The organism is Luteibacter sp. W1I16 (assembly GCF_050434905.1).
Taxonomy (GTDB): Bacteria; Pseudomonadota; Gammaproteobacteria; order Xanthomonadales; family Rhodanobacteraceae; genus Luteibacter.
Genome location: NZ_JBNDJJ010000001.1, coordinates 4,247,608 through 4,303,959, shown reverse-complemented (window position 1 = coordinate 4,303,959; position 56,352 = coordinate 4,247,608). Strand labels below are relative to the sequence as shown.

General features: G+C 64.2%; 54 protein-coding genes (1 of these 54 only partly in view). 30 read left to right on the top strand and 24 right to left on the bottom strand.

Annotation, left to right across the window (positions count from 1 at the left end):
* The coding region (locus tag QFZ41_RS18925) for a phospholipase D-like domain-containing protein (RefSeq protein ID WP_429200153.1) at positions 1-214 on the top strand (214 nt) is incomplete at its 5' end.
* On the opposite strand, the gene QFZ41_RS18920 is transcribed toward QFZ41_RS18925, so the two are convergent.
* Complete coding sequence (locus QFZ41_RS18920) at positions 198-3,209, bottom strand: TonB-dependent receptor (protein WP_429200152.1); 3,012 nt, start codon at positions 3,207-3,209, stop codon at positions 198-200. The two genes, QFZ41_RS18925 and QFZ41_RS18920, sit on opposite strands and share 17 nt — an antisense overlap.
* A gap of 199 nt (positions 3,210-3,408) precedes the next feature.
* A complete protein-coding gene (locus QFZ41_RS18915) occupies positions 3,409-4,239 on the bottom strand; it encodes an oxidoreductase (protein ID WP_429200151.1) in 831 nt (276 codons plus the stop codon).
* 134 nt (positions 4,240-4,373) lie between these two features.
* On the opposite strand from QFZ41_RS18915, the gene QFZ41_RS18910 reads away from it, so the two are divergent.
* A complete protein-coding gene (locus QFZ41_RS18910; protein ID WP_429200150.1) occupies positions 4,374-5,306 on the top strand; it encodes an AraC family transcriptional regulator N-terminal domain-containing protein in 933 nt (310 codons plus the stop codon).
* Positions 5,307-5,332: 26 nt separating this feature from the next.
* Here the strand turns inward: QFZ41_RS18910 and QFZ41_RS18905 are convergent, their stop codons facing one another.
* A complete protein-coding gene (locus tag QFZ41_RS18905) occupies positions 5,333-5,740 on the bottom strand; it encodes a DUF3606 domain-containing protein (protein ID WP_429200149.1) in 408 nt (135 codons plus the stop codon).
* 106 nt (positions 5,741-5,846) lie between these two features.
* Positions 5,847-6,953, bottom strand: coding sequence for a serine hydrolase domain-containing protein (locus QFZ41_RS18900; RefSeq protein WP_429200148.1), 1,107 nt, complete (start codon positions 6,951-6,953; stop codon positions 5,847-5,849).
* Between the two features lie 237 nt (positions 6,954-7,190).
* On the opposite strand from QFZ41_RS18900, the gene QFZ41_RS18895 reads away from it, so the two are divergent.
* Together QFZ41_RS18895 and QFZ41_RS18890 are read left to right on the top strand one after the other, a co-directional pair.
* Complete coding sequence (locus QFZ41_RS18895; protein ID WP_429200147.1) at positions 7,191-7,943, top strand: 4'-phosphopantetheinyl transferase family protein; 753 nt, start codon at positions 7,191-7,193, stop codon at positions 7,941-7,943.
* A 73-nt stretch (positions 7,944-8,016) separates the two neighbouring features.
* On the top strand, positions 8,017-9,930 hold the full coding sequence (locus QFZ41_RS18890) for a glycoside hydrolase family 76 protein (protein WP_429200146.1): 1,914 nt from the start codon (positions 8,017-8,019) through the stop codon (positions 9,928-9,930).
* A 204-nt stretch (positions 9,931-10,134) separates the two neighbouring features.
* Here the strand turns inward: QFZ41_RS18890 and arsC are convergent, their stop codons facing one another.
* Both arsC and arsH read right to left on the bottom strand, forming a co-directional pair.
* Entirely contained in the window at positions 10,135-10,533 is a 399-nt protein-coding gene (gene arsC / locus QFZ41_RS18885; RefSeq protein WP_429200145.1) for an arsenate reductase (glutaredoxin), read from the bottom strand.
* Between the two features lie 2 nt (positions 10,534-10,535).
* Positions 10,536-11,243, bottom strand: coding sequence for an arsenical resistance protein ArsH (gene arsH, locus QFZ41_RS18880; RefSeq protein WP_429200144.1), 708 nt, complete (start codon positions 11,241-11,243; stop codon positions 10,536-10,538).
* Between the two features lie 72 nt (positions 11,244-11,315).
* On the opposite strand from arsH, the gene QFZ41_RS18875 reads away from it, so the two are divergent.
* Both QFZ41_RS18875 and QFZ41_RS18870 read left to right on the top strand, forming a co-directional pair.
* A complete protein-coding gene (locus tag QFZ41_RS18875) occupies positions 11,316-12,602 on the top strand; it encodes an arsenic transporter (protein WP_429200143.1) in 1,287 nt (428 codons plus the stop codon).
* A gap of 32 nt (positions 12,603-12,634) precedes the next feature.
* The gene (locus QFZ41_RS18870) at positions 12,635-12,988 is read left to right on the top strand and encodes an ArsR/SmtB family transcription factor (protein ID WP_429200142.1); all 354 of its coding nucleotides are present in this window, start codon (positions 12,635-12,637) and stop codon (positions 12,986-12,988) included.
* Here the strand turns inward: QFZ41_RS18870 and QFZ41_RS18865 are convergent.
* Both QFZ41_RS18865 and QFZ41_RS18860 read right to left on the bottom strand, forming a co-directional pair.
* Entirely contained in the window at positions 12,985-14,190 is a 1,206-nt protein-coding gene (locus tag QFZ41_RS18865; RefSeq protein ID WP_429200141.1) for a multidrug effflux MFS transporter, read from the bottom strand. The genes QFZ41_RS18870 and QFZ41_RS18865 overlap by 4 nt on opposite strands.
* 43 nt (positions 14,191-14,233) lie before the next feature.
* Positions 14,234-15,769, bottom strand: a complete 1,536-nt coding sequence (locus tag QFZ41_RS18860; protein ID WP_429200140.1) for a cation:proton antiporter — start codon at positions 15,767-15,769, stop codon at positions 14,234-14,236.
* Positions 15,770-15,929: 160 nt separating this feature from the next.
* Here QFZ41_RS18860 and QFZ41_RS18855 point away from each other — a divergent pair, with 160 nt between their 5' ends.
* The 3 genes from QFZ41_RS18855 to QFZ41_RS18845 all read left to right on the top strand — a co-directional run bounded on the left by QFZ41_RS18855 (position 15,930) and on the right by QFZ41_RS18845 (position 19,699).
* Positions 15,930-16,925, top strand: coding sequence for an aldo/keto reductase (locus tag QFZ41_RS18855; protein WP_429200139.1), 996 nt, complete (start codon positions 15,930-15,932; stop codon positions 16,923-16,925).
* 55 nt (positions 16,926-16,980) lie between these two features.
* Positions 16,981-17,871, top strand: a complete 891-nt coding sequence (locus tag QFZ41_RS18850) for a LysR family transcriptional regulator (protein ID WP_429200138.1) — start codon at positions 16,981-16,983, stop codon at positions 17,869-17,871.
* A 76-nt stretch (positions 17,872-17,947) separates the two neighbouring features.
* Positions 17,948-19,699: an MOSC domain-containing protein gene (locus QFZ41_RS18845; RefSeq protein WP_429200137.1), complete on the top strand. Its 1,752-nt coding sequence runs from the start codon at positions 17,948-17,950 to the stop codon at positions 19,697-19,699.
* Positions 19,700-19,703: 4 nt separating this feature from the next.
* On the opposite strand, the gene QFZ41_RS18840 is transcribed toward QFZ41_RS18845, so the two are convergent.
* The 5 genes from QFZ41_RS18840 to dmeF all read right to left on the bottom strand — a co-directional run bounded on the left by QFZ41_RS18840 (position 19,704) and on the right by dmeF (position 25,041).
* Positions 19,704-20,648 carry an MBL fold metallo-hydrolase gene (locus QFZ41_RS18840; RefSeq protein ID WP_429200136.1) on the bottom strand — a complete coding sequence of 315 codons (945 nt, stop codon included), beginning with the start codon at positions 20,646-20,648 and terminating at the stop codon, positions 19,704-19,706.
* A gap of 80 nt (positions 20,649-20,728) precedes the next feature.
* Entirely contained in the window at positions 20,729-21,235 is a 507-nt protein-coding gene (locus QFZ41_RS18835; RefSeq protein ID WP_429200135.1) for a c-type cytochrome, read from the bottom strand.
* Positions 21,236-21,283: 48 nt separating this feature from the next.
* Positions 21,284-22,090, bottom strand: a complete 807-nt coding sequence (locus QFZ41_RS18830; protein WP_429200134.1) for a copper resistance protein B — start codon at positions 22,088-22,090, stop codon at positions 21,284-21,286.
* A complete protein-coding gene (locus tag QFZ41_RS18825; protein WP_429200133.1) occupies positions 22,087-23,919 on the bottom strand; it encodes a copper resistance system multicopper oxidase in 1,833 nt (610 codons plus the stop codon). The genes QFZ41_RS18830 and QFZ41_RS18825 overlap by 4 nt, the downstream gene beginning before the upstream one ends.
* 126 nt (positions 23,920-24,045) lie before the next feature.
* Positions 24,046-25,041 (bottom strand): CDF family Co(II)/Ni(II) efflux transporter DmeF, encoded by a 996-nt coding sequence (gene dmeF, locus QFZ41_RS18820; protein ID WP_429200132.1) that lies wholly within the window; start codon positions 25,039-25,041, stop codon positions 24,046-24,048.
* Between the two features lie 423 nt (positions 25,042-25,464).
* Here dmeF and QFZ41_RS18815 point away from each other — a divergent pair, with 423 nt between their 5' ends.
* Genes QFZ41_RS18815 through QFZ41_RS18770 form a run of 10 tightly spaced genes read left to right on the top strand, consistent with a single transcriptional unit; the run spans position 25,465 to position 36,862 of the window.
* Positions 25,465-25,803: a hypothetical protein gene (locus QFZ41_RS18815; protein WP_429200131.1), complete on the top strand. Its 339-nt coding sequence runs from the start codon at positions 25,465-25,467 to the stop codon at positions 25,801-25,803.
* Entirely contained in the window at positions 25,787-27,982 is a 2,196-nt protein-coding gene (locus tag QFZ41_RS18810) for a polysaccharide biosynthesis tyrosine autokinase (protein WP_429200130.1), read from the top strand. Before QFZ41_RS18815 ends, QFZ41_RS18810 begins: the two co-directional genes overlap by 17 nt.
* An 8-nt stretch (positions 27,983-27,990) precedes the next feature.
* Positions 27,991-29,256: a colanic acid biosynthesis pyruvyl transferase WcaK gene (gene wcaK / locus QFZ41_RS18805; protein WP_429200129.1), complete on the top strand. Its 1,266-nt coding sequence runs from the start codon at positions 27,991-27,993 to the stop codon at positions 29,254-29,256.
* A gap of 2 nt (positions 29,257-29,258) precedes the next feature.
* A complete protein-coding gene (locus tag QFZ41_RS18800) occupies positions 29,259-30,491 on the top strand; it encodes a glycosyltransferase (protein WP_429200128.1) in 1,233 nt (410 codons plus the stop codon).
* 12 nt (positions 30,492-30,503) lie between these two features.
* Positions 30,504-31,946, top strand: coding sequence for a lipopolysaccharide biosynthesis protein (locus tag QFZ41_RS18795; protein ID WP_429200127.1), 1,443 nt, complete (start codon positions 30,504-30,506; stop codon positions 31,944-31,946).
* Entirely contained in the window at positions 31,943-32,818 is an 876-nt protein-coding gene (locus tag QFZ41_RS18790) for a glycosyltransferase family 2 protein (RefSeq protein WP_429200126.1), read from the top strand. The genes QFZ41_RS18795 and QFZ41_RS18790 overlap by 4 nt, the downstream gene beginning before the upstream one ends.
* Before the next feature lie 5 nt (positions 32,819-32,823).
* Positions 32,824-34,038 carry an O-antigen ligase family protein gene (locus QFZ41_RS18785; RefSeq protein WP_429200125.1) on the top strand — a complete coding sequence of 405 codons (1,215 nt, stop codon included), beginning with the start codon at positions 32,824-32,826 and terminating at the stop codon, positions 34,036-34,038.
* Entirely contained in the window at positions 34,031-34,540 is a 510-nt protein-coding gene (locus QFZ41_RS18780) for a serine O-acetyltransferase (RefSeq protein WP_429200124.1), read from the top strand. Before QFZ41_RS18785 ends, QFZ41_RS18780 begins: the two co-directional genes overlap by 8 nt.
* Positions 34,537-35,358, top strand: coding sequence for a glycosyltransferase family 2 protein (locus QFZ41_RS18775; protein WP_429200123.1), 822 nt, complete (start codon positions 34,537-34,539; stop codon positions 35,356-35,358). The genes QFZ41_RS18780 and QFZ41_RS18775 overlap by 4 nt, the downstream gene beginning before the upstream one ends.
* A 16-nt stretch (positions 35,359-35,374) precedes the next feature.
* Positions 35,375-36,862, top strand: a complete 1,488-nt coding sequence (locus tag QFZ41_RS18770) for a right-handed parallel beta-helix repeat-containing protein (protein WP_429200122.1) — start codon at positions 35,375-35,377, stop codon at positions 36,860-36,862.
* A gap of 33 nt (positions 36,863-36,895) precedes the next feature.
* Here QFZ41_RS18770 and QFZ41_RS18765 read toward each other — a convergent pair whose 3' ends face one another.
* Genes QFZ41_RS18765 through QFZ41_RS18755 form a run of 3 tightly spaced genes read right to left on the bottom strand, consistent with a single transcriptional unit; the run spans position 36,896 to position 40,556 of the window.
* The gene (locus QFZ41_RS18765) at positions 36,896-38,077 is read right to left on the bottom strand and encodes an acyltransferase family protein (RefSeq protein WP_429200121.1); all 1,182 of its coding nucleotides are present in this window, start codon (positions 38,075-38,077) and stop codon (positions 36,896-36,898) included.
* A gap of 2 nt (positions 38,078-38,079) precedes the next feature.
* Entirely contained in the window at positions 38,080-39,057 is a 978-nt protein-coding gene (gene galE / locus QFZ41_RS18760; RefSeq protein WP_429200120.1) for a UDP-glucose 4-epimerase GalE, read from the bottom strand.
* A gap of 53 nt (positions 39,058-39,110) precedes the next feature.
* A complete protein-coding gene (locus QFZ41_RS18755) occupies positions 39,111-40,556 on the bottom strand; it encodes an undecaprenyl-phosphate glucose phosphotransferase (RefSeq protein ID WP_429200119.1) in 1,446 nt (481 codons plus the stop codon).
* 181 nt (positions 40,557-40,737) lie between these two features.
* Between QFZ41_RS18755 and QFZ41_RS18750 the strand changes: the two genes are divergently transcribed.
* From QFZ41_RS18750 to QFZ41_RS18720, 7 genes are all read left to right on the top strand, one after another.
* Positions 40,738-40,863 carry a hypothetical protein gene (locus tag QFZ41_RS18750; protein ID WP_429200118.1) on the top strand — a complete coding sequence of 42 codons (126 nt, stop codon included), beginning with the start codon at positions 40,738-40,740 and terminating at the stop codon, positions 40,861-40,863.
* Between the two features lie 105 nt (positions 40,864-40,968).
* Positions 40,969-41,301: a hypothetical protein gene (locus QFZ41_RS18745; RefSeq protein ID WP_429200117.1), complete on the top strand. Its 333-nt coding sequence runs from the start codon at positions 40,969-40,971 to the stop codon at positions 41,299-41,301.
* A gap of 127 nt (positions 41,302-41,428) precedes the next feature.
* Complete coding sequence (locus QFZ41_RS18740; RefSeq protein ID WP_429200116.1) at positions 41,429-42,544, top strand: polysaccharide biosynthesis/export family protein; 1,116 nt, start codon at positions 41,429-41,431, stop codon at positions 42,542-42,544.
* Between the two features lie 45 nt (positions 42,545-42,589).
* A complete protein-coding gene (locus QFZ41_RS18735; protein ID WP_429200115.1) occupies positions 42,590-43,927 on the top strand; it encodes a UDP-glucose dehydrogenase family protein in 1,338 nt (445 codons plus the stop codon).
* Between the two features lie 8 nt (positions 43,928-43,935).
* Positions 43,936-44,601: a YjbF family lipoprotein gene (locus QFZ41_RS18730; protein ID WP_429200114.1), complete on the top strand. Its 666-nt coding sequence runs from the start codon at positions 43,936-43,938 to the stop codon at positions 44,599-44,601.
* The gene (locus tag QFZ41_RS18725) at positions 44,598-45,398 is read left to right on the top strand and encodes a capsule biosynthesis GfcC family protein (RefSeq protein ID WP_429200113.1); all 801 of its coding nucleotides are present in this window, start codon (positions 44,598-44,600) and stop codon (positions 45,396-45,398) included. The genes QFZ41_RS18730 and QFZ41_RS18725 overlap by 4 nt, the downstream gene beginning before the upstream one ends.
* On the top strand, positions 45,398-47,620 hold the full coding sequence (locus tag QFZ41_RS18720) for a YjbH domain-containing protein (RefSeq protein ID WP_429200112.1): 2,223 nt from the start codon (positions 45,398-45,400) through the stop codon (positions 47,618-47,620). Before QFZ41_RS18725 ends, QFZ41_RS18720 begins: the two co-directional genes overlap by 1 nt.
* On the opposite strand, the gene QFZ41_RS18715 is transcribed toward QFZ41_RS18720, so the two are convergent.
* A complete protein-coding gene (locus QFZ41_RS18715; protein WP_429200111.1) occupies positions 47,621-48,058 on the bottom strand; it encodes a low molecular weight protein-tyrosine-phosphatase in 438 nt (145 codons plus the stop codon).
* 54 nt (positions 48,059-48,112) lie between these two features.
* On the opposite strand from QFZ41_RS18715, the gene QFZ41_RS18710 reads away from it, so the two are divergent.
* Complete coding sequence (locus tag QFZ41_RS18710) at positions 48,113-48,739, top strand: phosphatase PAP2 family protein (protein WP_429200110.1); 627 nt, start codon at positions 48,113-48,115, stop codon at positions 48,737-48,739.
* Between the two features lie 19 nt (positions 48,740-48,758).
* On the opposite strand, the gene QFZ41_RS18705 is transcribed toward QFZ41_RS18710, so the two are convergent.
* The gene (locus QFZ41_RS18705; protein ID WP_429200109.1) at positions 48,759-49,628 is read right to left on the bottom strand and encodes a class II fructose-bisphosphate aldolase; all 870 of its coding nucleotides are present in this window, start codon (positions 49,626-49,628) and stop codon (positions 48,759-48,761) included.
* Between the two features lie 149 nt (positions 49,629-49,777).
* On the opposite strand from QFZ41_RS18705, the gene QFZ41_RS18700 reads away from it, so the two are divergent.
* Positions 49,778-50,758, top strand: a complete 981-nt coding sequence (locus QFZ41_RS18700; protein ID WP_429200108.1) for a LysR family transcriptional regulator — start codon at positions 49,778-49,780, stop codon at positions 50,756-50,758.
* Between the two features lie 8 nt (positions 50,759-50,766).
* Here QFZ41_RS18700 and QFZ41_RS18695 read toward each other — a convergent pair whose 3' ends face one another.
* From QFZ41_RS18695 to QFZ41_RS18680, 4 genes are all read right to left on the bottom strand, one after another.
* Entirely contained in the window at positions 50,767-51,273 is a 507-nt protein-coding gene (locus QFZ41_RS18695) for an SRPBCC family protein (RefSeq protein ID WP_429200107.1), read from the bottom strand.
* Positions 51,186-51,578, bottom strand: a complete 393-nt coding sequence (locus tag QFZ41_RS18690) for a catalase-related domain-containing protein (protein WP_429200296.1) — start codon at positions 51,576-51,578, stop codon at positions 51,186-51,188. The genes QFZ41_RS18695 and QFZ41_RS18690 overlap by 88 nt, the downstream gene beginning before the upstream one ends.
* 108 nt (positions 51,579-51,686) lie before the next feature.
* A complete protein-coding gene (locus tag QFZ41_RS18685) occupies positions 51,687-52,229 on the bottom strand; it encodes a nuclear transport factor 2 family protein (RefSeq protein WP_429200106.1) in 543 nt (180 codons plus the stop codon).
* Positions 52,230-52,269: 40 nt separating this feature from the next.
* Complete coding sequence (locus QFZ41_RS18680; RefSeq protein WP_429200105.1) at positions 52,270-52,695, bottom strand: MarR family winged helix-turn-helix transcriptional regulator; 426 nt, start codon at positions 52,693-52,695, stop codon at positions 52,270-52,272.
* 106 nt (positions 52,696-52,801) lie between these two features.
* Here QFZ41_RS18680 and QFZ41_RS18675 point away from each other — a divergent pair, with 106 nt between their 5' ends.
* Positions 52,802-53,875, top strand: a complete 1,074-nt coding sequence (locus QFZ41_RS18675) for a quinone oxidoreductase family protein (RefSeq protein ID WP_429200104.1) — start codon at positions 52,802-52,804, stop codon at positions 53,873-53,875.
* A 5-nt stretch (positions 53,876-53,880) separates the two neighbouring features.
* On the opposite strand, the gene QFZ41_RS18670 is transcribed toward QFZ41_RS18675, so the two are convergent.
* Positions 53,881-54,441, bottom strand: a complete 561-nt coding sequence (locus QFZ41_RS18670) for a TetR/AcrR family transcriptional regulator (RefSeq protein ID WP_429200103.1) — start codon at positions 54,439-54,441, stop codon at positions 53,881-53,883.
* Positions 54,442-54,533: 92 nt separating this feature from the next.
* Between QFZ41_RS18670 and QFZ41_RS18665 the strand changes: the two genes are divergently transcribed.
* Complete coding sequence (locus QFZ41_RS18665; RefSeq protein ID WP_429200102.1) at positions 54,534-55,181, top strand: glutathione S-transferase; 648 nt, start codon at positions 54,534-54,536, stop codon at positions 55,179-55,181.
* 407 nt (positions 55,182-55,588) lie between these two features.
* Here QFZ41_RS18665 and QFZ41_RS18660 read toward each other — a convergent pair whose 3' ends face one another.
* A protein-coding gene (locus QFZ41_RS18660) for an efflux RND transporter permease subunit (RefSeq protein ID WP_429200101.1) crosses the window boundary here: on the bottom strand, positions 55,589-56,352 show its 3' end. Its footprint extends 2,344 nt past the window's final position; the window shows 764 of its 3,108 coding nt (coding positions 2,345-3,108); the start codon falls outside the window, past its right edge — the gene reads right to left on this strand; its stop codon occupies positions 55,589-55,591.

Sequence of the window (56,352 nt, the reverse complement as noted above, 5' to 3'; positions counted from 1 at the left end):
ACCGATTCCCTATGCCCGTGTGGAGCATGCGAAGTACGTGATGGTCGACGACGAACTCGCGTTTGTCGGTACGGGAAACTGGAGCTGGAGCTATTTCGAGAGTGCGGTAGACGCTTCGCTCTTTATCCACGGTCCACTGACCCGTCCACTCGGCAGAATCTTCGACGCCGATTGGAACGGGCCTTACGTCAAACCACTTAAAAGTCATAACTGACCGACAACCGCGCATAACGCGGCTGCTGGCGGATCGTCACCGTGCGGTACAGCGGATTGATCAACTGCGGGCTAAGTTCGCTGTACGGCGACAGCTGCAAGGGGCGCTGCTCGTTGGTCAGGTTGAAGATGTTCACGCTGAAGCTGAGCTTGTGATCGGCGAAGGTCGGGCTGTATGTGGCACCGATGTCCAACTGACGTGTCCACGGCAGCCTGCCCTGCTTGCCCGGCGCCGACGGCTCGCCATTGCAGAAGTGGTAGAGACTGCCGTACGACAGCGGATCGGTACCCTCGGCGCCATAGAAGCCCAGGCAATGCTTTGGGCTGCCGGAGATGATCGCCAGGTTCGCGGACACCAGCCACTCCGGATCGATCTGGTAATAACCGTAGAGCTTGATCTGGTGCGTGTGATCGTTGTTCTGCGGTCCGTTGGCGAACTGCATGATCGACGCGCCATCCCAGTCGTAGCTGGTGGACGCGTTCGCCTGGCTCACGTCGGACCGAAGCTGTCCCTCGGTATTGCCGTAGCTGCGCGAGAACACGTAGTCGAACTTGGCATACCAGCGGCCGTCGAACGGATGCTCGAGCAGCGTTTCCAGGCTGTAGTACTGCCGCTTGAGCTTCGGGAAGCCGAGGTCCGCATTGCTCATCGGCACTTCCACGTAATTCCCGCTCGCATCCACCAGCGTGAAGGTGTTGGCGCGGCCGGGATTGATCAGGAAGCAACTGTTGCTGGTGGAGGCGTCGTAGCCGAGCGAAGCGGCCTTGGCCAGCACCGCGTCGCGGTCGCAGTAGTCGTCGATCGCGTTGCGCAGGCTGCGGTACATCAGCTTCGCGCCATAGACCCACGACGGGCCCGCTGTCTTCGTGAAGCCGAGGATGTACTCGTCCTGTTTCTCGGCCGTGAGTCCCTTGGCGGTGGTCATCTTCGGGTCGGGCTGCTGGCCGTAGAGGTTCAGCCCCGAGACGGGGCCGGACATCGCGGTGAGGCCGGTCGGCGTACCGTCGCTCGCGATACCGCTGTATGTGTAGTACTGGACGGTGTTGGTCGTGGCCGCCGCGGAATTGAGTGCGGGATTCAACGGCAGGCCCAGGTAATAGCGGCCGGCATTGCCGTAGACCTTGAAGCTGGCGTCGCCGAGGACGTCCCAGCTGAAACCCAGGCGAGGCGCCCACTGCGGCTTGGTCTGTGTGATATAGGCCTGGCTGGCCGAATCGTAGTTGGTGAACTGGTCGTTGCGCAGGCCCAGCTGCAACAGCAGGCGATCGTTCACCTGCCACTTGTCTTCGATGTACTGCGCACGCTGCGTCGAACGGACGGTGGCGATCTGGCTATAGGTGTTCTTCTGGACGAAATAGCCTTCCGCGCCATTCGGGAAATCACCCGTGGCGCCCACGCCGAGGTCGGAGTTGATGGGCACGTCCGGCAACGACTGGCTGTACGACCACGTATAACCCGGTCCCGAGGACTCACTACCCTGGTCGGAGGCCTTGGCCGTCAGGTTGTCGATACCGACGCTGATCGTGTGCGAGCCGATGGCGTAAGCGAGGTCCAGCCGCGTATTGGTGGTGAAGTTGCCGCGGTTCGGGTCGCTCAGGCCGTCGGTGGTCTGCGCGTTGCCGATGGGCACCCCACCGTTCAGTGCGGGGTTCTGGTTCACGTCACCGTCGATGTACGTGAGACTGCCGTTGTAGTTCGCCGGCGCCTGGTACGACCGCGTATGCATCTTGCCGTACTCGGCGGTAAGTGTCAGCGCATCGGTGATATAGCTGGTGAACTTGCCGCTCCACAGGTCGCCGCCGTTCTTCTGTCGATCGGCGTCGTTGACGAAGCCGCCACGCTGCTTCGCGACATAATCATAATCGTAATACGAGCCGTTGGTCTCGGTCTTGTCGGAGGCGCCGGTGAGCTCGAGGATGTTGCTGTCGGTGATGTTCCAGTCGAGCTTGGTATACCAGCGCGGCATGGTGCTGCGCGATTTCTCGAACGAGTTGCTGGCCTCTTCGTTCGCGATCGCCTGCGTGTCGTGACGCTCCACTTCCGCCGCCACGAAGACGTACAGCTTGTCCTTGATCAGCGGGCCACCGGCATACACCGACGCCGTGCTTCCCGTATCGCGATTGCCGCGGTTGTACGCATACAAGTTGCCGGCCTTGGCCGACTGCGGCACCCCGCTGGCGTAGTAATCGTTGGCGCCCTTCGCCCGTGCGAACTGCGGCTCCCACAGGAACTGCACGCCGTAATGCCAGGTATTGGTACCGCGCTTGCCCACCGCGTTGATCACGCCACCGTCGGAGCGGCCGTACTGGGCACTGTATCCACCGGTATAGACCTCTTCCTGGTCGATCGCTCCGTACGGCAGCGTGATGCCACCCAGGGCCTGCAGGGGATCGGTGGTGTTGAAGCCGTTGATGTAGTACGCGTTGGCGTTCGCGGACGAGCCACCGAAGCTCACCAGCGACTTACCGGTGTCGCTGGTGAAGCCGCCGTTGTTCGGGACGACACCTGGGGCGAGCTGGGCGATCTGCTCCGCCGTGCGCCCCAGCGGCAGCTTGGACAACTGCTGCGCGTCGATCACCGTGCGTGAATCGACGCTGGCCACGTCGATCGGCGGCGTCGTGTTGGCTGACACCTGCACGCCGTCCAGTTTCGTCGCCTGCGGCGCAGCCGTCGAGAACGAAACCTCGCTGGCGTTGCCCACGCGCACGGCCACGTTTTGCCTCGTCTCGACCGCCGAACCGTTCTGCAACAACGTCACCGTGTAATCCCCGATAGGCAGCGCGGGGGAGCGGTAGTGACCACTCGCGTCCACCGGGAGATCGCGGCTGACACCGCTCTGGTTTTCCACCCGGACCGTGGTGCCGGCGGCCACCGGTACCTCACCGAAAAGGCTTCCGGTGGTCGACTGGGCGAAGGCCGCCGGGGCGCAAGCTAGCGCCAGCGCCACGCTCAACGTGCGGAGGGGAAGACGCCGGGAATAATGCAGTGTCGACATGGCAAGGACTCGAGATGCGGCACGGCCAGGCGCACGGGAACCTCCCATGGACCGGGAATGCGAATGGATGGGAACGCCCGGCCAGGAAGAGCCGACGCCTCACCTTCTAGCATCGAGTAAACGTTTACACAACGGTTACATGCGCGTTACGTAAATCTCGCAAGTTCTTGCGCACAAAAGGGATTCCTGGCCCCTTCCGTCACCCGTCCGTGGATCGCGTAAGGTCTTCCCACCGGCCGATTTCCGCCGTCATCGCCGCGAGCTTTTCGCGCACGAGCGACAATGCGTCGCTGCCGAGCAAGAGGTGCGCGGGCGGCGCGGGCAGGCTGACCACGGTCAGGATGGCCTTCGCCGCCTTGGCGGGATCGCCGAGCTGCTTGCCGCTCTTGTCCTGCCGGGCCTGGCGGATGGGGTCGAACAATGCGTCGTAATCCGGGATGCTGCGCGGCGAACGCTGCATGGAGCGCCCGGCCCAGTCCGTCCTGAAGCTGCCCGGCGCCACGGCGGTCACGTGCACGCCGAACGGACGCAGTTCCTTGCCCAGCACTTCGCTGACGCCTTCGAGCGCGAACTTGCTTCCGCAGTAATACGAGATGCCCGGCAAGGTGATGAAGCCGCCCATCGAGGTGATGTTGACGATGTGTCCACGGCGGCGCTCGCGGAAACGCGGTACGAACGCGTGAGTCACCGCCACGGCACCGAACACGTTCACTTCGAACTGGCGACGCATCTCGTGAAGCGGCGATTCCTCGAAGATGCCTTCGTGGCCATAGCCCGCGTTGTTGACGAGAACATCGACCTCACCGAAACGCGATTCCGCATCGGTAACCACGCCGGGTATGGCATCGATATCGGTCACGTCGAGGACGACGGCATGGGCACGGCCATCGTCCAGGGCCTCGAAGGCGCCGCGAGCCTCCTCGTTGCGCACGGTGCCGATCACCGTGTGGCCGGCAGCCAGCGCTTCGCGGGACAGGGCCAGTCCGAAGCCGCTGCTGACGCCGGTGATGAAGAAGGTCTTGCTTGTCATGATGATCTCCTGGTCAGGAACGCAGCCCATGGTAGGCCTCCCGTCCGTTGTCCCCATGGCGTGGCCTATGGAGTCATTGCCTGATCCTATGAACAGCGCTTGCGGCAAGGTCCCGTAAGCCGGAGAGTGTGGGCATGGATACGCCACTACGCCATCGCATGATCGCCCTCCTCCGCGACCTCGCGCCGGACGAGGGCTACTCGCTGACCACGCTACCGGACGTGCGCCTTCTGCGATCCGACCGGCCGTTGAGCCAGACACCGGTCCTCTACGAGCCGGGCATCGTCGTCGTGGTGCAGGGACGCAAACGCGGCCTTCTGGGTGACGAGGTGTTCGTCTACGACGATCAGCATTACCTCGTCGTATCGGTGCCCGTGCCCTTCACGATGGAAACGGACGCCTCGGCCGATGAGCCACTACTCGCCATCTACTTTCGCCTGGACCACGCCATGGCCGCGGAGGTTTGCATGCGGCTCGACGAGTTGCAGGGTACGTCGGTGGCGGCTCCCAAGGGCTTGTATGCCTCTCCCATGGAGAAGCCCCTTGCGACGTCCGTCCTGCGTCTTCTCGAAGCGTTGGCGAACCCGCCGGACAGCGAAGTGCTGGGCCCCGCGTTGATACGCGAGATCTACTACCGCGTCCTTTCCGGTGCGCAAGGCGGCTCGTTGCGCGCCGCGCTGACCCAGCAAGGCAAGTTCGGCATGGTCGCCCGCGCGATTCGTACCATCCACAGCCGCTATGCCGATCCGCTCGGCGTCGACGAACTCGCAAGCGAGGCCGCGATGAGCACGCCAACCTTCCATGCGCATTTCCGCGCCATGACGGGCACCTCGCCGATGCGCTATGTGCAGTCCACGCGACTGCATCAGGCACGCCTGCTGATGCTTCGCGAGCACGCGACGGCGGCGGCGGCCGCGGCCGCCGTCGGTTACGAAAGCGCGTCGCAGTTCAGCCGCGAATTCAAGCGGCTGTTCGGAAGGCCGCCCGTCGAGGAAGTGGAACGGATGAAGCGGAGCTTCGCCATGCCGGCGCCACCGGTGCCGTCGGTATATATATCGTCACATTGAACGCACCGATACGTGTCGTTGCCAGCTCAGCCGACGACCCGCATCCAGGTTCCGGTGATCTTTTCCTGGACGACTTCGACGGCACGTCCCGATCCTCGAAGATCTCGCGCTCGTTCCAGTGCGAATTGCACGGCGGCACCCTCGGATGCGAAGGTCTCCTGCGCCGCCCCGGGTAACAGGACCCACCAGTTCCGATGATTGATCGACGGATAGAAGACGAATACCCGCAGCGTCTTTAGCGTCTCGCTGATCAACCGCTTACGGCGAAGTTCAGCCCGAACATCGCTCGACAAGCTACCCACAAGCACGACCGCAGCGCGCAAACGCTCCTCGGAGACCCCGAAGTTACGCGTCCAGAAACGAATGTCGCCCGGATTGGACACCGTGACTTGCGTGGAATCCAGCGGCGTATAGGCCAAATTCGATGCGTGCATGCAGATCTCCGTCAAAACGCATCTTGGGCACGTTGGCGGTTACGTCCGCGTGACATGGACCCCATCGCCGACACCTCCGGTACATCGGAGGCCATTCCGGCTTACATCAAAGGTCGGCCCCGGCGCGCTTCACCGTCTCGGCGTGCTTCCAGAGGTCTTCGAACAAGGCGGCGTAATTCTTCATCCCTTCGTTTTCCAACGACGTATTGGTGAACAGCACGACACCGATGTCGCCGGAGAGACTGGCCAGCATGTCGGTCTTCAGCCCCGGATCGGTACCTCCATGGCCGATACGGGTCATGTTGAACTTCGACTCCCAGAACAGCCCGGCATTCTTCTCGTCCAGCTTCACGTTATCGGGCTTGTTCGATGCGTTGAACTGCAAGGTTCGCATGGCCTGGACGGAGCCCTCTCTGAGCACGCGCACGTCGTCCAGTTTTCCGTTATCCAGGATCATGACGAAGAATTTCGACAGGTCGGCAACCGATGTTCGGACGCCTCCGTCGGGGTAGGTGGTCCCACCGTAGGGCTCGATAGGGATAGCGAGGTCCATCTGGGAGACGTAGAGACGTGCGTGTTTCGACGGCTTCACCTCCGAGAGGAACCACGCGGTGTCGTCCATTTTCAACGGCGCGAAGATGCGGCGCCGCGTATACGTGTTGAGCGGCTCACCCACCGCTCGTTCGACGATGAATCCAGCCAGGCCCGCGCCGATATTCGAATATTCCCTATAGGTACCTGGCTTGTGTTTGACGAAGTTGTCTTCCGCGTAATCCGCGCCGCGCTTGTCGAAGTAGTTCTTCAGGAAATCACCTAGTTTTACCGGGGAATCGCCGCCGTAGTGATACGTGTCCTTGTACACGGCCCACCGATCGCTGATGGACGAGGTATGCGTCGCGAGTTGCCGTAGCGTAATGGGTACCGTCGGGAAGTACGGATTGACGACCCTGAACGGGAGGTAGGCATTGATGTCCTCGTCCAGCGAGAGCTTCCCCTCTTCCACCGCGAGCATCATGGCGGTGCCCGTGACCGTCTTGCTGATGGAACCGATGTTCATCACGGTGGCGGGCGTAAAGGGTGTCCCCCGCTCCCGGTCGGCATAGCCATAGCCCTTCATCCATACCAGCTTCTTGTCGATGATGATCGCCGCCGCCACGCCGACCATGCCCGAGTCGGCCATGCGTTTCGTCACCATGACGTCCAGGGCGGACATGTCCGGTGGCGAAGGCCGAGGTGTCTGTGCGCCGGCCGCCCATGGCATCGACAAAATCCAACAGGCGATGGTCGCCGCCGCCAGCCATTTTCCAAGACGCATCGCCCTTCCCCACATCCACCCAGGTTCGACTAGATAGAAGCTTGATCGTGCCGCCGTCAACGGTGTCATAGGTCATGGCGGGACGATCCCATGGCCTGTGGACTATCCGTGCCGGCGTGACATCATAGGAACGCCATGCTGCCGCTGACGCCCTTGGGTCCCGTGTTTTCCGCATCGCCCGCGCATGCGGCCTTGTGCGTGGGTGAGCGCTTCACGCTGCCATTGGCCTCGGGGAGCACGGCCCACGGCATCTTGCTTCACTTCGACGCGGCCGCGTTCCACCCCAGTCTTTTCACCGAGAATGGCATCGCCATGCCCGACTCCGTCGCACGCAGTGTCGTGAAACGGCAAGCCGATTTTTTCCACGGCCGGCTGGCCGCCAGGCTCGCCCTGCGCAGCCTGGGCATCGATGGCGACACCGCGGTCGGGCTAGGCGACCGGCGCGAACCCCTATGGCCGGCCGCCACCACCGGCAGCATCTCGCACACCGCCGGCATCGCGGGTGCCGTGGTCGCCTCCTCCGATGCGGCGCCCGGCCTGGGACTGGACATCGAACATGTCGTCAGCGGCGACGCCGCGGCCGCCTTGCGAGGCCCGGTGGTCGACGCGGCCGAGCAAGCCGTGCTCGATGCCCTGTTCGGGGACGACCCCTTGCTCGGCCTGACGATCGCGTTCTCGGCCAAGGAGTCCCTTTACAAGGCGCTGTTCCCGCGGGTCGGCGCCTTCTTCGACTTCGATGCCGCCATCGTCCAGTACGTCGACACCGCCGCGCGTACCGTCCGGCTCATGCTCAGGACCACGCTCGCCCCGGCGCTGCCAGCGGGCACCTGCCTCCAGGTTCGCTACGACCTCCTCTCCCCTCGCCTGGTCATGACGCATTTCGCTTGACCTGGTTATCAATTTCGAAGAAGCCACTCTGTAACACTCCCGTCAGGGGTAACCACGAGGAGCGCTTCCGACCATGACATCGGTGATCGACGCCATACGTATACATATCCGGACCTTGCTGGCCGTAGCCGCCTTTACGGCCATGGCCGCGTCGTCTGCCACGACCTTGACAGCGGCACCCGCAAACGCGCGAGCCGACGGCTCCACGGCCGTCGCCCGCGCGCGGGTGGCCGCCGACGTGCTGATGGGCTCGTACGAGCCAGGAAAGGCATGGTTTCCGTCCAGCTGGTGGAACTCGGCGGTGGCCTTGCAGACCATCGGCGACTACATGCAGCGCACGGGAGACCGCCGCTACATCGGCCAGTTGGACAACACCTTCGAGAAAGACAAGGGCGTGTTCCCGGCCGGCGTCCTGTCGGGCGATCCGCTATTGGGCAACTTCACCAGCCGTGCCATCGACGACTCCGAGTGGTGGGGCCTGACCTGGCTGCAGGCCTATGACCTGACCGGCGACCCGAAATACCTGGACATGGCGGTCACTATCGCCAACTACGTCGATGGCTATTGGGACACCAGCACGTGTGGCGGCGGCGTCTGGTGGGATGGCGAGCGGACCTACAAGAACGCCGTCACCAACGGGTTGTGGATCCGGCTCACCGCCGAATTGCATAACCGCATCCCCGGCGATACGGCGTGGCTGGCGCGGTCGCGTGCCGCCTGGGCCTGGTTCCAGGGCAGCGGCATGGTCAATGCCGACGGCCTCGTCAACGACGGCCTGACCAACGCCTGCACCAACAACGGCCAGACCGTGTGGAGCTACAACCAGGGTCTTGCCATCGGTGCGGGCCTGGAATTGTGGCGCGCCACGAAGGATCCACAGATCCTCGCCAGCGTGCGCCGGCTGGCGGATGCCGCCATCGGTCCCGATGCGCTGGTTGTCGACGGCATCCTGACGGAGCGCTGTGACGCCACCGACGAGACCTGTGACGACAACGGCAAGCAGTTCAAGGGCATCTTCATGCGCTACTGGAGCGACCTCGTCGATACGACACGCGATGCCCGCTACGCCGCGTTCGCCGACCAGCAGGCCGAGAGCGTCTGGAGCAACGATCGCGACGCCGCCGGCCGCCTGGGCACCCGATGGTCCGGCGCCACCAGCGACGCGCATCCCAACGTCTTCGATTGGCGCACGCAGGCGAGCGCGCTCAGTGCGCTAATCGGCGACATCCCCACGCCGACGCCCTCCGCCTCGCTGGCCGCGACCCTCTCGCCCGCGCAACCGGTCGTCATGCCGGCCGCCTCGGGTACCACGACGTTGCCCATCGAACTCGGACTGTCGGCGACGGGATTCTTCCCGCTCACGACCCTTGTCTCCGTCGACGCGCCCGCCAGATGGAGCGCGTCACCGTCGGGGACTCTCGTCCGACTGCAGCCACACGGCAACGCAAACCCGGTCGAAGCCAGCCGAGCGTTGCGGATTACGGTGCCGAGCTCGGCACCCGACGGTCATCACAAGATTACCGCCAACGTCATGGCGGCCGGCCTGCATTTCGGCACCCAGGCCGACGTGCTGATCGCGCACGCCATCGACTTCGACACGGGCACCGTCGACGAGAATCCGTGGCTGTTTGATGCCGGTGGCTCGCAAAGCAACGGCGTGCAGAACCGCTTCGCCGACGGCAATGCACACTTCACCTATCGCTTCCCCTTCCCCGCCGATACCACCTCGGCCCAGGTGATCCTCACCATCGACGCCGAGTTCCTGGTGCAGGTCAGCAGCGACAACGAGCACTGGACGACGGTGTTGCAAGAAGACCGCCCCATCACCGATGGCTCGAACAAGGCCGACCGCGGCATCGACCTGACACCATACCTCGCCACGTCGGCCGATGGCTCGAAGCCCGTGTACCTAAGGGTGTCGGACTCGTTCCCCAATGACGGATGGGGCGGCCGCGTCTACCACGTCAAGGCGAACATCGCTCAGTAACTGCTCGTATGTCTCCGCCTGCGGTCATCCGCAGGCGGAGCATTCGCACGTCAACCTCGGTGGGAGCCGACAGCCCTGGTGGGAGCCGACCCTGTCGGCGAAACATGCTTGCCTCCTCCTGCCCCGCTGCCCCAATCCTGGCCGCTGCCGCGGGATCGCGGACCAGTCCGCTTCCGACCCGGTACCGGCATACGGTGGGTTTTGCTACACGCCGATAACTTCGCCATCCTCTTTGGTGAACGGCGTCGCCAGCGGTGGAATGATCTCCAGCACCACCTCGGATGGGCGGCACAAGCGCGTGCCGAGCTCCGTCACCACGAAAGGCCGGTTGATCAGGATCGGGTGGACGAGCATGGCATCGACGATGGCCTCGTCGCTCGCCGTGGGATCACCCAGCCCGAGTTCCTCGAACGGCGTGCCCTTCTGCCTCGCCGCCTCTCGCGGCGCAAGCCCCGCATCGGCGAACAGGCGCAACAGCGTGGCCCTGTCCGGCGGATTCTTGAGGTATTCGATGACGGTCGGTTCGATACCTGCATGGCGCAAGATCGCCAGCGTATTACGCGATGTACCGCAGGCGGGATTGTGATAGATGGTGGCGTGCATGATCAGATCCTCGAAACGATGGCTTGCGCGACCGCGGCGGCGCCCTTGCGCTCGCTGTAGCGATCGACAAGATACTCGCTGCGGCCGCGGACCAGGAGCGTGAATTTCATCAGTTCCTCCATGACGTCGACCACGCGGTCGTAGAACGGCGACGGTTTCATCCGTCCCGCGTCGTCGAACTCGGTCCAGGCCTTCGCGACCGAGGACTGGTTCGGGATGGTGACCATCCGCATCCACCGCCCGAGCACACGAAGGGCATTCACGACGTTGAACGACTGCGACCCTCCACAGACCTGCATGACCGCCAGGGTGCGGCCCTGCGTAGGACGTACGCTGCCGTCTTCCAGCGGTAACCAGTCGATCTGATTCTTGAAGACGCCGGTCATCGTGCCGTGCCGCTCGGGGCTGACCCACACCTGCCCTTCCGACCACAGCGACAAGGCGCGCAATTCCTGCACCTTCGGATGCGTGGCGGGCGCGCTGTCGAGGATCGGAAGTTCCGCCGGATCGAAGACGCGGGTCTCGGCGCCAAGATGGCGAAGGATGCGCTCCGCTTCGAGGGCGAGCTTCCGGCTGAAGGACTGCGGCCGCAACGACCCGTAGAGAAGCAGGATTCGTGGCGGATGGCCGCCATCGCCTTCGACAGCGAGCCGCTCCCACTCGGGATGCGGCAGGTCGCCAGTCAGGTGAGGAAGATCGACAGGGTGCACGGCAGCTCCACGGGTTGCGTAACCATGATGATTCTATCATTCTAGAAACGTAGAAACAAAATAAAGACCCGCATGGCCCTCGCGCTTCTCCTTTTCGCCGCCACCCTCGTCCTCGTCATATGGCAGCCCCGTGGGCTCGGCATCGGCTGGAGTGCGCTCGCCGGAGCGGCCGTCGCACTGTGCCTGGGCGTGGTACACCTCGCTGACATTCCAGTGGTCTGGCACATCGTCTGGAACGCCACCGCGACGTTCATCGCCGTCATCATCATCAGTCTGCTGTTGGACGAGGCCGGTTTCTTCGAATGGGCGGCACTGCATGTCGCCCGATGGGGTGGTGGCCGTGGCCCATATCTCTTCGCGCTTATCGTGCTTCTCGGTGCGGCTGTGTCGGCGCTGTTCGCCAACGACGGCGCCGCGCTCATCCTCACGCCTATCGTGATGGCGATGCTCGTGGCCTTGGGGTTCGGCCCCGCGGCGACGCTCGCCTTCGTGATGGCGGCGGGTTTCATCGCGGACATGGCGAGCCTTCCGCTCGTGGTCTCGAACCTGGTCAACATCGTCTCGGCCGACTTCTTCAAGATCGGCTTCAATACGTATGCCTCCATCATGGTTCCCGTGACCGTGGTCGCGGTGGCGGCTACGCTGGGCGCGCTGCTGCTGTACTTCCGTCGCGACATCCCGCCTACCTACGACATCGCGTTGCTCAAGGCGCCACGCGAAGCGATCCGTGATCGCGCGACCTTCAATGTGGGCTGGGCCGTTCTGGTCCTATTGTTGGTCGGCTTCTTCGGCCTGGAGCCGCTTGGCGTTCCGGTAAGCGCGGTGGCCGCCGCCGGCGCGCTCGTCCTGTTCATCGTGGCCGCCCGCGGTCATCACATCGATACGCGGAAGGTGCTACACGGTGCGCCCTGGCAGATTGTCCTTTTTTCCCTGGGGATGTACCTGGTCGTATACGGATTGCGCAACGCCGGCCTCACGCAGTACCTCTCTGCCCTGCTCGAACGCTTTGCCGAACAGGGTGTCTGGGGTGCGGCGCTCGGCACCGGCTTCCTGAGCGCGATCCTGTCGTCGATCATGAACAACATGCCCACCGTGTTGATAGGCGCCTTGTCCATCGACGGCACCACGGCGACCGGTGCGGTCAGGGAAGCCATGATCTATGCGAACGTCATCGGCAGCGACCTCGGGCCCAAGATCACGCCGATCGGCTCGCTGGCCACCCTGCTCTGGCTGCACGTGCTGGCCCGCAAGGGGATGACGATCACCTGGGGCTACTACTGCAAGGTCGGTTTCGTGCTGACGCTGCCGATCCTGCTGGTCACCCTCGCGGCCCTGGCTTTGCGGTTGTCCATGACATGATGCAAGACGCCGCTTTGTTACACTTCTCTTCCATGAAAACCGCCGACACCATCAAGGTGCTTTCCGCACTCGCCCAGGAATCGCGACTGGCGATTTTCCGCTTGCTCGTGGAGCAAGGCCCGGAAGGCCTGCCGGTAGGCGCGATCGGTGAGCGCCTGGGCCTGGCCAACGCGACGCTGTCGTTTCACCTGAAGGAACTGCTGCACGCCGGCCTCGTCACCAGCCGCCAGAGCGGCCGTTTCATCTACTACGCGCCGGTGATATCCGCGATCAACGAACTGGTCGATTACCTGACCGAGAACTGCTGCGCGGGCAGCGGAGGCTCGTGTGCCCCCGCACGGGTCACCTCGCGACCAGCCACCGCGAAACGTGGCGCGAAAGCCTAGCCCTCGGCGGTCGCCGCCGCCACCGGCCGGTGACGCAGGGTCACCCGCGCGAACGTAAACGAAATCACCGCACAGGCGGCGATGCCGGCGACCATCGGCAGCGACGTGCCATCAATGAAGCGCCCCAGCAGCGCGATCACCAAGGAGCCCGTGCCGAACTGCAAGGTGCCCATCAAGGCCGACGCGGTGCCTGCGATGGCGCCATGTTCCTCCAACGCGATGACCGCCGAACTGGGAATGACCAGCCCGAGGAAGCCGTAGCCGATCACCAGCATCACCATCAGCACGGCGAGTTTGTCCACGCCCGCCGCGGTGATGGCGGCCAGCAGGACCATCGTCGCGGCGTAACCGACCACGGCCGTCTTCACTACCCGCTTCAAGCCATAGCGGCTGCCCAGGCGGCCCGTGAACTGCGAAGCGCCGATGAACGACACGGCGTTCACGGAAAAGGCCAGGCTGTACTGGGTCGGTGTCAGGCCATAGTGGTTGATCAGCACGAAGGACGAGTTGGCGAGATAGGCGAAGAAGCTCGACACGCCGAACGAACCGATGAAGACGACGCCGAGGAAATGACGATCACGCAGCAGCGTGGCGTATCCCGCCAGCGCGGAACCGACCGTGCTCTCCAGGCGCAGATGGGCCGGCCGCGTCTCCTTGAGCACCGTGGCGACCATGATCAGGCCGAGTACGGCCGCACCAGTCACGACCCAGAACACGCCGCGCCAGCTGGCAAGCTCGATCACCAGGCTGCCGGTCAGCGGAGCCAGGATCGGCGAGACGCTGAAGATCAGCATCAGCAACGACATCAGCCGCGCCGCATCATTGCCGGTATGCATGTCGCGCACGATCGCCCGGGGAATAACCATGCCGGCACAAGCGCCCAGGCCCTGGATGAAGCGGCATACGATCAGCGTGTGGATATCCGGCGCCAGCGCGCAACCGATGCTGCCGAGCGCAAAAATGCACAAGCCGACATAGATCGGGCGCTTGCGTCCGAACATGTCCGACAACGGTCCATAGACGAGCTGGCCCACGCCCATGGACATGAAGAAGACCATCAGGCTGAGCTGGACGGTACCGATGTCGGCATTCAGGCTCTTGCCGATCGACGGCAGTGCCGGAAGGTACATGTCGATCGCGAACGGGCCGATGGCCGACAAAAGGCCAAGGACGAGCGCCGCCTTGAAGAAACGGGAAGCCATAGGGGAAGTCCGGGGAGACGAATCCGCGAAGTGTACTCGGCAGCTAGACCGGACGCGAACTCAGTTCCAGCCAGTCGAGTTCCTGTTCGACGGCGCGGTAGGCTTCGTCGCCGATGCGCCCGCTGTCGCGCAACTCATCGAGTGCCTGTCTCGTACATGGCATCAGTCCCTGGCGCAGGACGTTCTCCCGGGAGCGGCGTGGGTCCCCGCCCCTCTCCACCGTTTCGAGCGCAGACCGGTATTCGTGGCCAAGCCGCCGCGCGGCGTCGCTGGGATCGTTGTCGAGATGCGCGATGGCCGCCTTGAGCGTCGCGACGCGTGCGAGAGCGATCTCGCGCGCCACCTTGCCATCCTTGGGCAGGCGCAACAGCAGGAGCAACGGCCGTAAAGTCAGGCCCTGCACCAGGAGCGTTCCCAACACCACGGTGAACGCGGTCAACAGGATGAAATCACGCTGTGGAAAATCCCTGGGGATCGCCAGCGCCGCGGCCAGAGTGACGATGCCACGCATGCCCGACCAACCCACCATGAGGCCACTCTTGAAAGTCTGCACGCGGCTTTCGACCGGGTCGCCACCTTCCCCTGCGCGCTGCGTCTGCCGACGGGCGAACCCATAGATCAGCACCCAGGCCAGGCGCACGACGACCACCACCGCGAGGATCGCGAACGCGGCGCCCAACTGGCCCATCTGGTCGTGACCCCGGAGGCCTTCCAGAATCGGCAACACATGCAAGCCGATGAGCGTGAAGGCCATCACGTTGAGCACGAAGGTGATCGATTCCCATGTGGCGAACGAGGGAATGCGCACCGTGGGAGACATGGCATCGGTGGAACGGCGCGCCGCCGTGATGCCGAATACGACGATCGCCACGACCCCGGACAGGCCCAGGTGTTCGGCGAGCAGCCACACGCCGAACGTCGTCACGAACTGCACGATGATCGCGGCGGGCGCATCCGTCATCCGCATCGTGAGGAAGCCGGTCAGTTTCGCCAGGATCCATCCGGCGACGACACTACCGACGACGACCAGCCCGAAGGCGGGAATCGCCTCGGCGACGCTGAAACTCCCCGCTGCGACGGCGGCGATCGCCAGCTTGTACATCAGCAATGACGAAGCATCGTTGAGCAGACTTTCGCCTTCGAGAATGTTGCGGATGCGATGCGGCGGTTCCACCTGGCGCAACACGGCAAGGGCCGCCACCGCGTCCGGAGGCGCCAGCAGGGCACCCAGTGCGACCGCGGCGGCCCAGGGCATCTCGGGAATGAAGTACCGGGCGGCGAACGCGACCGCGACGGTGGTCAAGCCGACCGCGACCATGACCAGCGAGAGGATCGGCGCCCAGTTCTCACGCAGGTCACGTAACGACGCGTCGTGGGCCGCATCGAGCAGGACGGGTGCGACGAACAGCGCGAGGATCAACTCGGGCGGGAGATCCAGGCGCGGCATCCCCGGAAGGAACGCGACCAGTGCCCCACCGACGGCAAGGAGCGTCGGATAAGGCACGTTGATCCGCTGCGCGAGCATCGACAGCAGCGATGCGCCGAGAAGCAGGCCCAGGATCGTCTCGAAGATCGGCATGCGCGTCCGCCGGTTCCGGAAGGCATGAACATATGACATGGACGATAGACCGGCAAGCAAGTCCATTCATGAATCAAAAGGATAAGCGCAAGCGCTTTATTGGGATTAATCGGACGGCTGCGAGGACGTAACATGATCGATCCACCCCAGGTACCCTCCGATGAAAAAGCGCAGCCTCGGTAAAAGCGGTCTCGACGTATCGGCCATCGGTTTTGGCTGCATGGGCCTCAACTCCAGCTACGGGCAACCCCTAGGCAACGAGGAATCGACCAGGCTGGTCCGCGAGGCGGTCGACCGTGGCGTCACCTTCTTCGACACAGCCGAAGTGTACGGTCCCTTCACCAACGAGGAGATCGTCGGCAAGGCACTCGCGCCGGTACGCGACCGGGTGGTGATCGCGACGAAATTCGGCTTCGCCATCGATCGTACGACGGGTAAGCCGACCGGGCTGGACAGCCGGCCCGAGCACATTCGCGACGTCGCCGAGGCCTCGCTCAAGCGCCTGGGCATCGAAACGATCGACTTGCTCTACCAGCACCGCGTCGACCCGAACGTTCCCATCGAGGACGTTGCAGGTGCCGTGAAGGATCTCATCCAGGAAGGAAAGGTGCGCCATTTCGGCCTGTCCGAAGCAGGCGCGCAGACCATCCGCCGCGCACATGCGGTGCAGGCGGTGACGGCCTTGCAGAATGAGTATTCGCTGTGGACCCGTGGCGTGGAGACCAACGGCAGCCTCGACGCCTGCGAGGAACTGGGCATCGGACTGGTGGCGTACAGCCCGCTGGGCAGGGGATTCCTCACCGGCGCCATGAGCAAGGACACGACGTTCGGCGATGACGACTTCCGCAAGAACCTCCCCCGGTTCTCGCCGGAAGCGATGGTCGCCAACGAGGCCCTGGTGGACCTGCTCAAGGCGCTGGCCGAAGACAGGAGTGCCACGCCGGCACAGATCGCCCTCGCCTGGCTGCTGGCGAAGAAACCGTGGATCGTCCCCATTCCCGGCACCACCAAGCTGCATCGCCTTGAGGAAAACCTGGCGGCGGCGGACCTCGAACTCACTTCCGCCGACCTGGAGCGGATCGAAAAGGCCGCCACGGCCATCGCCATCCAGGGGGAGCGCTATCCGCCCCACCTCATGGCCACCATCGGCCGATGAAGCGGACGCCCCGCTGGTAGGATCGGCAGGGACTCATGCGGGACGTTCATGACTTATGCGCAAAGACATCTACGACATGATGGCCTTCCTCGCCGTGGCCCGGGAAAAGAGCTTCACCCGGGCCGCGGCCAAGCTGGGCACCTCGCAATCCGCACTCAGCCATACCATGCGCGCGCTCGAGGCGCGCCTTGGGGTTCGCCTGCTCACGCGGACCACGCGCAGCGTCTCGCCCACCGAGGCGGGCGAGCGCCTCATCAACACGGTGGGCCCGCGCTTCGAGGAAATCGAAGCCGAGATCGAGGCGCTGGGCGAACTGCGTGAACGACCGGCCGGAACCATCCGCATCACCACGGCTGAACATGCCGCCGAGACCATTATCTGGCCGGTGCTGGAAACCTTCCTGCCGAAGTACCCGGACATCAACGTCGAAGTCACCGTCGATTATGGCCTGGTGGACATCGTGGCGGAGCGCTACGACATCGGTATCCGGCTGGGCGAACATCTTGCCAAGGACATGATCGCCGTGCGGATCGGTCCGGAGATGCGCATGGCCGTGGTCGGCACGCCGTCCTATTTCGCGAACCGCAAACGGCCGAAGACGCCCCAGGACCTCACGGGACACAACTGCATCAACCTGCGGCTGCCCACGTACGGCGGGCTCTACCCGTGGGAATTCGAGAAGAACGGACGCGAGGTAAAGGTGCGCGTGGAAGGACAGATCGTCCTCAACACCCTCAGCCAGATCCGGCGAACGGCGCTGGCCGGGCTGGGGCTCGCATGGCTGCCCGACGATGTCGTTCTCGACGACATCCGCGGAGGCCGGCTCATTCGCGTGCTGGACAGCTGGTGCGACGCCTTCCCCGGTTATCACCTGTATTACCCGAACCGGCGCCAGGGATCACCCGCGCTCACACTGCTCGTGGATGCGCTTCGCTACCGCGGGTGAACCGCGTATTCAGACAAGGCTTCCTCCGTCGAACAGGACTATGCTGCGAGGATCGCGTGCATCGAGGAGACGAGCCATGCCCGTGCTGCTATCCGTCAACGTGGGATTGCCGCAAGACATCGAGTGGCAAGGGCGAACCGTGCGTACGGCTGTCTTCAAGCAACCGGTGAGGGGACCGGTGATGGCGCGGCGCCTGAACCTGGACGGCGACGGACAGGGAGACCTCGCAGGCCATGGCGGTGAACATCGCGCGATCATGGTTTATCAGGTGCAGTCATACCGATACTGGGAGACCGTACTCGGACGCAAACTGACAGGTTATGGGCAATTCGGCGAAAACCTCACGGTCGACGGGCTCGCCGACGACGAGGTCTGGATCGGCGACCGCTACCGCATCGGTGGCGCGCTGCTCGAAGTGACCCAACCGAGGGTCACGTGCTACCGCGTGGGAATTCGCCTCTCCGAACCACGGATGCCTTCGTTGCTAGTGGCGCATCGGCGGCCGGGTTTTTATTGCCGGGTCATCGAAGAGGGCACGATCACCGAGGGCGATGCGATCGTTCTCGAAATGCGCGGCGGCGGCATGAGCGTGGCCGAAGTGGACGCCCTGCTTTACCTGCCGGAACGCTCCGAGGAAAAACTGCGCCAAGCGGTGGGCCTCCGTGGCCTGAGTGAAGGCTGGCGCGGCTCGTTCGAAGCCCTGTTGAAGGCCGGACCCGAACGCAACGGCAACGCCGGCCTCGCCAGCGTGCCGGAGGCGCCGCCGGCGTGGACAGGTTTCCGCGACGTACGCGTGCTATCCGTGCATGAGGAAAGCCCACGCGTGCGTTCGTTCGTGTTTGGCGCGGTAGACGGCACTCCCCTGCCCCCGCCGCGTGCCGGCCAGTTCCTCGTACTGAAGATCGACCGCCCCGAAGGCACGCCGCTGCTTCGCAGCTACTCCATATCCGACGCCTCGCATCCGGGCAGCTACCGCATCAGCGTGAAGCGCGCAGAGGGCTTGGGCAGCGCGTACCTGCACGATCATGTCGGCACGGGCTCCATCGTATCGATCAGCGCTCCACGCGGCAGCTTCATCCTGCCCGACGACGAACGCCCGCTGGTTCTGTGGGGCGTCGGCATCGGCGTGACGCCGTTGCTTGCCATGCTCCACGACATCGTCGCCCGGCGTGACCGTTTTCCGCGCAAGATCTACTGGATATACGGCACGCGCGATGGCAGCGAACATCCTTTCGCGCAGGAAGCACGCGACCTGCTGCGCCAGATCGAGGGCGTGACCTCGCTCGTGGCCTTCAGCCATCCAGGCCCCGGCGATCGCCTCGGCACCGACTTCGACGTGGCAGGCCGCCTGCATGCCGCGGACCTTGCCCCGCTCGGTATCCCCACGGAAGCGATCGTCTTTCTTTGCGGCCCGCCGTCGTTCATGGACGAGTCGCGCGAAGGTCTCCGGGCCATGGGATTTCCGTCCAGCGCGATACGTTCGGAGCTGTTCGGGTCCAACGAATCGCTCGCTCCCGGCGTGGTGAAGACGGCCACCGTCGCGCCCCACTCGCCGGCCGGCCCGTCGGGCACGGGCCCGTCGGTATCGTTCGTCCGCAGCGGCCTATCGGTGCGTTGGGACGACCGTTTCCAGAGCTTGCTCGAACTTGCCGAAGCCAGTGACGTGCCCGTGCGCTGGTCATGCCGCTCCGGCGTCTGCCATAGCTGCGAAAGCGGATTGATCGGCGGGCAGACCCGCTACTCGCCCGATCCGCTCCAACCTCCCGCCGACGGCGCGGTCCTCATCTGTTGCGCCACGCCGTTGACGAACCTCGAACTGGATCTGTGACGTCTTACGGCGTGCCGTCGTAAGCGATACGGGCGAAGAAGTCGGGATCGATGACGAAGTGTCCGTACTTCGCGTCCCAGGCCGCCGTCGGCTTGGCCGCGATGACTTCGTCCCGTGACTTCCCTTCCTTCTTCAATGCCGCCACCTTGTCGCGGATACCGGCGAGCATGTCGCGGAAGTCCTTGACGTCGGCCTTGTTGCCGACCGGTCCGTGACCGGGCACGACGACCGTCTTGTCACCGATCGTCGGAAGGATGCGGTCGAGCACGCGCACCATGCCGTCGATACCACCGCCGTTCTCGTTATCGATGAAGGGATAGACACCGTTCCAGAACAAGTCGCCGAGGAAGATGACGTCGGCGGGTTGGATCGTCACGTAGAGATCGGTGTCGGTATGCGATGGAACCACCTTGGTCGCGGTGATGGTCTGGCCGTCCAAGGTCCAGCGCTTGCTGGACTCCACCACGGTTCCCGGCACGGCGGCTTTCGGCAGCGGCTTGAAGGTGAAGTCCCAATCGTCCACACGCGTGGTCTGCGACACCCGCTTGATCGTTCCCGAGGTCGCGGCCACTTGAACACCCTTGCCCGCGAGCCAGCTATTTCCGTCCGTGTGATCCCAATGGTAATGCGTGTTCACCAGGTAACGGACCGGCTGTGGCCCCAGGGCATTCAGCGCCGCCTCGACGCGCGGACGCGACACGGCGATGCCGGCGTCGATCATGAACTTGCCGTCACGCCCGGTGACGACACCGATGTTGCCTCCCGAACCCATCAGCACGCTCACGCCGTCACGCACGGAAACGGTTTCGATCGGCGCCTTCGCCGCCTCCTCGTTGATCTTGATGACCGGGCTGACCCGGTCCGCTCCCCACGCGCATACCGAAAGCACCGCTAACGACGCTCCTGTCACTGCGCGGCGTGCGAGCCGCGCAGGGCTACGATGGTCCATGTCCATTCTCCCGTCAGGGCGCCCCGGATGGACGCTCCTCATCCAACCGCTTTTCGGGCGCCCTGGCTTGTGGGAATGCGTTATTTGGGGTGATCCATGTCCATATCGTCGTCGGGCGGCGCCGCTGCCACCATGCCTTTGTATGCCTCCGGCGACAAACCGGGCAGCTTCTGCAGGAAGGCGACCATGCTCCAGATCGTCATGTCGTCATGGCTGCCACCCCAGGCGGGCATCGCGCTCATCTTGATACCGTGCTTGATCGTCCAGAAAGCTTGTGCCGGGTCGATCCTCACCTGCGTGAGGTTCGGTGGTTGCGGATACAGTCCCGGGCGGATCTCCGAGTCATGCTGGCCGGGCGTCAGGTGGCAGGCGGTGCACATGGCCGCGTACTGTCCGGCACCCTTCAGTATCAAAGCCGGATCGGAAAGATCGGGCACGATGATGCCCGATGCCCGCACCTGGATCGAGCGCTGCCGCAATGTTTCCAGGGCCGCATACACCGGCCGGGAATGCGGTGCATCGGCGCCTATGTCATAGGCGCCCGAGTAGATGAAGGTCGCGGCGGCGCAAGCCGCCACGACCGCCACGCCCAGTACGCTGTAAAACACGAGAGAGGTTGGCTTCACGAGGATGTCCTAGAACCACAGCCGGAGGCCGGCGACGACCTGGCGGTCGAAGACGGGTTGACGATCCGCGCGAACATAGTCGGCGGTACGGCCGAAGCGATCGACGAAACGGATGCCGATATAGGGCGCGAACTCGCGACCGAACTCGTAACGCAGGCGCAGGCTGAACGACGCATCGGAAAGTCCGCGCCCGACATGCGCCAGTGGATCGTCCTTGCCATAGGCATTGAATTCCAGCTCCGGTTGCAGGATGAGCCGCTGGGTCAGGAAAAGGTCGTATTCCGTTCGCACGCGCGCCGCGGTGCGTCCGTGCGCGCTGGCGTATGCCGTCGCCTCCACCTCGAACCAGTACGGCGCCAGGCCCTGAACGCCGAACGCCGCCCAGGTGCGGTTCGGACCTGGCCCGAAGTCCTGGCGAGCACCGAGTTGGGTACTCCAGTACGGCGCTATGGCATGGTTCCAGAGCGCTTCGACATCGGCTTCCTCGAGCTTTCCGCCACTGCGATCGCCTTCCGTGCGGAACCACAGCTTATCGTCGTCATTGCCGTACCAGCCTTGCGCCTCCCACGCCTGCCCGTTGGCATCCTTGCCGTGGAACGCTTCAAGCTGGTCGATCAAGATCATCCGATAGGGGCCGTTGTCGTTCATGTCCATGCCCTGCATCGCGCCATGGCCGACGCCATCGGAATAATCGGGGCTGCGTGCATCGGCGGGCGCGTTGCCGCCTTGCATCGGCCCCATCTTCATCTCCTGCGCTCCGGCTGCCGTGGCCATGCCGAGACCGAGCATGGCGAAAAACATCGTGCGGGCCCTCATGACACCACCACCTCGCGGAACATGCCCGCTTCCATGTGATAAAGCAGGTGGCAGTGGTACGCCCAGCGCCCGGGGTTGTCCGCCGTCACCGCGTAAGTGATCCGTTGTGCGGGCTGCACGTTGATCGTGTGCTTGCGGACCTGGAACTCGCCCTTGGGGCTTTCCAGGTCACTGAACATGCCATGCAGGTGGATCGGGTGGTTCATCATGGTGTCATTCACCAGGACGATCCGCACACGCTCGCCCTTGTTCAGGTGCACCGGCGCGGCATCCGAGAATTTCACGCCATCGAACGACCACATGAAGCGTTCCATGTTGCCGGTGAGGTGCAGTTCGATCTCGCGGCCGGGCTCGCGCGGATCGGGGTTGCCGCCCACCGTATGCAGGTCCGCGTAGGTGAGCACGCGGCGTCCGTTGTCACGCAAGCCGATGCCGGGATCGTCGAGGTTGGTACGTGGCGTGTCCACGTGCATGTCCACGCCGGGACCGTACTCCGTGCGCGCATGTCGCACCGTCGGCGCGTGCGCCTTCATGTGATCCATGCCTTCCATGGAGGCGTGGCCCATGCCGGCCATCGAACCGTGATCCATGCCGGCCATGGAGCCATGATCCATGCCCGGCATGCCCGACATACCGTCGTGATCCATGCCCTTCATTGGCTTCGTGCCGCCCCCCATGGCACCCATCGCCCCCATCATGTCGTCCATGCTAAGCCACTGGCGCGGATCGACCGGCGGTACCTCGGCCTCCATGCCCGACCGCGGCGACAACGTGCCACGCGTATAGCCGCTGCGATCGATCGACTGCGCGAAGATGGTGTACGCGACCTCTTCCTCGGGTTCCACCAGCACGTCGTAAGTCTCCGCCGTGGAAATGCGAAACTCGTCTATCGGAACGGGCAATACATCCTGGCCATCGGCCGAGATCACCGTCATCTTCAAGCCCGGAATGCGCACGTCGAAGATCGTCGACGACGAGCCGTTGATGAAACGCAAGCGGATCTTTTCGCCCGGCCTGAACTGGCCGGTCCAGTTGCCCGCAGGCGGCATGCCGTTCATGAGATAGGTATAAGCGGCGCCGGACACGTCGCTCAGGTCGGATGGATTCATGCGCATGGTGTTCCACATCTTGCGCATCTCTAGCGCCTGCCCCAATCCCTTCTCGCGCACGTCACGGAAGAACCGCGACGCGGTGGGCTGCGCGTAGTTGAAGTAATCGCTCTGCTGCTTCAGGCGCAGAAAGATCCGCTCGGGATCCATGTCGGTCCAGTCGCTGAGCATGATCACGTAGTCACGGTCGCTCCGGTAACGATCTGGTCCAGCCGGCTCGATCACGAGGGGACCGTAGAGCCCCACCTGTTCCTGAAAGCGGCTGTGCGAGTGGTACCAGTAGGTTCCCGCCTGGCGCACGTCGAACCGGTAGACGAAGGTTTCGCCCGGGCCGATGCCGTCGAAGCTGATGCCCGGCACGCCATCCTGGTCGAACGGCAGCACGATGCCGTGCCAGTGGATCGAGGTGGGCGTGCGTAGCCGGTTGGCCACGCGCAATGTCACCGTGGTGCCTTCCTTCCAGCGAAGGATCGGACCTGGAACGCCGCCGTTGACGGTGACGGCGGTGCGCGGCGCGCCAGTGAAGTTCACCGGAGACTCGCCAATGTCGAGCGAAAAATCGGTGCCGCCAAGTACCGTTGGATGACCAGGGTTGGTCAATGCCCAGACTGGCGATGGACGTAGCAGGCCCATGCCGGCGGCGACGCCGCCGACCGCAAGGCCGGCCACGAAACGTCGTCGTGAGGCGTGCACTGGCCCGGAAGAACCGGAGGATGTCATACGGATGCTCCACGATTAGAACGCGCGGCTCTCGGCCGCGTGCCGTGACCGGCGCGTCCGTCATTGCAGAACGAACGATGAAATGCCCGGCGCGGATGAACGCGCCCGGGCATTCACGCGAAGAGCTTATGCCCCCGAGGCGATGCCCTCAACTCTGGAGCCGGGTCCAACGCGATGCACCTCGACGGTGACGTGGACCAGTTCTTCGTGGATGGCGAGTGCGCGACGGTAGTAGTCACCATCGACATCGGCGGACGTGGTGATCTCGAGAACCACGGCGAACTTGCCCTTGCCGACGCGCCACACATGGATATCGTCGATGACCGCCTCATGGCGGTCCTCCGCGATCACCTCGCGGATCTCGTCGACGACCGGTGCGTCCATCTCCGCGTCCAGCAAGACCCGGCCGCTGTCGCGCAGGAGCCCCCACGCCCACACCGTGACCAGCACGGCCCCAAGGAGGCCCATCACGGGATCCATCCAGCGCACGCCCCAAAACATGCCGGCGATGAGGGCGACAATGGCGAGGACGGACGTGGCCGCGTCCGCCAGAACGTGCATATAGGCCGAACGCAGGTTCAGGTCATGATGGGCATGTCCGGCGTGCGCCTGGCCATGATGGTGATGCCCGTGATCGTGATGCCCGTGATCGTGATGGTGGTGATGATCGCCGCGCAGCAACCAGGCGCAGACAAGATTCACCGCCAGACCGACGACGGCGATCGCGATGGCCTGCTCGTAGTGGATCGGCAACGGCGTGAGCAGGCGCTCCGCGGACTGGAAAGCCATCAGCCCCGCCACGCCCAGTAGCAGGATGGCGCTGGAGTACCCACCCAGGACCTCGATCTTCCAGGTACCGAAGGCGAAACGGCGGTCATGGGCGAAACGCCTCGCGCAGACATAAGCGAAGGCGGAGAGGCCCAGGGCCAGCGCATGCGAACTCATGTGCCAACCATCCGCCAGCAAGGCCATGGAGTTGTAGTACCAGCCACCAGCGATCTCGACCACCATCATCACGGCTGTCAGCAACACCGCGCGCCGGGTGTTGCGCTCAGCCATCGGGTTGACCTCGTCGAACGCATGGCTATGCGTGCGTGAGGTGGCGGTGGCCTGGATCGGCATGGCGGGATTCCGTAGCTCTGCGAAGTGATCATGATAGCCCGACGAGGGCGCCATGCCGCCGGGTGTTGCGGCGCACGATGGCCAGGCAAGCAGACGGTATCGGCGGCTCGACGCCGGCCCGGCGCCCCGCAGCGATCATCGCAAGGAATTCCCTGATTTATGGCAGTTTCGTGACCTGGACGGGGCGTGGCGTACTTCGGTCAGTGAACTCGATGGCGTCACCAGCGGCCTTCTCACCCATCGTGCGACGCAACAAACAATGACCGGAAGATGAACCAATCATTAGGCATTTGTGCATAAAAGTGCACACGGTTCTAACGATTAACTTACGTTTTAGCCTCATTAGCGCCATACACGCGTCGGTTACTTGACGCAGGTCGCAAAACCGGCGCCTTTCACTTTGAGGCATCGTCCGCCGCGTCTATGCTCAAACCTTCCATCGATCTCCGTCCCCGAGTGGGCGCGGGCGGAATCGGTGCCGGCGAAGGACATCGTGCAAAAAGGCACGAGTGGCGTCGGCGCGGCATCGTCATCGCCCGCCATCGAATAGACGCTCGCCTCATGACCCGAGTGGCGCATCACGAGATGCGCGATGCGCTTGCGTGCTCGAAAGACGCACGCTTCCGGCTGCGCGAAATACCGGAAAACAAGGCAAAAGTGGCTTCGGCATGCGTTTCTGCCCATTCATACTCGATGCGCTATAAACGTTTGGCCGTCCATTCATTTTCAGGAAAATCTCTGCCGCATGACGACGAAGATTGATCAAGCCCACGACGACGACACCATCGATCTCAATGCGTTGCTCGGCACGTTGCTTGATCACAAATGGTTGATCGTCGCCATCACCGGGACGTTTTTCGTGGCGGGAGTGCTCTACTCGCTGCTCGCCACGCCTATCTACCAGGCCACCGCCATCGTGCAGGTCGAGCAGAAGACGCCAAGCCTGCCCGGTCTCAGCGATCTCACCCAGTCTCTGGGCACCACCGCGTCCCAGGCCACTACCGAGATCGCCTTGATCACCTCGCGCCTGGTCATCGGGCAGGCGGTGAACGACCTTCGCCTGGATATCCAGACACAACCCCAGCGCATGCCCGTGCTGGGCGATTACCTGTCGCGCGGCTATAAGCCCGGCCAGCTCGGTCCCGTGCGCTTCGGCCTGAGCCGTTATGGCTGGGGCGGCGAAGTGGTGGATATCTTCAAGCTCGACCTGCCCGATTCGCTTGTCGGCAAGAAGCTCGAACTGCGCGCCGGTGAGAACCACCGCTTCAGTCTCTACGACGACGATGGCAAGCGGCTGCTCGAAGGCGCGGTCGGACAACTGGTCCGTGCCAATGGCATCACGATGCAGATGAGGCAACTCGTGGCCAACCCGGGGGCTCGTTTCGACGTGGTAACGCAGCCCACCCTGACCACCATCGGCCGCTTGCAGACTGACGTCGTCGCGCTGGAACAAGGCACCGACTCCGGCATCATCGGCTTGACCTACAACAACGCCGACCCGGATCTCGCGCAGAAGGTGCTCGACCGCATCACCACCGCTTACGTTCGCCAGAACGTGGAGCGCAATTCGGCCGAAGCCGCCAGCCAGCTGCAGTTCGTCAAGGACCAATTGCCCAAGGTCCGTCAGGAACTCGACCGGGCGCAGGCGGCGATGAACGTCTTCCAGACCCAGTCGCACTCGGTCGACCTGAGCATGCAGACCAAGGGCCTGCTCGACCAGATCGTCGCGGTGGAAAACAACATCCAGCAGTTGCACCTGCAGGAAGCCGACATCGATCGCCGCTTCACGCACGATCACCCGGCATACAAGGCCTTGCAGCAGCAGATGGGCCAGTTGCAGGCGCAGAAGGATCAGATGCAGAAGCAGGTCGGCGACCTGCCCGACACGCAGCAGCAGTTGCTCAAGCTCAATCGCGACGTACAGGTCAGCAGCAACACCTACACCAGCCTGCTCAACCAGGCGCAGCAGCTGGACATCGCGCGCGCCGGTACCGTGGGCAATGTGCGCATCGTGGACACCGCGGCGGTGGACAAGACCCAGCCGGTGCAGCCGCGCAAGGCGCTCGTCGTCATCATCGCGACCTTCCTGGGCGGCTTCCTGGCGTTGGCCTTCGTCTTCCTCCGGCAGATCCTCAACCGCGGTATCGAAGACCCAGCGGTGATCGAGGATCTCGGACTCCCGGTGTATGCCTCGGTGCCGCTCAGCGATGGCCAGACCGCCCGCTCGACCCGGACGCGGCATGGCCATGGCCACGGCGGGCGCGGCCCCCTGCTTGCCATGAGCGACCCGGCCGACCTCGCGGTCGAGGCCATCCGCAGCCTGCGCACGAGCCTGCATTTCGCGCGGCTCGAAGCCAAGAACAACATCCTGATGATCACCGGCTCCAGCCCCTTCGCCGGCAAGACCTTCGTCTCGGCGAACCTGGCGGCGGTGATCGCGCAGGCGGGACAGCGGGTGCTCCTGGTCGACGGCGACATGCGCCGCGGCACCCTGCACCACCTCCTGGGCATGGAGACCGGACAGGGCCTCTCGGACATCCTCGTCGGCGGTGCGGAAATCGCCGCGGTGAAGAGGAAGGGGCCGTTGGCCAACATCGACTTCATCAGCCGCGGCCGCGTCCCGCCCAATCCATCCGAATTGCTGATGCACGAGAACTTCACCCAGTTCATCGCCGAGGTCGTTCCCGCCTACGACCTGATCATCATCGATACACCGCCCATCCTCGCGGTGACCGATGCGGCGGTGATCGGACACCACGCGGGCACGAGCCTGATGGTCGCCCGCTTCGGCCTCAACAAGGCGCGTGAGCTGGCGCTGGCCAAGCAGCGCTTCGAACAGAACGGTGTCTCCCTGAAGGGCGCGATCTTCAATGCCGTGGAACACCGGGCCGCCGGTTACTCCACCTACGCCTACTACAAGTACAAGGCCGACCCGGCCTGAACCGTCCCATGAGCAAGGGGACTCTGCATGAATCAAGGACTATGGCGCGCATCCTGATCGTCGGAAACCACACCTGCGGCAATCGCGGCGATTGCGCGATCCTGCGCGGATTGCTGGAGTGCCTGGAAGAGGTGCTGCCGGAAAGCCGCATCGACATCACCAGCCGCTTTCCGGTGAGTTCCGAATACCTGCTCGGCCGGCCGCTGCTGACCGATACGTTGAACAGCTATTACCAGGAGGCAGGCAAGCAGCGCTTCGGCCCGCTCCGCTCGCTCCTGCTTCGCCGGGTCGTGCCGCGGCTGCTGCACGGACACCTCAATCGCCGCTGGTGGACGCGCTGGCTTCCGCTTCCGCGGCGTCATCGCGACTACATCGAATCGTTGAAGGCATACGACCTCGTCATCCAGGTCGGCGGTTCGTTCTTCGTCGACCTTTACGGCGCCACCCAATACGACCAGGTGAGCTGTGCCCTGCTGGCGGGAAGACCCACCTACCTTATCGGACACAGCGTCGGGCCGTTCCAGCAGTCGTTCTTCCGCAAGGTCTCGCAAGACGTGATGGCGCGTGTCGACGCGCTGGCGTTGCGCGAGGAAGTCAGCGCGCGGCACATGCAGGACAGCGACATCCCGCAGGACAAGGTGCGCTGGGCTTCGGACACGGCGTGGCTCGTGCACCCGGGTGAACCGGTAACGGTGGACACCGCGCGCGCGACGGTCGCCGTGACCTTCCGCGAACTGGCTCCGTTCGACAAGCGCCTGGGCGTGACCCAGGCCCAGTACGAGACCGCCTTCGCCGAATTGCTCGACGCGGTGATCGAAGCGGGATACCGCGTCGCCGCCTTCTCCACGTGCACGGCGATCGACGGTTATCCCAAGGACGACCGCATGATCGCGCTCAAGGTGCGGGCGCGGCTGCGCCACCCCGAGGCCTGTCACGTCGAGATGAACGAGCTCAACGACGTCGAACTCGGCCAGCGGCTGGGGGCCTGCATCCTGACGATCGGCACGCGTCTGCACAGCGCGATCATTTCGATGAACTTCGGCACGCCGTCCGTGGCGCTCAATTACGAGCACAAGTCCGAAGGCATCATGAAACGCCTCGGCGTGGACGACCTGGCGATGCCCGTGCCGTCCCTGCTCGATGGCAGCCTGCGAGCCAAGGTGCTCGAACTGCTCGGTGACCAGACCCTGCGCCCGCGGGTGGCGGCGGCCGTGGCCCGTGAAAAGGCGTTCGCCCGCGAGTCCCTGCTCGCCACGCTCGCCATAGGGCCCTGATCATGACGATCCTGTTCGTCCTTCCCGAGTTTCCCAAGTATTCGGAAACGTTCGTGATCGACCAGATCGTCGGTCTGCTCGACCGCGGCTTCGACGTGCGCATCCTCGCCATCAGTCGTGGCCCCGAGCCATCCCCCGGCGACGTGGTGGCGACGCGCGGCTTGATGGAACGCGCCACCTTCATCTTCGACCATTCCGCCAGCGCGTCACGCGGCTGGCAGATCCTGCTGCAACGCCTTCGCCACGTGGTGCCGGGCCTGCCGAGCGCGCGCGTGCGCCGGGCCTTGTCGGTGCGTCTCTACGGGCATGCCGCGAAATCGCTGGTACTCGCCGGTGCCGTACGGCGTCTACGCGAGCCACTCAAGGCGGATGCGATCATCGCCCACTTCGGCCCTACCGGCGTGCTCGCGACGAACCTGCGCGCGCTGGGCCTGATCGAGGGGCCGATCTACACCGTGTTCCACGGCTACGATCTGTCGCGGCACAGCGTGCTCGCGCGACACGCCGACGATTACCGCCGCCTGTTCGCCAATGGTGAAAGGATGCTGCCGATAAGCACGCGATGGCAACGCAAGCTCGAAGCCTTGGGCTGCGCTCCGGAGAAGATCCAGGTACACCGCATGGGTGTCGACCTGGACAGCTTCCGTTTCCAGCCACGTACGAACGACTCGCCCTCGCCGTCGCGGCCCTTGCGCGTACTGAGCGTCGCGCGGCTGGTCGAGAAGAAAGGCGTGACCTACCTCTGCGAAGCCGTCGCGCGCCTCGCGAAGCGCGATGTCCCGGTGGAACTGGAGATCGTCGGTGACGGCCCCTTGCAACAGGAGTTGGAGCGCTTCGTGGCACGGCACGGCCTGAACGAGCGCGTTTTCATCCGTGGCCGGCGCGACAAGGCCTATGTGCAGGACGCGCTGCGCCGCGCGGACGTGTTCGCCTTGCCCAGCGTCACCGCCTCGGACGGCGATCAGGAAGGCATCCCGGTTTCACTGATGGAAGCGATGGCCAGCGGCGTGCCCTGCCTGTCCACCGTGCACAGCGGGATTCCCGAGCTGATCGAAGACGGAAAGTCCGGCTGGCTGGTGCCGGAACGCGACGTGGATGCGCTGGCCGACAAACTCGCCCGTATCCAGCGGGGCGAATACGACCTGCCGACGATCGCCGCGAACGCGCGCGCCACGGTGGAATCGCGCTTCAACCAGAGCCGGTTGCACGACCAGCTCGCCGCGCAGTTGGCCTAGGAGCGCGCGCCGATGCCCTCCGCCAGACGCGATGCGCTATGGACCGTGGGTTCGACCGTGATCAGCGCGGCGAGCCAATTGCTGCAGATCGCGGTGCTGGCCCATCACGTGGACGCGCACCTGCTGGGCGCGCTGGCGATCGTCAACGTCGTCAACGCGATCGCCACCCTGCTCCAGGACATGGGCCTCAGCAGCTACCTCATTCATCGGCAAAGCATCACCCGGCACGAACGCACCTCGCTGTACATGATCAGCGCGGGGCTGGGGCTGATGTCCGCCGTGGTGCTGTTCGGCATCTCGTACGCGGTAGCCTATTTCTACGGTTCGGACGTGCTGGGCCATCTATTGCGGTTGTCGACGGTCAACTTCGTCCTGCTTGGCTTGGCGGCTCAGTACCAGGCGAGCCTGATCAAGACCTTCCAGTTGCCCCGCCTGGCGCGGATCGAAGTAATCGGGCGGCTTTCCGGCCTGGCGACCCTGCTGGTGCTCGTGCTTCAGTTCGGCGCGTCGATCGAGGCGGCCGTCTACGCGATGATCGTGAACAGCCTGGTCCGCCTGGCTTGTTTCGTCGCCGTGGCCGACCGCGACTGGCATCCCGGCCGTGGCTACGATCGCGGGATCATCCGCCAGGCGTTGCGCTATGGCGCGTTCCAGCTCGGCTCCCAGGTCATCAACCAGCTGCGCAGCCAGGCCGATCAGATCATCCTGGGCAAGTTTCTCGGCCTCGCCTCGCTCGGCGTGTATTCGCTGGCCAAGGAACTGGTGCTGCAACCCACGAAGCTGATCATGCCGGTGGTGCAACGGCTCGCCCTGCCCCGCCTGGCGACGCGCCAGGACGATCCCCTCGCGCTCCGGCATGCCTACCTGGTGGGCTTGCGTGGGGTGTCCGTGTTCAGCAGCGGCGTCTTCATCATGCTCGCCGTGTTCGCCCCGCCCGCCGTGACGATCCTCTACGGCCATCGCTACACCGGCGTCGCCGAGCTCATCCCCCTGATGCTGCTGTTCGGCATGCTGCGCCCACTCGGCTCGCTCATCGGCGCGCTCAGCCAGAGCCTGGGGCGTTCGGACATCGAGTTCGCCTGGAACCTGAAGATCGGTGGCATCACCTTGCTGGTCAGCGTGCTCGGCGCCATGTCGCGCTCGCTCGAAGTCATGGCGGTGGCGCTGGCGATCAGCCAGCTGCTGGCCACGGTGCTGTCGTACTACTTCTTCTCCTCGAAGATCATCAGCCTCACCGCGCGCGAGTTCTTCCAATCGTGGACCGTGGAGAGCTTCGTGCCTTACGCCTTCCTGATGCTGGCCGTCTTCATCTATCAGGGCGACGACTGGAAGGCCAGCGCGGTACGCCTGGCGCTGGTGACGCCGCCACTGCTCTGGGTGGTCTGGCGAGCCCGGCATACGCTCCTGAACCGGCATCCACAGACTCAACGCATCCAAGGAACGAGGCCGACATGACACCCCTGGTGAGCGTATACATCCCCACCCGCAATCGATCGGCGCTGTTGCGCCGGGCAGTCGACTCCGTACTGGCACAGACCTACCCGGAGATCGAGATCCTCATCTGCGACGAAGCCTCCACGGACGACACCGCCGAGGTGGTCGCCGGGTATGCGAGCCGCTACCCCGGCAAGTTCACCTACCTGCGCAACGAGACGCCGCAGGGGGCTTGCCGTGCGCGCAACCGCTGCATCGAGCAAGCCATTGGCACGTACGTCACCGGTCTCGACGACGACGATCTGTTCCACCCGCAACGCATCGCGTGCCTGGTCGACCTCTATCGCCGCCATTCACCGTCCTTCGCGTGCAGCCGCTTCAAGTATTTCCAGGGCACCGCGCAGATCGAGCGCCTGATCGAGCGCCGTTATACCGAGGCGGAGCTGGCCCGGGCGGACAAACTGCCTCTGTCGGCGTTGCTGTACGCGAACCTCGCCGGCAACCAGGTGCTGACCGAGTTGTCGCGTATGCGCGAGCTGGGCGGCTTCGACGAATCGATGCCATCGTGGCAGGACTACGACATGTGGATTCGCCTCGCGGACCGCTACGGTACGGCCGTGTGCACGCGACAGTTGCTCTCCTTCGTCGACGACGACCGGTCACGGGCGCGCATCCGCAACTCCAGCCGGCGTGCCGAAGGCAGCGAACGCTTCATCGCGAAGCACGCGCGGCTGATGACTGCCGACCAGCAACGCAACCATCGCAACATCCAGTACGTGATGAACCGGCAACGGCCGTCCCTGGGCGAGATCGCCCGCAACATCTCCGTCGGAGGATACAAGTCGACCCTGAAGGTGCTCATCCACAAGTTCTTCGGCCTGGCCATCGGCTGACGCGCATGACGATGCAGATCAACAAGACGCGCGCCGCGGCCGTCACCTTGATGGCCATGCTCTTCGTGCAGGTGCCGTTGACGCACAGCACGACGAGCAAGTCGCACGTCAACGTCTACCACATCCTGCTGTTGTTGATGCCGCTGCTCTACCTGCCCGCCGTGCGCTACCTCAAGCTGAACCCGGCGACGGCGTTCATCGCGACGATGATGGGCACCTCGCTGGCCGCGGCGGCCACGTATGGCGGTGGCATGCGCTCCACGCTGATCGTGTTCGTGGCCATGGCGTACTTTCTGGGCGTGGTGTTCGGACGCAAGCTGCAGGACGTGGAACTGCGCAAGATCTTCGTGTGGATACTCGGCTGCTGCATCGTGTTCGTCCTCCTGCGCGACGCCGTCTATGCCGGCCAACTGGGCGCGGTGTATGCCCGCAGCGAGGGGGCCTCCGGCATCCTCTACATGTCCACGGGTGGGCGAAACATCGAGGCCAGCCTGCTGGCCTTGCTGTCGATCCTCCTGCTCGGTACGCGTGTCTATCCGATCGCGGCCGGCATCGCACTGCTGACCAGCGGCATGATGCTCTCACGCGCGGGCCTGCTCGGCGCCGCGGTGTCCATCGGTATCGCGGCCTATCGGTCGCGCAAGACCCGCCATTACTATCTCTACACGTTCCTCGGCGTCGCCATGATGGTACTGATCGCGGGACTTGTGCTGTCGTCGGTCATCGACATTCCGGTGCTGGACCGCTTCAATCTCCAGGCCGAGACGCAGCTCGAACACAAGAACGTGGGCCGCCTCGCGCTGTGGAACAGCGCCGCCGCCGCGCTCGAGCAGAACCTGCTCGGCTACGGCGTCGGCAACGGCGTGCCGCTGATGGAGCAGATCTCCGGCCTTACCTTCGTCGAGAACAACGTCCATAACATCTACCTACAATTCCTGCTCGAAGGGGGCGTGCAGTCGCTGTTGCTGTTCCTGGCGCTGGTGGCCCACATCCTGTTCCGGCCGGCCGAAGGGCAGCAGCGCAACATCAAGGCATTCCTGCTGTGCTACCTGATGCTGGCCTTCATCGAGTTCAGCGGCTACGAAGCCTACTTCTGGTTCTTCGTCGGCATGTTCTACGCGCGCACCGACGCGCGCCGGGCCCAGGCGCGGATCGACGCCGCCGCCGCGCGCAAGGCCTCGCCGCTGCCGCCACCCCATCCGGACCCGACCCATGCTTGACGATTTCCGCGCCGACGTCCGCCGCCTCCGTTCCCTGCCCGGCTACCGCGGCATGCTGTGGTGGATGCTCGACCAGTCCTTCTGGGTGATCCTCTGCTACCGGCTGATCGCCACGGCACGCGGCACGCGCCTGCACACGCCGCTGCGCGTGCTGGAAAAGATCGCCGAGTTCATCTTCAAGTGCTACCTGCCGACCACCGCGACGATCGGCCCCGGCCTGGTGATCTACCACGCCTTCGGCATCATCGTGAACGGCAAGACCACGATAGGCGCCAACTGCACGATGTACGCCCGTGTGTGCATCGGCAACCGCTGGCCGGGGGACGGCACGCCCGTCATCGGCGACAACGTCATCATCGGCACGGGAGCCTGCATTTTCGGGCCCGTGGTCATTCCCGACAATTTCGTGGTGAAGGCCAACGAGGTCATCACCCCTTCCTCGCTGCGCGGCAGCACCGACCGTTCTTCCCCCACCACGCCCCCCGCTGGAGCATCGTCATGAGCGCCGACGACGTGAGATTGTCGATCATCATCATCACCTGGAACGAACGGGAGAACCTGGAACGCTGCCTGCTCTCGCTGATGGACAAGGTGGATTTCGAACGCGACGAAGTGATCGTCGTCGACAACGGGTCGCGCGACGGCAGCGCCGAGTTCGTCGCCACCCTGCCGCAGATCCGCTACTTCCCGTTGGAGCGCAATTTCGGCGTCGGCCCGGCGCGCAATCGGGGCCTCTTCCTGGCGCGTGGCAAGTACTGCATGACGCTGGACAACGACACCATCTTCCTGACGGAAGATCCGGGATCCATCGTCGACGCCTTTTTCCAGGCGCATCCCGACGCCGGCGTGGTCGGCTTCCAGTTGCTCAACGTCGACCGCACGCGGCAGGACTCGACCCGGCGCTTCCCGCGCTTCTACCAGCCGATCGCCGCGCGCATCCCGATCAGCCGCCAGCTGGGCTTCGTCAAGCGCGAACTCGAGCGGCATTTGATGCTCGACACGCGCTTCGATGACAGCAACGATCCGCTCGAAGTGGACTACGTGCTCGGCGCCAACCAGACCTTCACCAAGACTGTCGCGGCCCTCCTCATGGGTTACGACGACCGCATCTTCTTCGGTCCCGAAGACGCCGAGTTCTGCGTGCGCACGCGCAAGATGGGCCTGCGGAACTATTACAGCCGGAAGATTTCCATCGTGCACGACTACAAGCGGCGCACGCGCAAGTTCTCGAAGCTGACCATCAAGCACCTCGCCGGCTTCGCCTACATGCTCAGGAAGCATGGTGGCGTCTACCGCTATTCGCTGAGCGAGCGTCGCTGACGCCTGGAGGTACCGTATGCATCGTCGAACCTTTCTTTGCCGGTCACTATGGGCGGGTGCCGCCCTCGCCGCGCTGCCCCTGTCCGACGTCTTCGCCGCGACGATCAGCGGCGGCAAGAGCTATTACGTCGACGGCACGGCGGGGAACGACCAGCACGGCGGCGACAGTCCCGCCCAGGCATGGCGCAGCCTGGACCGGCTCAACCAGGCCAGCTTCGGGCCGGGAGACAAGATCCTGTTCAAGCGGGGCAGCGATTACCCGGGCGTGTTCCAGCCCAAAGGTTCGGGACGCGAAGGCGCGCCCATCGTCGTCGATGGTTACGGCGAGGGCGCCCCGCCTCATCTGCATGCGGACGGCCGCGCGCCTTCCACCGTGCGGCTACAGAACGTCGAGTACTGGACCGTGCGCAACCTGGCCATCTCCAACCAGGGACCGCAGCCGGGTGCGCGCCGCACGGGCGTGCACCTGTTCCACCAGGACTTCGGCGTCGCCCATGGCATCGTGCTGCAAGGCCTGCACATCCATGACGTCAACGGGTTGCCGCTCAAGCAACAAGGCGGCGGCAGCGCCATCCTCGTCGAGGCCAAGGGCAAGGGCCGGCCCACGCGCTACCAGGACCTGAAGATCGTGGACAACACGATCGAGCGCAGCCAGCGTGACGGCATCCTCTTCCTCGCCGCCGGCAACCGAAGCGGTGGCCTGGCGAAGGGGGTGATCGTGCGCGGCAACCGCATCAGCGAGGTGCCCGGCGACTGCATCCTGGTGAAGGGCTGCGACGGCGCCCTGGTCGAACGCAACACGGTGAGCCACTGCGGTGAGCTGCCTCGCGGCGAAGCGGCCGCCGGCATCTGGCCCTTCGACTGCGACAACACCCTGATCCAGTACAACGAGGTCAGCGACCACAAGGCCTATGCCGACGGCCAGGGCTACGACGCCGATTTCCGTTGCCGCAACACGGTGATCCAGTACAACTACAGCCACGACAACGCCGGCGGCATGGCCCTGGTCTGCAACGACGGGCGTGGCGGAGACAAGATCGGCAACACGGGCACAATCGTCCGTTTCAACGTCAGCATCAACGACGCCCTGCGCAAGACAGGAAGCGCATCGTTGCGCATCTCCGGTCCGGTGGACGGCAGCCAGATCTACAACAACATCATCATCATTCCCCAGAAGCCCATCGCCGACTCAGAAGTCACCGTGTTCAAAGCGACCAGCTGGAAGGGCGTGCCGAACAGCACGGCCATCCACGACAACATCGTCGTGGCGCCGCATGCGCCCGGCGTGGACATGAAGCTGGCGACGCAGACGAAGCTCGGCGAGAACCACGTCTACGCCGGTAAAGGCGGCGGCACCTCACTCGCCAAGGCCGACGACGCCATGCTGGACCGCTTCAGGACGCACCGCCCCTCGCTCGACCAGGTCAACGCGCTGGTCAAGGCCTGCTTCGCCAACGGCAAGCCCGTACCCAACGCGCTGGATCTCATCGCCCGGCTGGCCTGAGCCGACGCGGGCTGATCCGACCGACCGGCCGGATCAGCCCGCGGCACCTTCCGCCGAACGGGCGTCGCGCGCACGGCGTGCCGCCAGCATCTCGATGACACGCTTGCCCAGTGCCTGCCCCGGCACTTCCACGAAGCGATAGGTCACGCTCGATACCAGCACCGTACCCACCAGCGCGAGCACCGCCGTCGCCACGAAGTAGAGATCGGGGCTCAGGCGGTCACCGGCATGCACCGTGGCGAGCGCCTTGCGCGCCACCTGGAGCATGAAGAAGTGCGTCAGGTAACCACTGAAACTGATCTTGCCGATGTGCTGGAGCGGACGATTCACCAGCCAACGGTAAGGCTGTCGAAACAGACACAGGGCCAGCAGCGCGAATGCCGCGGCGTACAAGAACACCGCCCGCGGATCGTCCAGCCACTGGGGAACCAGCGCCAGGACGGCCACCGAAAGCACGAACCAGCACACGCTGCGCCGCCGGTCACCCTCGCGGAAGAACGTCGACAACTTTCCGGCGTGACCGAACATCACGAAATAGGCGCAAATCCCGAAAAGGAAGACCGGCAGCTGGTTAGGCAGCCACACGAACGCGAAGCGCTGCCACAGCTCCGCGTCGTCGATCGGCGGGTGGTTCAGCAACCAGGGCCACGTCAGCACCGCGAGCAGCAGGAATACCGCCAGGGCGGCCAGGGCGCGCGGGAAGCTGCGCAAGGCCAGGAACACCAGGGGGAAGACGATGTAGAACGACATCTCCACGCCGATCGACCAGCCGCCGGGAACCACGTCGTTGGCTCCCAGCAACCAGGCCGGGTTCCACCCGTTGGTGAAGCTCAGCGTGCCCAGCAGCGTACCCAGGGGCGGCAGCGCCTGCCCCTTCAGCAACACGGGGACCAGGCAGTACACGCCGAACGCGAGGTAGAACATCGGCGCGATACGGAACACCCGCCGCACGTAGAAGTTCAGCCAGGGCGTGTCTTCGCGGCTGCGCTTGCCCGCCGAGAGGAACAAGGTCAGCGCACTGACCACGAAGAACAACTGCACGCCACGGGCGCCCTGCGCCGCGTAACGGCTGAGCCACGGCGACATCAGCGCCTGATGGCCCATCGCCTGGTAGATTTCGACGTTGCGCTGCGCGTGGCTGAGCAGCACGCCGATGATCGCCAGGCCACGCAGCGCATCGATGAAGTCGAGCTGAACTTTCGGTTGGGCCTGCACGGTCAGAAGCGGGGCTGGAGGTGCCACTGCCACGCGCTGGCGAGGATATCGTCCAGCACCGTGATCCGTGGCTGCCAACCGAGGCGCTGGCGGGCCTGAAGGCTCGAAGCCACCAGCGTGGCGGGATCGCCGGGACGGCGCGGCGCGAAGGCATGTGGCACCGGCCGCCCCGTCACGCGTTCCGCCGCCGCGATCACCTCGCGTACGCTGAAACCCTCGCCATTGCCGAGGTTGAAGGTGAACGCGCCCTCGTTCTCTTCCAGGAACTGCACGGCCAACAGATGCGCCGAGGCCAGATCGTTCACATGGACGTAGTCGCGCACGCAGGTGCCATCACGCGTGTCGTAGTCGTCGCCGAAGACCTTCAGGGCCGCGCTCTGGCCGAGAACGGCCTTCAGGACATTGGGGATGAGGTGGGTCTCCGGATCGTGCGCCTCGCCGATGGAGGCCGAGGGATCGGCACCGGCGGCGTTGAAGTAGCGCAGTGCCACCGAGCGCAGCCCGTATGCCCGGGCCGCGTCACCCAGCACGCGTTCGATCATCAGCTTGCTCTGGCCGTACGGATTGATCGGGTCGGTGGGGTGACTTTCGTCGATCGTATCGCTCCTGGGATGCCCGAAGACGGCCGCCGTCGACGAGAAGACCAGGCGCTGGATGCCGGCCTCGCGCATCGCGGCCAGCAGCACCAGGGTGTTGCCCACGTTGTTCCGGTAGTACTGATAGGGGTCGATGACCGACTCGCCGACCAGCGACCGCGCGCAGAAATGGATCACCGCGTCGAACTTGTGCGTGGCGAACAATCGCCACAGGGTTACCGCGTCGCCGATATCGCCATGAACGAACGGCACGTCGGCATCCACCGCTTCACGGTGGCCCGTCGAAAGGTCGTCGTAGACGACCACCTCGTGCTCGTTCGCGACCAGGTATCGCACCATGTGCGAGCCCACGTATCCCGCGCCGCCACAGATCAGAAACTTCAAAGATTGCCTCGGTTCGCGATTGAATGATGGGAAAACACGAAGGGGCCCCGGTCCTAGCCGGTCTCTTCGGTGGCCGTATTGGCCGCAGGCATCGACGGGCCGGCCGGAAGCGGCGCCGACGTATTCGCTTCGCTATGGATGAAGCCCTTGAAGATGGTCAGGAAGATGATGCGGAGGTCGAACCCCAGCGACCAGTGGTTGATGTAGTACAGGTCGTACTCGATGCGCTTGACCAGGTCGGTGTCGCCGCGCCACCCGTTGATCTGCGCCCAGCCGGTGATGCCGGCCTTGACCAGGTGCTTGTGCATGTAGCCGGCGATCTCGCCCTTGAACTTCTCCACGAACATGGGGCGTTCCGGGCGCGGGCCGACGATGGACATGTCGCCGCGAAGCACGTTGATGAACTGCGGCAGTTCGTCGAGGCTGGTCTGGCGGATGAAGCGGCCGAAACGCGTCGTCGTCTTGCTTTGCGCATTGCCCCACTGGACGCTCTTGTTCTTCTCCATGTCCACGGGCATGGAGCGGAACTTCAGCATTTCGAACTCCTTGCCATCCAGGCCCACGCGAACCTGACGGTAGAGCACCGGGCCCGGGCTGGAGAGTTTCACGCCGATCGCAAGGAATAGCATCAGCGGGCTGATCATCAGCAGGATCGCGCCGGCGATGATGCGATCCTCGATGGCCTTCAGGATCCACGCGTGGCCGTGCAGCGGGCTCTCGCGCAGCGTTACGAGGGGCACGCCGGCGCAGTCTTCCATGCGGTGGTTGATCAACTGGCGCCCCAGCAGGTCCGGCACGAACTTCACCGTCAGCACGCGTTCGTCCATGCGATCCAGCACGTAACTGATCGCGCGGTTCGCGCTCACGGGAAGCGCCACCAGCACCTGGTCCCATTCGCCGCGGTCGAGGATCTCATCCAGATGCAGCAGCGAACCGGCCAACGGTACGCCGGGCGGAACACCATGATCGTGATTGGTCTTGACGTACGCGGTGATCTTCATCCCGAGGCCAAGGTTGTCCTCGACCTGACGCACCATGTGGATGCCGGCTTCGGTGGCACCGATGAGAAGGCAGCGCTTCATGCCGATGCCGCGACGATGCAGGTAACGCAACGAGAGGACGGCGATGAGTCGAACCGACGCCATCAACGCGAGCCCGAGCACGAAGGTGAGCGACACCCAGCCGCGCGAATAGAGTTCGCCGACCTTGAGCAGATAACCGAGCGCGATCATGCCCGCGAACGCACTGGTCCACGATGCTGCGATGCACAAGAATTGGCTTACGGGGCGCTCACCGAGGGGCTGCTCGTAGACCTTGAAGACGATCGAGGCCGCCAGTGTCATCAGCAGCAGAATAATCAGCGCAACAGCATATACGCTGCTCATGCTGAACGTATCGAAACGGACGAAGTAGGCCAGGTAAGCCGCAGCGATCACGCAAAGGGGATCGCTGGCACGAAGCTCGAGATCCAGTAACGCATTGAATTTTGTCAGTTGCATGACATGTACCCTCTGCCGACGCGACAACGCCGGCAAAGCCGGCGCGCCCAGGTACGTGCCCCCTGTAGGGCCGCGACGTCCGGTTCCTAGGACATTCGGTGGCCCAACACGTTTTCGACCGAACCCCGTTGAACGCCGGGTCCAGCCTGAAAGTGTTCGAACTTGCTTGTTGCGATGACGCATGCTGCAACGCGACGAAAATGCGGGCAATCCGGCAGCGCCGAATCTGCGGGGCGTGTCACAAAAACAGTTGCCGGAAACCCCTGTTCAGCTGATTGCCTTGACCATCGACGATGGATGGCAGTGAATGGAATCCGTACTGCGCGCACTCGCGTGCGTTCATGAACGTGTTCATGAACGCGTTCATACATGCGGTACGCAATCCTCCTTCCCCCGCACGGAGAACACGCCAGTGAGACGTCTACTTTTCGCATGCACCATTCTTGCCATCGCAGCGCCGCTGTGGGCACAGAGCCAACGACAGCCGAACGAAGCCAATCCATCGAACAACGCGCAAAACAGCCCGCAGAAGCCGCAATTGGCGACACCGAACCAGGCACGGCAGGCTTCGAAAGGCGCGCTCACCCCGGCTCGCGTGGGCCCGGGCGCCGCTGCCGTCGCCGCTGCCGCGGGTGCCACGGCCAACGATACGAACGGTACCGGCAACGACGGAACGGGCGGCACGGGCGGCACCGGGGGCACGGGTGGAACCGGCGGCACGGGCGGGACGGGAGGTACGCATTGATCTCCCTGAACAGCGGTCTGGACGTCTAAATGTCCATTCACGTTCCAGTACCGTTAATAATGGATCGGTTTAAGTACGTCGACGGCGTCCCGACCTGCGGCGCCTCGATTGAAGGATCCCGTAAACGATGAAGTTCCTGCCGACTCTCGGTCTGGCCGGGTGCTGTCTGTTATTGCATGCATGCATCCTGGCACCCGGCCAGCACATGAAAACCGGCGAATTGAACGACAAGGAAAGCGCGACCGGCAGCCGATACCAGCTGGTCCCGATCACGCCCAAGCTGATCGCGATGGACCAGGCCACTGCGGCCACGCCCGGTATCGATCCCACCCTGGCCGCCTACAAGCCCGACTCGTATCGCATCGGCCCGGGGGATTCGCTCTACATCACCGTATGGGAGCACCCGGAACTCACCTCGCCCGCGGGCTCGCAACAGCAGACGGCCGCGAATGGCCGCCTGGTGCGTCCCGACGGCACCCTGTTCTACCCCTATGTCGGCTTGCTTCATGCCTCCGGCCTCACGGTGGAGGAACTGCGCGTGGCGATCACCGATCGCCTGACCAAGTATGTCGAGAAGCCGCAGGTCGACATCAGCATCGTCAGCTATGGCAGCCAGAAGGTCACCCTCGGCGGCGCCTTCGTGAAGACCGACCCACAGGACATCACGGTGACACCGCTGACCCTGGGCCAGGCGGTCGGCGCGGCGGGCGTCAACGCACAGCTGGCCGACCTCTCGAACGTGGTGCTGCGCCGGGACAACCACGAATACCACCTGGACCTCGACGCGCTGTCGCATTCGCCGCAAGGTTCCCAGGACATCTATCTCAAGGGTGGCGACAGCATCTACCTGCCCTACAACGACCGCCACGAGGCGTACGTCGTCGGCGAAGTACTGCGTCCCCAGGCGATCTCGTTCAAGACCAGCGACCTCAGCCTCACGCAGGCCCTGGGCCGCGCGGGTGGCCTCAACCAGACCAGTGCCAAGGGCAAGGCCGTCTACGTGATCCGTGGAGTCGAGGACATGGAGAAGGCGCCCGCGACCATCTACCAGCTCGACAATACCTCGCCCGCCGCGTTCGCGGTGGCGTCGAAGTTCTCGGTCAAGCCAGGCGACGTCGTCTTCGTCGGGCCCGCCGGGATCACGCGCTGGAACCGTTTCATCAGTCAGCTGCTTCCACTGTCCGGCCTGATCAGCAACGCGGCCAACGCCCAGTACAACCTGGATCGCGATCGCCAGCTTTGACAGAGGCGGCTGGCTTCCTATTTTCTTGCTAAACAGGCGATACAGATGAAGGTCACGATTTTCGGCACCGGTTATGTAGGACTGGTCACGGGCGCCTGCCTCGCGGAAATGGGCAACCATGTGGTTTGCGTGGATGTCGACCAGGCCAAGGTCGACGGACTGCGCAACGGCGTGATCCCCATCTTCGAGCCGGGCCTGGAACCCATCGTCAAGCGCAACTACGCGTCGGGCCAACTGGATTTCACCACCGATCCCGCACCGGCGATCGCGCACGGCGAGCTCATCTTCATCGCTGTGGGCACGCCACCGGACGAGGACGGCAGCGCCGACATGAAGTACGTGCTCAGCGTGGCGCGCACCATCGGCGAGCACCTCGACCGCTACGCGGTCGTCGTCAACAAATCCACCGTACCTGTCGGCACGGCCGATCGCGTGCGCAACGCGATCGCCGACGTGCTGGGCGAACGCGGCGCGGCGGTCGACTTCGACGTGGTCTCCAACCCTGAATTCCTGAAGGAAGGCGACGCGGTGGAGGATTGCCTGCGTCCGGACCGTATCGTCGTCGGTTCGTCGAGCGAGCGCGCCGTGGCTCGCCTGCGCAAGCTGTACGCGCCATTCAACCGCAACCACGACCGCATGGTGGTGATGGACGAGCGCTCGGCCGAACTGACCAAGTACGCGGCGAATGCGATGCTGGCGACGAAGATCAGCTTCATGAACGAGATCGCCAACATCGCCGAGCGTGTCGGTGCCGACGTGGAACTGGTGCGCCAGGGTATCGGTGCCGATCCGCGCATCGGTTATCACTTCATCTATCCCGGCGCCGGCTACGGTGGCTCGTGTTTTCCGAAGGACGTGCAGGCGCTGGAGCGGATCGCACGCGGCCACGGCTACGACGCACGCCTGCTCGGCATGGTCGAGGCGGTCAACGCGCAGCAGAAAACGCGCTTATTCGCGCAGATCCAGAAGCATTTCGATGGCGATGTCACCGGCAAGACCATCGCCCTGTGGGGCCTGGCGTTCAAACCCAACACCGACGACATGCGCGAAGCGCCGAGCCGCCGCCTGATGGAGGCGCTTTGGGAAGCCGGCGCCAAGGTACGCGCCTACGACCCGGAGGCACGTGCGGAAACGACGCGTATCTACGGCGAACGCGACGATCTCGTCCTTTGCGACAACGCGTACGACGTCCTGCAAGGTGCCGACGTGCTCGCCCTCGTGACCGAGTGGAAAGCCTTCCGCAGCCCGGACTTCGCACGCATCAAGGCCGCGCTGAAGAACCCGGCGATCTTCGACGGTCGCAACCTCTACGACCCGCGCGTGGTCGAAGACGCCGGCATCGCGTATTACGGCATCGGTCGCGGCCGTTCGCTGCAGCGCTGAAGGGCACGGTGTTCGCGCTGCGATACGTTTCGTTCGGTGGACTGGCTTTGGCGCTGGCGGTGGCAGGTGGCTGTTCATCGGTTTCGCGAGGCAGTCTCGAAGCGGTGCGTCTCGCGATGCATGGCGAAAAGGTCGAACCGACGGCGGCATCGGTCGCCGCCACGCCGTATTTCCAGCTCCAGGTGAACGCACCCGAGGGCGAGGCCATCCTCGTCCTCGCCAAGGCCGAGCACGGCAAACTCGGGTGGTACGGCACCGGCAACGACATCGTGTTCACCCGCGACGGCGTGGTGGTGAAAACCGTCGGCCTGCCTGCGAACCTCGATGATTCGGCCTTCCCTTCCGTCGATCCTTTCAAGGCGGGATTGCAACGATTGAGCGGCCCGCTCGACTACACGCGACGCATGGACTGGTCGCCAGGCTACCGGTACGGCGTGGTCGTGCAGGCCCATATCGAACCGAAAGCACTGGAGGACGTGGAGATCCTCGGCACCGTGCGACATTTACGCCGGTTCGACGAGCAACTCAGCGTGCCCGGCCTCGGCACGCGCATGACCAACCGTTATTGGGTGGACCCCACCGATGGCTTCATCTGGAAAAGCAGGCAGTACATCGCTCCGGGCGTGCCGCTCGAGCTGATTCAGTTGCAGCCGTACCGGGAGGATGCCTCGTGAGCCGCGCGGCCCGCTTCCTTGGCCTCTTGCTGTGCGCGCACGCGCTGCCGTCGATGGCGCAAGTGTCGAATGCCGGGACGATCCAGGTCAGCTCGGACGGCGCGGTCGGCCAGCCCGGCAAGGCCGCCTATGCGTCCGATGCGCGACTTTCAAACGTGGCCGTGGCCGCGCGAGTGGATCCCGATGCTTACATCCTCGGTGCAGCCTGGCTGCAACCGGCCTTGCAACGCGACCAGCTGCGCCTTCGCGCGGGCATCGTCTATGAACTCGGCGCCATCCGCCGGCAAGCCCTGGCCCAGGGCGACATGCCCCTCGGTGAAACGAGCGCAGCGTTCCAGGCATGGATATCGGCACGGCCGATCACGGGCCGACGCACCAGCGTGACGCTGGATCCATCGCGACTGGAGGTGACTCCCGCCGAGGACTGGCCGGTGCACGATGGAGACACGCTGTTCTACCCACGCCGGCCGATGGATATCCGCGTCGTCGGGGCGGTCGAGAAAGCATGCCACCTGCCGCACGTGTCTTTGCAGGACGCGCGGCACTACCTGGCCACCTGCCCCGCGTCCGCCGCGGCCGATCCCGACCTGATCTACGTGGTGCAGCCCGATGGCGCCGTGTTCACGCAGAACATCGCCCTGTGGAATCGCGACCTGCCGCGACCCCTCGCACCGGGCGCCTGGATCTACGTGCCGTTCGACCGGCACGCCATCACCGGTGCTGCCGATGAAACGTTCAACCATGATGTCGCCGACTTCATCGCGACCCAACTGTTGAGCGACGAGGGCTGGCGTTAATGCGCACGCCTCGCATGCCACGGCTCGCCGTGCGGCGAACCGCGTTGCACGGTTGCTGCCGCGCGGGCTTCGTCCTGTGGGCCGGCGGGGCCACGGCCCTGCACGCGCAGGAGGTTTACACGCAGAGCGATTTCGGTGGCGTCGGCCTGCTGCAGACGCCGACCGCGCGCATGGCGCGCGAAGGCGAGTTCAGCTTCGTGCTGAGCCGGACCACGCCATACACCAACTACAACGTCTCGATGCAACCGTTGCCGTGGCTGGAGGCTTCCTTCCGTTACACCAACGTCAGCAACCGCCTGTATGGGCCGCGCTCGCTCAGTGGCAGCCAGACCTACAAGGACAAGTCGATCGATGCCAAGGTCCGCATCTGGGAGGAGAGCCGGTGGCTACCGGCGGTGGCCGTGGGCGCCCGCGACATCGGCGGCACGGGCCTGTTTTCCAGCGAATACGTCGTGACCAGCAAGCGCGCCGGGCCGTTCGATTTCAGCCTCGGCCTGGCCTGGGGCTACATGGGCGCACGCGGCGACATCGCCAATCCCCTCAATTTCATCAGCGACCGGTTCGAGACACGCCCGACCAGCAGCACCGGTACCGGCAACTTCAGCACCAATAAGTTCTTCCGCGGGCGTCCTGGCTTCTTCGGTGGCATCGAATACCGCTCGCCCTGGCAATGGTTGCTGTTGAAGGCAGAACTCGACGGCAACGATTACAAGCATCAGCCGCAGAAGAACAATCAACCGCAGCGCTGGCCGGTCAACCTGGGCGCCGTGTTCCGCCTGAATCGCAACGTCGACCTGACGCTGGGATACGAGCGCGGCGAGGTGGCCACCGCGGCGATCAACCTGCATAGCAACCTCGCCACCCACATCGATCCGCCGAAGACCTACGATCCCAAGCCGGAGGCGGTAGCCTTCGAGTCCACGCCGGTCGACACACCTCCGGCCGGCCCGGCCTCGGCCAGCCCGGCGCCTGTCGACGCTGCCGCCGCTAATCCGGCAACGCGTGCGGCGCCGGAACAGGTGGACTGGCCAGAGGTGGCCACCGCTTTGCGCGACAATGCCGGCATCAACGTGAGCAGCATCGGCCGCCGGGGTTCGGAACTCGTGATCCACGGCCAGCAGGACCGCTTCTTCTATAGCGCCGAGGGTGTCGGCCGCGCCACGCGCATCATCGACAACCGCGTGGACCGCAGCATCGACTGGCTCACCGTGGCCAGCGAACGCAACGGTCTGAAGACGGTGGAAACCAGCGTGCACCGGCCGCGCTTCCTCGAACTGCTCGACCACCGCATCGACCTGCCCACCTTCCGGCGCAGCGTCGAACAAGACCCGGTGACGGCGCGCGACGAGGAAGTGCTATACCGCGCGCCGCTGAAGCGCTTCACCGGCGGCTTCTCGCTCGGCTACCAACAGAACCTCGGTGGCCCCGACGCATTCGTCCTGTACCAGGTGTATGGCGCGGCGTCGGGCACGTTCAACTTCACCCGCCACCTGTGGCTGGACGGCGTCGTCTCCCTCAACCTCTTCAACAACTACGACAAGTTCAAGTACGACGCGCCCAGCAACCTGCCGCGCGTGCGCACCAACCTTCGCCAGTACCTCACCAGTTCCGACCTCACCCTGCCGAACTTCCAGCTCACCGGCACCCACCGCCTGGGCGAGGACCTCTACGGCATGGCGTATGCAGGCATGCTGGAAAGCATGTACGGCGGCGCGGGCGGCGAAGTGTTGTACCGGCCGTTCGGCGAACGCTGGGCGGTGGGTGCGGACGTGAACTGGGTGAAGCAGCGCGGCTTCGACCAGGACTTCTCGTTCCGGCGTTATCACGTGGTCACCGGCCAGGCGACGGGTTACCTGGACACCGGCTTCCACAATGTCACGCTGGCGGTGAGCGTGGGCCGCTACCTCGCCGGCGACTGGGGCACCACCATCGACGTGTCGCGGGAGTTCGCCAATGGCGCGCGGATGGGTGCGTATGCGACGGTCACCAACAAGTCGGGCAGCGCCGGTTATGGCGAAGGCAGCTTCGACAAGGGCATCTACGTGTCGATTCCCTTCGACATGCTGCTGCCGCACTCGTCGCGCAGCCGCGCCACGCTGCTCTGGCAACCGTTGATCCGTGACGGTGGCGCGCGCTTGAACAAGCGCTACACGCTATACACGCTGACCAACGACCTCGACAGCGACTTGTTCGACAAGAACCTCGGCAAGATCAGCGAGTAACTAGAGGTAACGCAGCCAACTGTCCACGCCACGATCGATCAGGTCGTACACGTGCTCATAGGCGGGACGCTGTTGACGGTACGGATCGGGAACGTCCCGGCCCTCCACCCAGCGGTCCAGCAGGAACACCTTGCCGCTGACCTCCGGCGCCATCCGGCCGATGGCGGCGACATGGCTTTTCTCCATCGCGAGGATCAGGTCGGACTGGCGCAGGAGCGCGGTATCCAACTGGCGGGCCCGGTGAGGCTCCCCGTCGATGCCGTGCTCCCGTAACAATTGGAGCGAAGTCTCGTCCATGGGATAACCCGCCATGGCGCTGAGGCCGGCACTCCCGATCTGCACGTCGCGGCCTTCGCCCAGTCGATGACGCAAGAGGTATTCCGCCGTTGGGCTACGGCATATGTTGCCCACGCAGGCGATCAGGATTCGCTGGAACATAGTGCGATCATAAACGATGGATACGCTGTACATGATAAGGATCGAACGCGAGACATGACGATGTGGACCGCCATCACCAGCCTTGGCGACAGCGCCCTGCTGTTGCCGTTGATCGCATGGATCGCGATCTGCCTGCTGCTGCCCGTACCCGGGTGGCACACGGCGCGCCGCTGGGTGATCGCCGCCACGATATGCGGTGGTGGCGTGATGCTTTCCAAGCTGCTGTTCATGGCGTGGGCTATCGGGCCACCCGGCCTGAACTACACCGGGTTCAGCGGGCACACGGCGCTCGCCATCCTGGTCTGGCCCACCCTCGCCGGCCTGCTTTCCCTGGGCGGCACGCGGCGGCAGCGGCTGTCCATGATCGGCCTGGGCGCGTGCATCGGCGCGGCGGTCGCGGTATCGCGCCTGGTGTTGAAGGTGCACAGCCCGTCGGAAGTCTGGCTCGGTGCGATCCTCGGTGCCGCCGTGGTCACCTGGTTCCTGCGTGGCCTGACGCCCGGCGAAGCCCCGGCCTTGTCCGCCGCCCCCTGGCGCATCGCCTTGCTCGGCGGCGGCGCCCTGGCCATCGGACTGGTCTGCTACGGCCGCGTGTTTCCCTCGCAGCATCTGTTGCAGGACATCGCGTTATGGCTGAGTGGACACCCGAACGTATTCACGCGGCGCGTGGGGCTGGGGTGACCCTGCCGATTCCCATCGGTCACGGCTTCCGGTTCATCAGCCGCAGCCGCTGCATCGCCACCTCCCTGACCGACGCCACCGCGAAGGGCAGCACGCGATAAGGAACGACATCGTCCGGCAATCGGGCCAGGCCGTCTTCCAGCCCGCGCCGCCAGGCCACGCGGAGTTCGGTGTTGATGTGGATGATCTCCATGCCCGCGGCGATCGCCGCGCTCAGGTCGCGATCATCGGTACCCGAGCCTCCGTGCAGGGTCAGGAACACCGGCGCCGCTGCCTTGATCGCTTCGATCCGCGCGATGTCCAGGTGCGTGCGCGCGCCGCTCTCGAGCATGCTTCGCACCATGCCATGCCTGTTTCCGACCGCCGGGGCGAGGATGTCGACCCCCGTCGCCTCGACGAACTGCCTGGCTTCCTCAGGCGTCGTTAGCCCCGCCGTCACGTCAGGCGCGGTTTCGTGTATCTGCGAACCGGTGCCGATATCGCCGATCTCTCCCTCGACGAGCAGCCCGGGGTTGATCGCCTTCAGCGCTTCCACGGCCTCGCGCGTGCTGACGGCGTTGCGCTCCAGGGGCTGCGCGGAGGCATCGAAGGCGACGGCGTCGAAGCCGGCGCGTGCGGCTTCCACGGCCTTGGCCAGCGAATGCGTGTGGTCGGCATTGAGGAAGATCGGCAGGCCGTGTTCTTCGCGAAGGCTCCGCACCAACGCGGCGATCTGCCGTACACCGATGAAATCCCTTTCACCCTCGGACACACCGACGATCACGGGTACGTGGAGTTCGCGCGCGGATGCCTCGATGGCGTTGAGCATGACCAGGTCCGCCACGTTGAAATGTGCGACGGCGGTGCCGTTGCTCCGGGCTTGCTGGAGGATTTTCTTCAAGTCGCTCATGGTGGCGCACTCCGTTGAATCTGGCTTCAAAGCCGGTTAGCGCCCATCATTGGGACGCACCAGCCGCTTGAGAAGTGAAACGCCGTCATGTTGCACATGCATTCCCTGCAGATTTGTAGAAACTTCTCCCCTGTAAAGCGGAAGCGTGCATGACCGGCACGTTCAGCAATTTCGATCTCAACCTCCTGCGCGTCTTCGACGCGGTGATGCAGGAGCGCAGCGTGTTGCGGGCGAGCCAGAAACTCTTCCTGAGCCAGTCCGCCGTGAGCCACGCCCTGAAGCGGCTCAGGGAGATCCTGGACGACGAACTCTTCGTCCGCACCGCCACGGGCATGCAGCCGACGGCACGCGCCCTTGCCATCGCCGGGCCCGTACGGCAGGCGCTCGGTTCGCTCGAAGCCACCATCGGCTTGCAGACATTCGACCCCGGTACCTCCCCGCGTACCTTCACGATCGCGGCCAGCGACTTCATGACCCAGCTCGTCATGCCGCGACTGCTGCGCATACTGGCGGTGGAGGCACCCCAGGTGGACATCGTCATCCGGCCATTCACACGGATCGACCTCGCCGAGCAACTGGACCTGGGCCGGATCGACGTGGCCATCGGAACCTTCGCCACCGTGCCGCCCCGCTTCAGTTCGGATTACCTGTTCGACTACGACGACGTGCTGGTCATGGGCCCATCTCACCCGGTCGGCGAGATGACGCGCGAGGCGCTATCACGCCTTTCGCTCATGGTCGTATCGCTCGGCGGCGATCAGGAGGGCGCGGTGGATGGCTATACCTCCGAACGCGGGTTGGGACGCCGGTCAGAAATGTATGACCGCGCCGCGTTCGAACGGGCATTTCCGCAGGGCGGGCAGTCAACACGCGTGGCCGTGGCCCTGCCCCACTTCCTCGCCATTCCAGCGCTACTGGATGACACGTCGCTGGCTGCCATCGTGCCGCGTCCGCTCGCAGCGAGCTTCGCCCGTACCGTCCCCGTCTCGATTCACGAATTGCCCTATCCCGCGCGGCGGTTCGACGTCAGGTCGCTATGGCACGAGCGGCTGACCGGCGACGATTCCCATGAATGGTTGCATGGCGTGATCGGACGGGCGGCCTGTTATCTGCGGAAAGACATGCCTTGAGGCGCCCGTCAGAGCAGGCGCGTCCAGGCTGACGGGCACGATCGGGGAACGGCGCGCCGATACGAAAGCACGCGACCGGTTTCCAGGACCTCCTTCAATCGCTTGAGGTTGTCACCTACCTCGGTCACCGGGTGCTTGCCCAACAACGCCATGATCCTCATGCCGAACCACCCGAAAGGCAATCGCAAGATTTCGCGGACACGTGTTTCGCCGCACTCCGGGCCCGACACGAAGCGGACCTCCCAGGTGACGCGCCGCCAGCGCGGCGCGACCGTCTCGTAACGGATCAACGTGTTCTCCCGGCGTTCCGTCACGCGGACCGTCCAGTGTCCGCGTATGCGCCACGGACCGCGGATCGTCCACTGGTAGGTATCCGCCCCTCGCGGTTCCACGGCGACGACATCGCCGAGGAACCGGGGCATGTTGGTCAAGTCGCGGTAGTAGCCGAACACATCCGCCACGGCGCGCTGGATAATGATGCTTGCATCGATGACATGGGGCTGGCGGAACCACATCCTGAGCTGGCCTTCACACCGTGAGCGTGCGCGAATGATCGCGTCCCGCCAACGATGGGAGAAGTGAAAAGACCGCAGGACCAGAATGCGCGCGATTCAACTCGTCGGCCCAGGCGGGCGATGGCTTCGGCGACACCCGCGTCATAGGCAGTGCAGTTGTCGATGTGGCGCTGGACGACCGGCTGTGACGCGCCCTTGATGGCACGCGCCGTGTTGTCGAACAGGCGCTGCTTCTCTTCAGGCGAGAATAATTGAAGAGCTTTCGCGGCTGACTGAAGTAATCGGTGTCCTCGTGATGATTCCAGCGCTTGGCCACCGCATCGCCAAGGTCGAGCGGCTGCTCGGAGAAGTCCGGCTAGGCCTGCAAGGTCCCCTTGCTGTTGACGCCCTTGCTCAACCTTGCAACGTCAAACTCATCCAAGTTCGGGCAGAAATGGCGCCGCCGCGGCTGCACTGTGGTCGGCAGGGCTCAACAGGGCGTTCGTCGTGGTGCCACCGATGTATCGTTCGTGGATTTTCCAGCCGTCAGCAGTACGGCGAAGGCGGTCCATCATGGGTGAATAGAGCCAGATCCCTGGCAGGCCATTCTGCCGCTCCACCATCTGGCCGGCGCCAAGTGCACGCGCGCCTTCCGGTTCCACGTAGCGGACCAGCAGGTTCTGGTACCGGACAACGACCCCGTCCCCATCGTTGTCGACGATATGGTTGCCTGCGACGCGCGCAACGCCGGCAATGAGGTACGGATAATCGTGTTCGAAGAAATGACGGATGCCCGCGTGGTTGCGGATGGTTCCATGAAAATGGAAGGCAACGGCATCGGGGGTGAACGCATCAATCATCGACTCGACATCCCAGGTTTCGAACCACCAGTTGACGCGGTTTACGAAATCAATCGCACTGACGCGATCCGCTTCGGCAACCGGGCCCTGCGGGGAGATTCTCGGAAATGGTTTCATCTTCTTATCCTGTGTAATTACACATCATTAAGCAAAAAAATCAGCTAATACCGGCTAGTTCAAGCATGTCGTTGCGAACGCCGGTGGAACGCCTCTTGCCCGACGCACGCTCGAATTCGTCCTGGGCATTCTTCCAGACCACTTTCGCTTTGGCATGAAGCGCTTTACCCGATGCGGTCAGCGAGTAGTGAATACCCTGTTTACCCTCGATGGAAACCGCCTGGACATAGCCACCATCGACCAGGGGCTTAATCCCCCTGACGGTCGTCGTCCGCTCCATGACCATCTCATCGGCCAGCTCCTTGATGGAAATCCCTGGCGTGCGCTCTATGAGCGCGATGATCGAAAACTGGGAAATGGAAAGTCCCACCTCTCCCAAATGCCGGTCATACAGACGTGATGTATGGCGGGCAAGGCGTCGAGCCGCGAGGCAGTGGCAAAGATCGGGGCCAGTAGGATTTTTCATGACCATATCCTTGTGTGCAAATACACACATGTCAAGAGGCGTAGTTGTCGAAAGATCACATGCTAAGAGTATGATCGTAATTTTACGGTCATACAGGAACGCACCCGTGCCCCTTCCCGCATCATTTCCCGCTATCGGAAGCACGATCACCGCAGTCGGCATCCCGCTTGAACGCATCGAAACCCTCGTTCCCACGCCCGGTGTCGATGAGGTTCTGATCGAGGTACATGCGAGCTCGCTCAACCCCCTCGAACGAAAGCTGGCCGACATCAATTTCCTCGATCGCGCCATCCCCTCCCCACTCGGATTCGATGCGGCAGGCGTGGTGGCCACCGTCGGCCCGGGCGTCGCGGAATTTTCCGTTGGCGACAGGGTCATGGCCATGCTCGATCCGACCCGCGATGGATGCTGGGCAGACCGATCCTTCGGTTATGCACTTGCCCGGACCTGGCTCACGGTAAAGATTCCGGACGCGATGACCGTCGCGGACGCAGGCATGCTCCCTGTCGCTTTTCTTGCTGCCTGGGAAGGGCTACACGGCCACGTGCAACCGGGTGACACCGTCTTCATCCCGGGTGGCGGTGGTGGCGTCGGCCATCTCGCCATACAGATCGCCGCCAACGCCCTGGACGCCGGCAGGGTCATCACGAGCACGGGCCGCGAAGAATCGATGGCCCTCGCGAGGGACAGCGGCGCATCGGACATCCTCGACTACCGCGAAGACCACCTGACCGCTCGTGTTCTCGACCTCACCGGTGGCAAGGGCGTCGATGTGGTCTTCGATGCGACCTACAGCGAAGCGAGCTTCGTCCAGAGTGCTCGCGCCGTGCGACCCGGCGGGAAATGGATCGTTCTCGGTGTAGGCCCGGGCAAGACCACAAGGGTCGCGGAAACGCAGAGCCCGGTGGACGACATCCTCGCGAGCAAGGCCGCCTCGCACATCAACGCCAACGTCCTTCGCTATTTCACCGACAAGGCATTCGCCCCTGCCGCCATCCGCCAGCACCTGACCGATGGACTGCGCCACGCCGTTCGCTGGTATGAGCAAGGGAAAGTACGTCCGCATGCAGGAGTCCGTGTGCAGGGAACGGTCGGCGACATTGACCGGGCCCTATCAGCCCTGCACTCGGGACGGCGAACCACCGGAAAGGCGTCGGTGCTGTTCGGACCGGCGGCCTGAGCGCGTTACGGGATGAGGCCTGCCGTCTGATAGGCCTCGACCGCACGATCATAAAGGGCAATGTCGTTGAACCCACGTGAGACCAGTTGTGCACCCTCGACCGCCGCGTAGATGGCTAGTGCCCGCGCGCCTGCGTCCTTCGCGGCGGAATCATTTGCTGCTTGAAGCGCGCGGGTCAGCCACTCGACGTTGACCTCGGAAAACCGGACCACTTCCTCCTGCACTTCCGGCGGCAGTTCGTCACGTTCGGCAGCCATGATGCCGCACATGCACATGCGGTTTCCGTTGGCCAGCGCGCCCCGAAAGACACCCGTGTAGCGCCGCATGAAAACGGACGGATCCACCCCCTCATCGACAAGCGATCCGAGATACGCGCTCATCTCCGCCGTGTACTGGCGTGCGAGTTCAGCGCCGAGGGCGCCCTTCGTCGGGAAGTGATAATGGACGCTCGCGCTCTTGATGCCGACGGCCGTCGCGATATCCCGAAAGCTCAAGGCGGCGTACCCATTGGCCTGCACCATCCCTCGGGCGACGGCGAGGATGGATTGGCGGGTGTCAGCGTTCATCAGACCTCCGATTCGTTTACCTATCGATTGATAGGGGTTGACGACCCGAATTGCAAGCCGCATTATCTATCTATCCATAGATAGGTGATTCCATGAAGATCCATGACATACCCGGCTTTCCCAACCCCCTCCGCGTCCGCGTCGTCCTGGCGGCCAAGGGCCTCCTCGACAAGGTCGACTTCGTCCCGGTGGACCTCCCTGGCGCCGAGCACAAGCGGCCTCCGTTCCTGGCCATCAATCCGACCGGCACCGTACCGGTCCTCGAGCTCGACGACGGCACCTACATTTCCGAGTGCACAGCCATCACCGAGTACCTCGACAACCTCGACGGCAATCCGATCCTGACCGGAAAGACCGCGCTCGAAAAAGCGATGGTCCACATGATGCAAAAGCGCGCCGAGTCCGAACTCATCGACGCCATCGGCATCTACTTCCACCACGCGACCCCCGGCCTGGGCGAAGCCTTGCAGCCGTATAAGCATCCCGAATGGGAAGGCCGCACCTACTGGGGCGAGATGCACCGCGAAAAGGCACTGGCGGGCATGCACTATTTCGATGGTGTCCTGCGAAAGCAGCCGTACGTCGCCGGGGATTTCTTTTCGATGGCCGACGCCACCGTCCTCGGTGGGCTGCTGTTTGCCTACTACGCCCAGATTCCGGTCCCCCCGGCGCTGACGGCGCTACTCGAATGGAAAGACCGGGTCGACCAGCTGCCGGCCGTGACCCTGGCCGCGGCCTGACGCCCTCATCCAAGGAACCATGACCGCCGCACCGGGGTGGGAAGCGGACTGGTCCGCGAGTCCTCGACCTTTCCGCTGGCGAAGGAGGCCTTGCGGTGATCGGGCGAGGCTTTTTGCCGCTCGTTCGAATGTGGTGTGTGGCCTCGTTCGCTCGTCCCGGGGTGACGGATCGCGGGCCAGCCCGCTTCCCACCCGGATGAGGGGATTTCACACGGAACGGGTTGCCCCCATCGCGGGCGCTGCTCTTGCCACGCGACACCTCAGTGCCCGGAAGAGCCGTGCTTCCCGGACTTCCGCGAAGAACCTCATTTTTATCCGATGATTTGCCGAGCCCAGCCGTAAGCTCCGGCCCGTCGCGGGCCGGAGCTTGCACATTCACGACCCGTTGAGGACCGAATCTTCCACATTCACACCATTTCAGTCGGCGTGTGATCGATCGACGGCACGGCTGTGGGGTCGATGTCCGGGTCGGGCCGGATGCGGAACCAGATGGCATAAAGTGCCGGGAGGAACAACAGGGTCAGCACCGTTCCACCGATGGTCCCGCCAATCAGCGTGAACGCCAGCGAGCCCCAGAAAACGGAGAACGTCAGCGGGATGAAAGCGAGCACGGCCGCGAGCGCCGTCAGGATGACGGGGCGGGCACGCTGTACGGTCGCTTCGACCACGGCGTGGTAAGGATCGAGGCCCTGGTGCTCGTTGGTATGAATCTGCCCGATGAGGATGAGCGTATTGCGCATGATGATGCCAGCCAGGCCGATAAGCCCAAGGATGGCGTTGAAGCCGAACGGCTGGTGGAAAAGGATGAGCGTGGGCACCACGCCAACCAGTGCCAGCGGAGCCGTCGCCAGAATCATCAGCATGCCCGAGATGGACCGCACCTCGAAGACGATGACCAACATCATCAGCAAGAGCATCAGGGGGAACACGGCAGCCAGTGCCTTGTTCGCCTTGCCGGCTTCCTCCAGCGCCGCGGCTGTATCGATGTGGTAGCCGGCCGGCAACGCGCCGGCCATCGGCTTCAGGTCCTTGATGAGCTGCATCGATACGTCCGGCGGCTGGAACGCCTCGCCGATATCGCCGCGCACGGTGATGGTCGTCATGCGGTCGCGCCGGCGAAGGATGGGATCTTCCATTCGCACCTCGCTGTGACCGATCTGGTCGAGCGGAA

Excerpts from the sequence above, each read along its gene's own strand:
- QFZ41_RS18680 (WP_429200105.1), bottom strand. The coding sequence starts at position 52,695 with ATGAAAAATCCTACTGGCCCCGATCTTTGCCACTGCCTCGCGGCTCGA.
- QFZ41_RS18915 (WP_429200151.1), bottom strand. The coding sequence starts at position 4,239 with ATGACAAGCAAGACCTTCTTCATCACCGGCGTCAGCAGCGGCTTCGGA.
- QFZ41_RS18755 (WP_429200119.1), bottom strand. The coding sequence starts at position 40,556 with ATGCAACTGACAAAATTCAATGCGTTACTGGATCTCGAGCTTCGTGCC.
- QFZ41_RS18735 (WP_429200115.1), top strand. The coding sequence starts at position 42,590 with ATGAAGGTCACGATTTTCGGCACCGGTTATGTAGGACTGGTCACGGGC.
- QFZ41_RS18695 (WP_429200107.1), bottom strand. The coding sequence starts at position 51,273 with ATGTGGTTCCGCCAGCCCCATGTCATCGATGCAAGCATCATTATCCAG.
- QFZ41_RS18670 (WP_429200103.1), bottom strand. The coding sequence starts at position 54,441 with ATGAACGCTGACACCCGCCAATCCATCCTCGCCGTCGCCCGAGGGATG.
- QFZ41_RS18850 (WP_429200138.1), top strand. The coding sequence starts at position 16,981 with ATGCGCAAAGACATCTACGACATGATGGCCTTCCTCGCCGTGGCCCGG.
- QFZ41_RS18855 (WP_429200139.1), top strand. The coding sequence starts at position 15,930 with ATGAAAAAGCGCAGCCTCGGTAAAAGCGGTCTCGACGTATCGGCCATC.
- QFZ41_RS18875 (WP_429200143.1), top strand. The coding sequence starts at position 11,316 with ATGGCCCTCGCGCTTCTCCTTTTCGCCGCCACCCTCGTCCTCGTCATA.
- QFZ41_RS18905 (WP_429200149.1), bottom strand. The coding sequence starts at position 5,740 with ATGCACGCATCGAATTTGGCCTATACGCCGCTGGATTCCACGCAAGTC.
- QFZ41_RS18825 (WP_429200133.1), bottom strand. The coding sequence starts at position 23,919 with ATGACATCCTCCGGTTCTTCCGGGCCAGTGCACGCCTCACGACGACGT.
- QFZ41_RS18700 (WP_429200108.1), top strand. The coding sequence starts at position 49,778 with ATGACCGGCACGTTCAGCAATTTCGATCTCAACCTCCTGCGCGTCTTC.
- QFZ41_RS18770 (WP_429200122.1), top strand. The coding sequence starts at position 35,375 with ATGCATCGTCGAACCTTTCTTTGCCGGTCACTATGGGCGGGTGCCGCC.
- QFZ41_RS18870 (WP_429200142.1), top strand. The coding sequence starts at position 12,635 with ATGAAAACCGCCGACACCATCAAGGTGCTTTCCGCACTCGCCCAGGAA.
- QFZ41_RS18720 (WP_429200112.1), top strand. The coding sequence starts at position 45,398 with ATGCGCACGCCTCGCATGCCACGGCTCGCCGTGCGGCGAACCGCGTTG.
- QFZ41_RS18910 (WP_429200150.1), top strand. The coding sequence starts at position 4,374 with ATGGATACGCCACTACGCCATCGCATGATCGCCCTCCTCCGCGACCTC.
- QFZ41_RS18790 (WP_429200126.1), top strand. The coding sequence starts at position 31,943 with ATGACACCCCTGGTGAGCGTATACATCCCCACCCGCAATCGATCGGCG.
- QFZ41_RS18750 (WP_429200118.1), top strand. The coding sequence starts at position 40,738 with ATGCTGCAACGCGACGAAAATGCGGGCAATCCGGCAGCGCCGAATCTG.
- QFZ41_RS18795 (WP_429200127.1), top strand. The coding sequence starts at position 30,504 with ATGCCCTCCGCCAGACGCGATGCGCTATGGACCGTGGGTTCGACCGTG.
- QFZ41_RS18665 (WP_429200102.1), top strand. The coding sequence starts at position 54,534 with ATGAAGATCCATGACATACCCGGCTTTCCCAACCCCCTCCGCGTCCGC.
- QFZ41_RS18840 (WP_429200136.1), bottom strand. The coding sequence starts at position 20,648 with ATGGACCATCGTAGCCCTGCGCGGCTCGCACGCCGCGCAGTGACAGGA.
- QFZ41_RS18715 (WP_429200111.1), bottom strand. The coding sequence starts at position 48,058 with ATGTTCCAGCGAATCCTGATCGCCTGCGTGGGCAACATATGCCGTAGC.
- dmeF (WP_429200132.1), bottom strand. The coding sequence starts at position 25,041 with ATGCCGATCCAGGCCACCGCCACCTCACGCACGCATAGCCATGCGTTC.
- arsC (WP_429200145.1), bottom strand. The coding sequence starts at position 10,533 with ATGCACGCCACCATCTATCACAATCCCGCCTGCGGTACATCGCGTAAT.
- QFZ41_RS18900 (WP_429200148.1), bottom strand. The coding sequence starts at position 6,953 with ATGTCCGCCCTGGACGTCATGGTGACGAAACGCATGGCCGACTCGGGC.
- QFZ41_RS18860 (WP_429200140.1), bottom strand. The coding sequence starts at position 15,769 with ATGCCGATCTTCGAGACGATCCTGGGCCTGCTTCTCGGCGCATCGCTG.
- wcaK (WP_429200129.1), top strand. The coding sequence starts at position 27,991 with ATGAGCAAGGGGACTCTGCATGAATCAAGGACTATGGCGCGCATCCTG.
- QFZ41_RS18740 (WP_429200116.1), top strand. The coding sequence starts at position 41,429 with ATGAAGTTCCTGCCGACTCTCGGTCTGGCCGGGTGCTGTCTGTTATTG.
- QFZ41_RS18800 (WP_429200128.1), top strand. The coding sequence starts at position 29,259 with ATGACGATCCTGTTCGTCCTTCCCGAGTTTCCCAAGTATTCGGAAACG.
- QFZ41_RS18685 (WP_429200106.1), bottom strand. The coding sequence starts at position 52,229 with ATGAAACCATTTCCGAGAATCTCCCCGCAGGGCCCGGTTGCCGAAGCG.
- QFZ41_RS18710 (WP_429200110.1), top strand. The coding sequence starts at position 48,113 with ATGACGATGTGGACCGCCATCACCAGCCTTGGCGACAGCGCCCTGCTG.
- QFZ41_RS18845 (WP_429200137.1), top strand. The coding sequence starts at position 17,948 with ATGCCCGTGCTGCTATCCGTCAACGTGGGATTGCCGCAAGACATCGAG.
- QFZ41_RS18780 (WP_429200124.1), top strand. The coding sequence starts at position 34,031 with ATGCTTGACGATTTCCGCGCCGACGTCCGCCGCCTCCGTTCCCTGCCC.
- QFZ41_RS18705 (WP_429200109.1), bottom strand. The coding sequence starts at position 49,628 with ATGAGCGACTTGAAGAAAATCCTCCAGCAAGCCCGGAGCAACGGCACC.
- QFZ41_RS18895 (WP_429200147.1), top strand. The coding sequence starts at position 7,191 with ATGCTGCCGCTGACGCCCTTGGGTCCCGTGTTTTCCGCATCGCCCGCG.
- QFZ41_RS18815 (WP_429200131.1), top strand. The coding sequence starts at position 25,465 with ATGCTCAAACCTTCCATCGATCTCCGTCCCCGAGTGGGCGCGGGCGGA.
- QFZ41_RS18830 (WP_429200134.1), bottom strand. The coding sequence starts at position 22,090 with ATGAGGGCCCGCACGATGTTTTTCGCCATGCTCGGTCTCGGCATGGCC.
- QFZ41_RS18920 (WP_429200152.1), bottom strand. The coding sequence starts at position 3,209 with ATGTCGACACTGCATTATTCCCGGCGTCTTCCCCTCCGCACGTTGAGC.
- QFZ41_RS18785 (WP_429200125.1), top strand. The coding sequence starts at position 32,824 with ATGACGATGCAGATCAACAAGACGCGCGCCGCGGCCGTCACCTTGATG.
- QFZ41_RS18810 (WP_429200130.1), top strand. The coding sequence starts at position 25,787 with ATGACGACGAAGATTGATCAAGCCCACGACGACGACACCATCGATCTC.
- QFZ41_RS18865 (WP_429200141.1), bottom strand. The coding sequence starts at position 14,190 with ATGGCTTCCCGTTTCTTCAAGGCGGCGCTCGTCCTTGGCCTTTTGTCG.
- QFZ41_RS18775 (WP_429200123.1), top strand. The coding sequence starts at position 34,537 with ATGAGCGCCGACGACGTGAGATTGTCGATCATCATCATCACCTGGAAC.
- QFZ41_RS18890 (WP_429200146.1), top strand. The coding sequence starts at position 8,017 with ATGACATCGGTGATCGACGCCATACGTATACATATCCGGACCTTGCTG.